The organism is Sphingobacterium sp. BS-2 (assembly GCF_046161205.1).
Taxonomy (GTDB): domain Bacteria; phylum Bacteroidota; class Bacteroidia; order Sphingobacteriales; family Sphingobacteriaceae; genus Sphingobacterium; species Sphingobacterium mizutaii.
In genome coordinates this window covers 1-57671 of the sequence record NZ_JBIXGO010000001.1, presented here as the reverse complement: position 1 = coordinate 57671, position 57671 = coordinate 1, and the positions used below count along the sequence as shown (strand labels likewise).

Here is a 57671-nt window from a genome sequence, read left to right as displayed (position 1 = left end):
ATATCTGTATACCATTCTCGCCATCAATCAATTGATCATTGAAGAAACCAGCAATTCTCGACAGAGCATCTTGAAGGCCAAGTCCTTGGCAGACTGCAGCAAGGACATTGAAACCAAAGGATATGTCTACTATGGCTATGGATGGATATTGGCGCGACAGCAACAAGAGGTAGAGGCTGTCAAACAATTCCTTATTGCCTTAAGTTATTACGATCAAGCCAAGCAATCATCCACCCTATTCAATCGAAAAGCGAATGTCTATAAAGAACTGACTTCCATCTATGCGAACTGGAATGAATTTGACCTGCAGGAAAAATACAGCAAATTAGCCCTAAATATTGCACTGAAACAGAAAGACCCCCTGACCATCTTTGATTCTTACATGTCCTTGGGCTATATGTATGAACAGAAATATTTGGAAGACCAAGCGAATCTAACGTATAGAAATTCAGCAGAACAATATTACCTCAAGGCATTAAACACCTATTTGGAAAAGCAAAATGAGATTCCGATCCCATCAAACTTAGCTTTTGTAGCCAATAACCTATCGCATCTTTATTTCAAGTTCTATCCTGAAGAATACCGAGATAAAGCCACGCAATATGCTGAACTGGCGAAAACGAAGGGCTTAGAATCCAAGCAGTATAACTTGGTCGCTTCAGCTTATGGGATTTTATCTGAATTGGAATTACTAAAAGGAGACACCAAAAAAGCCAAAGAACATTTGCTTTCCTCCTTGGTTGAAATCAATAAATCCCAGGTTCAGGACCAACAGATTCTCATGAGCATCTATAATACCCTTTCCCATATCAGTGAGCAAGAGGGAAATTACCAAGAAGCCATTAATTACTATAAAGAATACACGACCCTCTTTACCAATGTCTATGACCAGGAAAAGCTGGGAATAGGCAAGCGCCTTGAAGCCCAATACGAAAAAGGAAAACAGGACCAAGAACTAGCCCTTTTGCAGGTTGAGGCTGAAAAGAAAGAACAACAGATCCAACTGATGGCCGCGTTGGGAATCCAGCAGAAGCAGGAATTGGAAAATATGCGCCTGATCCAAGACAACCAATCCAAAGAATTGGAAGTGTCTAAATTGACTGCAGAGAAACAATTTCAGGAAATCCAGATGTCTAAGTTGGAAGCTAAAAATAGAGCACAGGAAATCAGCAACTACCAACAGGAAATCAGCTTAAAAGATAAGATCAACACCTATTATATCGCATTGATGATAGCTGCACTCACCCTATTGGCTGTTTTATTCTATGCCTATACGCAGCGTCTGAAGCACATGAAACAAAGGGAAAATTTCCATAACCTAGCTATCGAACAAGAAAGGCAAAATGCCAAGATCTCCATGCTTACCGCCCTACTTGATGGACAGGAACAGGAACGTGCTAGGATTGCCCGAGACCTGCATGATGGCTTGGGAGGGCTGCTTTCCGGCACCAAACTACAGTTATCCCATCTGAACGACCAAACCTCCGTTGAGATCCAAGAAAAGATGCAAAAGGGAATCACCCAACTGGATATGGCAGTGGATGAGCTCCGTCGCGTTGCCCACAACCTAACGCCCGATCTTCTACAGAAGTTCGGTCTGCAGGAGGCCTTGAATGACTATGCCTCCAGAATGTGCCATGACAATCTAGAGATCGATGTGCAGTTCCTGCATTTCAATAACAGCATGAACTCCGACCAACAATTGGTGATCTATAGGATTATTCAAGAGCTGGTCAATAACGCCATAAAACATGCCGAACCTTCCCAAATCATTATACAACTAGTGGAAGAAGACTCCGAATACCATATCACGGTGGAAGATGACGGAAAAGGATTTGACAGCAGCAATCACAGCAACAAATCTGCAGGTTTGCAGAATATTCGATCAAGAGTAGAATTCCTAAAGGGTACATTAAATGTACAATCTGATATTGGACAAGGTAGCAGCTTTGAAATCAATATCCCAAAAACCAAACAAATATGATAAATATCGCAATCACTGACGACCATCCTCTACTATCGGAAGGCTTGAAAAATATCCTAGCCCAAGAACCAGATTTAAATATCATTGGTTGCTACCCTAATGCCCAAATCCTGATCAAAGCATTGGAAGAAACTACGATAGATGTCCTACTTTTGGATATCAACCTTTCGGATGCCAATGGATTGGAATTGATCAAACCCTTGTTAAAAAAACACAAGGACCTGAAGATCATTATGCTCAGTGTCCATAATGAATTTGCGGTGATCAACAGTGCTTTTCAAGAAGGGGCGCATGGCTATATCCAAAAGAATGCTTCCATAGATGAGATCAAGTTAGGTATCCAAGAAATCCTTTTTGGAAAGAAATTCCTGTGCAAACAGACTAAACTGATCATCGACAAGAAAAATAGCACGGAGTTGAAAAGCGTGCCTAAACTAACCCGTAGAGAGAAGGAAATATTGGCTGAGGCTGCACAGGGTCTAACCACATCACAAATTGCCGAAAAGCTATTTATCAGTCCGCATACCGTCGAGAGCCATCGCAAGAACTTGATTGAAAAATTCAAGACCAGCAACTTGAGTTCAGCAATAAAAATGGCCTTAGATTACGGCTTAATACGCGAATCTGTTGATTAGAAAGCCTTTTCAAACCATTTGCTCTCTTATTTGTTTATGATTAGTAAACTAATAGAGAATCAAGATGGAAGAAAAAGAAGATGAGCATGGAAACAAAATCAATAATGCCGAAGATGTAGACCCAAATAAGGTCCCTGAAACGGTCGTTAAAGAGAAGGATGATCAGCCTGCGGCGAATAACCTTAAGAGAACAATTATTATTGCAATCATTGTTTTGGCTATCATCTACTTTATCTATGAATTGGTTTTAAAAGGCCAATAATAAAAACATTAAAAAGGGAAAGGCTATCCAAATGGATAGCCTTTCCCTTTTTTAATACTCTTTATCTAGAACCCTATGGTCCTTCCGTGTTGGATCACTGCGTTTTTCTTGATCACAATGATACCCTCACAGATTGTATATTCTGGATAATCTCCGTCTTTCAATTGTTTCCCGCCTTTAATGCGAACATCATTTCCAATCCTACAATTTTTATCTAGGATGGCATTCTCGATATAACAGCGCTCACCGACTCCGATTGGAGGTGGAGTTTGGGAAGAAGTCAGTTGAACGACCTCATTTAATTCCTCATAATAATCAGAACCCATCATATAGGTCATCTTTATCACAGTACCTTCCCCTATCCTAGAGCGGATCCCAATAACAGAACGTTGAATCTTTTCCGCTAAGATAATACAACCATCCGCAATAATGGCATTGTTCAGCGTCGTTCCAGAAACTTTGGACGGAGGCAACATACGCGCACGGGTATAGACCGTTTCGCCAAAAAGGTTGAATTCCGGAATATCATCGGTCAGCCCGATATTGGCTTCAAAGAAAGATGGAATTGTACCGATATCAGTCCAATAACTATCAAAAGGATAGCTCAATACATTGGAAGTTTCGATAGCATCTGGAATAATCTCCTTTCCAAAGTCCATCCCATTGTTTTCTTCCAGCATCCTTGACATTACGCCTTTGGAAAACACATAGATCCCCATGGAGGCCAGATAGTTTCTACCTTGTTTCTCTAGGTCTTCCGGTACTTCAGAAGTCCAATCGTCCAATAGATCTTTTGTAGGTTTTTCAATAAAGGAAATGACTTTATTATTCTCATCCGATTTCAGGATTCCGAAGCCAGGTGCTTCTTTAGCGGTTACTGGAATGGTTCCAATGGTAATTTCACCGCCATTTTTGACATGGAAATCGACCATCGCTGAATAGTCCATTTGATAGAGTTGGTCCCCAGACAGGATCAACACGTAGTCATAGTCCACATTCACCAAATTCTTTTGGGTCCTTCTTACCGCATCCGCAGTACCTTCAAACCAGCGATCACCTTCATTAGTCTGTTCCGCAGCCAAAATATCCACAAAACCCTTACTGAAAATACTGAAGTTGTAGGAGTTCTTGATATGCTTGTTCAATGAAGCCGAGTTGTATTGCGTCAGTACATAAATCTTATTGTAGCCAGAATTAAGACAATTTGAAATTGGGATATCAACCAATCTGTATTTTCCTGCAATAGGAACTGCTGGTTTCGAACGTTGGTCTGTCAACGGAAATAAGCGGGTTCCTCGACCCCCACCTAGTACTATAGAAACAACTTTATGCGACATATCATTTAAGTAATTGGTTATATAACTCTATATATTTTTTTGCCGATTTGTTCCAAGAATAATCCAATACCATCGCAGCGTCCCTTGTTTTGGTCAAGTTATCAGCATAACTCAAATATTTGATTGCTCTTTTCACGGTCTCAGCAGCTTCTTCAGCTTCCACATCATTGAAGAGAAAGCCATAGCCCCCCTCTTCAACATCCTTTACAGTATCTCTTAGACCCCCTATCTTGCGTACGACAGGAATAGTCCCATATTTCAATGCATACAGTTGGTTCAATCCACAGGGCTCTACACGCGAAGGCATAATCAATAGGTCTGAAGCCGCATAAACTCGGTGAGCTAATTGCTCATTATAGCCAAAGAATACTGCTAAATCACTCTTATAGTTAGGCGTGATAGCCTCTATTGATTGTTGAATGCCCGAATCACCAGAGCCTAGTATAAATATACTTAATTTACCTGAGTTTTTCTTCAAAAGATTCTGAATTAATTCAGGCAAAATATCTGCTCCTTTTTCGGTCGCAAATCGGCCGATATAGCTCAACAAAGGCTTGCTCGGATCTAATCCAAACTCCTTGCAAAAGGCCATTTTGTTTTCTGCTTTTCCCTGATTCACGGTCAGCATCGAATATTGATGATCAATTAAAGCATCAATTTCAGGATCCCAATAGGAAGTATCAATTCCATTTACAATCCCTACAGCCTTGGAGCGTTCATCTGAAAACAGATGCTGCAATCCATTGGCTTCAACAAATAGCTCTTTTAGGTAGCCTTCTGAAACGGTGGTATAGGCATCGCAGCATTTGATGGCTGTGGCCAGTGGGTTGATCAGGCCATCCCAATCCAACAGCCCCCACTTCCAAGTATCGAATGATGGAAGGATAATCCCTTTGCTCCAGGACATCCAACCTTGATATTGTCCATTATGGACCGTAACTACGGTCTTCACATTTTTGAAAATATTGAATTCATTGCTCCATTTCGTTAAGAATGGAACCAATCCAACATGATGGTCATGGCAATGCAAGACATCCGGTTGGATATCATTATTTTTCAGGTAATGGAGGACAGCATGCTGGAATGCGATCCATTGATCTGCTTCATCTTGATAGCAATAGATCTCTTCCCGATCCAGTAGATTAGGGATCTTCAGCAAATACAAGGGAAAACCCAGTTCATCCGTTTTCTCCTTCAATATTTCATAGGCCAATAAGCTTGAACCTTGTTGGAACTCTCCTTTTGCGACCACATCAAATTCATGATCTTGAACAAACTTCCTGTTGAAATAAGGCATGATCACTGATGCATCTATACCTAATTCCCTTTGGTATTTAGGCAAGGCACCAACCACATCAGCCAGTCCTCCGACTTTGGCTACAGGAAAACATTCTACACTTAAATGTATGACTTTCATTTGCCGAATTTTCTTTTAAATACCAAACCACTCAATGGTGGCAGATCCACCACAATGGCCTGCTCCTGTCCCATCCAGGGTTCATTTTCTGTAATCAATTCTTTTTTAACCGATACTCCACTACCATTAAAGGCCTGATCATCTGAATTCAAAACCAACTCCCATTTACCCGGATGTGGAACCCCCAACTTGAATTTCCTCCTGACAACCGGTGTTAGGTTGAGGACCACTACTAAGTCGTTCACCATATCATGGCCACGCCTGCAATAAGCAAAGACACTTTGGTCCCGTTCGCCTAATTCTATCCAGAAGAAACCTTCAGGACTGAAGGCTTTCTCATAGAGTGCCGGATACTTTTTATAGATCTCATTTAATTTCGCTACGAAATCCTTCAAGCTGGAATGCGGCTTATATTGCATCAGGTGCCAATCCAAAGATTGATTGACATTCCACTCTGCAGTTTGTCCAAACTCACCACCCATAAAGAGCAATTTCGTTCCGATGAATGTAAACATATATAGGTATAAGGCCCTAAGGTTTGCAAACTTCTGCCATTCATCCCCCGGCATCTTATAGACCAAGGACTGTTTGCCATACACCACCTCATCATGGGATAAAGGCAGCATAAAGTTCTCCGTAAATCCGTATACGGTAGCAAATGTCAGCTTATCATGATGGTATGAGCGATTGATAGGATCTTCTTTAAAATAAGCTAAAGTATCGTGCATCCAGCCCATCATCCATTTCATCCCAAAACCCAGACCACCATTAAATGTAGCGCGGCTTACCCCTGTCCAAGAAGTAGACTCCTCGGCAATGGTCTGCACATTAGGATAGTATTTAGAGATCGCTTCATTGAATTCTTTCAAGAAAGCAACGGCTTCCAAGTTCTCATTCCCGCCCAGTTCATTCGGCTCCCATTCGCCAGCTTTCCTGGAATAGTCCAAATAAAGTATGGAGGCAACCGCATCGACACGCAGTCCATCAACATGATAGCGGTCCAACCAGAAAAAGGCATTACTGATCAAAAATGATTTCACCTCATTCCTGCCATAATTGAAAATATAGGATTGCCAATCAGGGTGGAATCCCTTTCGTGGATCTGCATGTTCATAGAGATGGGTTCCATCAAAATTATAAAGCCCATGCGCATCCCCCGGAAAATGGGATGGTACCCAATCCAAAATAACGCCAATATGGCTTTCATGCAACAGCTCGATCAATTTCATCAAATCCTGCGGTCCTCCAAATCGGGAGCTCGCCGCATAATAACCCGTAATTTGATAGCCCCAAGAGGGATAATATGGATGCTCCATGATCGGCATAAACTCCACATGGGTAAATCCGGTTTCCTGGATATAAGGGATCAGTTGTTCTGCAATTTCCGTATAGCTCAAGAAACGGTCGGGATCCTTCGGATCGCGTAACCAGGATCCTAGGTGCATTTCATAGACCGACATCGGTCTGTCCAGTGCATTATGTTCCCTTCTATTGAACATCCATTCCGAATCGCTCCAATCATACCAGGTCGTCGCAACAATAGAAGCTGTCTTGGGTGGAATCTCGGCATGTAGGGCAAACGGATCTGATTTCTCTAGATGTTCACCTGTATTGGAATGGATATGATATTTATAAACTTCCCCATTTTCCAATCCAGGAATAAAACCTTCCCAAATCCCAGAACTGTCCCATCGTACATGTAATTGATGCGAATGTGGATTCCATCCATTAAAATTCCCGACTACAGAAACTGTTTGGGCGTTTGGTGCCCACACCGCAAAATATACTCCTTTGACCCCGTTAATTAGAATCTCATGAGAACCAAATTTCTCATAAAGCTTATAATGCCGTCCAGATTTGAATAAAAAAACATCAAATTCGGACAATAAGGAGTGTACTTCAACTGGTTGAGGCATAGTATAGTGGTTTTTAGCTAGTTATTGAATATTTACTTTTTTAAAATCTCTCTCTAATTTAATAAAACTATTCCCCTGCTCATCTTTTTGCAAAGCAGCCTTCATTCCATCAACTGTAATTTGTTTTGGCTCAAACGGCAAACCGATCAGGTACAAGTGGAAATCACTGTAATATGGAGTATACAGTCCTTCCTCTCCTTGTATTAAACTGACCTGCTTGGAATCACAGCTTGCAATAAAATTCTTCTCCACATAAACACCTTGTTCATAGGCAAAGGTTTCTCCATGATCGGAATATAGGTAGGATGCATGTTCACCTTCCGAATAGTACAGGTTCAATCGTAATGACTCAACCCTACGCTCTCCAGTAAACTGCATAACTGGGTATTCAGGGATAATCGACCCACCGCGAACAAAGAATGGCATCTCATCCAATGGTGTATCTATGGTGTATTCCTGACCTCCTTCATAAAAACTGTTATCAAAATAGTAGTACCAAGTTCCCTCAGGCAAGTATACGATCTTATTCTGCTGACCTGGATGAAGAACTGGCGAAACCAACAATTGATTTCCAAAACCAAATTCTTCCTCACGAACCATGTTCTTCGCTTTTTCCTGTTCCATTAAGGCTACAGGTCTTAAGATAGGTTCGCCATATTTATGTTGCAACCAAAATGTTGAATAGATATACGGTAACAACTTGTATCTCAATTCAATAAACTTTTTACAGATGGCCTCCCATTCTGGACCGAAGCTCCAAGGCTCACGATCGCGGGTATCACCTGCTGAGTGGACACGCATAAAGGGCGAGAATACCCCAAATTGCATCCAACGGGTGTACAATTCTCCATCAGGTTCACCAGTGAAGCCTCCAATATCAGTTCCACAGAATGAAAGTCCCGATACCGATAAACGCTGTAACTGCAAGGTTCCTATTCGCAAATGTTCCCACGTTGCGATATTATCACCTGTCCACACTGATGAATAGCGCTGTGTTCCGGCATAGGCTGCACGGGTAATGGTAAACGGACGTTTGTTCTTATATAACTTCTTTAAACCATCATAGGTCGCACGCACCATTTGCATACCATAAACATTATGTGCTTTACGGTGCGAACCACGATGGCCTTCAAATTGATGCCTTACATCGTTCGGGAAAGTTCCTCTTCCAAATACGGCTGGCTCATTCATGTCATTCCAAAATCCTGCAACGCCATCTTCTACCAGACCTTTGTACAGAGTACCCCACCAAGACCTCACCTCAGGATTTGTAAAATCTGGGAATTGACATCTTCCCGGCCATACAAAACCTTCCATAAAGTAATCATCCCCCCTACGGCAGAAATAATTGTTCTCTTGGCCTTGCTTGAAAACCCAATAGCTATCATCCACCTTGATCCCTGGATCAATCATCACCACAGTTTTAAAGCCATTCGCATTCAGATCAGAAATCATCTTCTTCGGATCTGGGAAATAGCGCTTGTTCCAAGTAAAACAACGGTAGCCATCCATATAATCGATATCTAAATAGATCGCATCACATGGAATCTCCCTTTTTCTGAACTCGTAGGCAACCTCACGAACCTTATTCTCCGGATAGTAACTCCATCTACACTGATGGTAACCTAAGCCCCACATCGGCGGCATATAATGGGTACCCGTCAATTTATGATAGCGTTTTACCACATCCATCATTTTCGGTCCTTGGATATAATAGTATAGCAATTCACCACCTTCAGACCAGAAACTGGTTTGATCCTGATGTTCTGCTGCAAAGTCAAAATAAGTCTTGAAGGTATTATCAAAGAAGATCCCATAAGCCTTACCTTCCGTCACTCCCATATAAAATGGGATAGTTTTATAGAGCGGATCTTGGTTGAATGCATAGGAATAGGTATCGGAATTCCAGTTCCGCACCCTTTTACCTCTCAAGTTCAGGTTGGTCGCTTTATCGCCCAATCCAAAAAAAGCTTCATCAGCAGCTGCTTCCTTAGAACAATAGACATAATAGCCACCAAAATCCACATTCTCTTCCCAGTGCATTGGCGAATGGTCTTTGTTCAATACCTTCTCATTGGTATCGGCAAAAGAAATGGTAAAATCCGATTTACGGATCAAGCATATTGTTGAATTAGTTTTTACTTTGTAATATTCGTCATCTTCCAAAAGTTCATAACTCACATAGTTATCCTCTTTGAAACTGATGGCATAGGAAAAATCCACCAAAAATGAACCCTCTGGGGCCAACCGTACGCGGATGATATCCTCGGAAAAAACTTTTACTTCCACTTTCGAGCGACCGTCCGAAAAATAAAATGCATTTCGGTCTTGTGTATAGCCTTTAACTGTTGTTAGATAAAGCTTTTCAATATTAGGAAGGTCGAGAACTGGATTATTTACGTGATGGATTCCATCATCTAGTGTGTCAGGGTTAGGTATTAAATCATTTGCAAAATCGCCCTTCTTTGTTGTATCTGTCATAAAAAATTAATCTAAATAGGTAATAGACAGTGTAAATGTCAGTTTTAAATTACAATATATTTTATAGAAATCAATGTTATTAAATAAATTCGCTTGAACATGTCCTAAAATGTACAGTCATAGCTACATGATTTTACCGGATATTATCATTAAATTGTTGTAATACAAGAAAAAGGGAATAATTAGCTTTTAATTTCGTAATTTTGTAAGCCTTTTTAAAATCTAGCCCCAGTAAGGCTAGAGGGCATAATACATCAGTAGAATAACATGAAATTATCTCAATTCAACTTTAATCTTCCAGAGTCATTGCTAGCATCTGAACCTTCAGAACAAAGAGATGAATCTCGTTTAATGGTTTTACACCGCGATAGTGGAAAAATCGAACACAAGATCTTCAAAGATGTTCTGGATTATTTTGATGATAAAGATGTCATGATCTTGAACAACACAAAGGTTTTCCCTGCTCGTATGTATGGCAATAAAGAGAAAACTGGAGCGACGATCGAAGTATTCTTGTTGAGAGAGCTTAACAAAGAATTGCGCCTTTGGGATGTTTTGGTTGATCCTGCTCGTAAAATCCGTGTTGGTAACAAACTTTATTTCGGTGATGATGATCTATTGGTCGCTGAAGTAGTGGACAACACCACCTCACGTGGTCGTACTATCCGTTTCTTATTTGATGGCACTGATGAAGAGTTCCGTAAGAACATCGAAATCTTAGGGGAAACTCCACTTCCTAAATACATCAAAAGAAAAGCAACTCCTGAAGATAAATTCCGTTACCAAACCATTTACGCAAAAAATGAAGGTGCTGTTGCAGCTCCTACTGCAGGATTGCACTTCTCACGCGAATTGATGAAACGCCTAGAACTGAAAGGTGTAGATTTCGCCGAAGTTACGCTTCACGTGGGTCTAGGTACCTTCCGTACTGTTGAAGTAGAAGATTTAACAAAACATAAAATGGATTCTGAACAGTTCATCATTTCTGAAGAAGCTGCTCGCATCGTCAATACAGGTATCGATAACAAGCGCAAGATCTGTGCTGTAGGAACTACTTCTATGCGTGCTATCGAATCCTCAGTTTCCGCCGACAAACATTTGAAAGCAGCAAATGACTGGACTTCCAAGTTCATCTATCCTCCTTATGATTTCAGCATTGCTAACTCGATGATCACCAACTTCCATACTCCGCAATCAACCCTTTTGGTAATGATTGCAGCATTTGCTGGGTATGAAAACGTCATGAATGCTTATGAGGTAGCAGTTAAAGAGAAATACCGTTTCTATAGCTATGGAGACGCTATGTTGATTATTTAATAAATCACTCCTTAAATAAGAAAAACGCAGGTCAATGACCTGCGTTTTTTATTCCTTTTTATTTACTTTGTTCTATTAAACGCTATATTGAAGCTATGTCTACCCATTTTGTCATCATCGTTGCTGCCGGAACAGGCTCTAGGCTCGGAGGAAACCTCCCTAAGCAATTTCTGCAATTGGATGAAAAACCCATCCTGATGCATACCCTAGAGAAATTTGCGGCTTCACAGTCCAATCCGCAAATTGTCCTCGTCCTTTCCGAACAAATGTTTGCACTTTGGGATGAACTCTGCAAAGAATTTGATTTCCATATCCCGCACCAAGTGACAAAAGGTGGAAACAGCAGGTTCCAGAGCGTAAAGAATGGAATTGAATTTATTAAAGGAAGCCCTAAGCTCAGCCAAGAGAGCAAGATCGCCGTACATGATGGTGCTAGGCCTATGGTGAGCAGTAAATTGATTGATGAGCTTTATTCGACTTGCAATGTGGATAAACCGGCGGTGATCCCTGCGGTACAGAGCACAAATTCGGTCAGGATGGGCAATCAGGATCAAAACCATGCCGTGGATAGGCAAATGGTCTGGTTGGTGCAGACTCCGCAGCTCTTTATGAGCAATCTATTGATTGAAGCCTACGAGCAGCCTGAAGAAAACTATTTTACGGATGATGCATCCGTGGTAGAAAAGTTGAGCAACAACTTATACCTACTCCCAGGTGATCAACAGAACCTGAAGATTACCTTTGAAGAAGACATAGCCATTGCTCAACAATTATTTAATAAAATTAAGCGTTACCTCTGATTATTCTCAATAATATCACAATAATGGCGATTACCAATAGGATGTGAATAATACCACCAGTAGCATAACCTCCAAAGAAGCTAATTGCCCAAATGATGACAAGAATAACTGCGATTAAATACAAAATATTTCCCATAGTAGTTAAAATTTGTGTTTTGTAAAATAGTTTATTCAATGATTCAATTTTCATTAGGATAAACAAGCCATTCAAACAAATTGTTTTAAACAGACAATTTTTTTTATAACAAATCAATAACTAACTGATCGTAAGACACATAAATTCCATCCGGTAACATGGCTTCGATCTCCACATGTTTGCCGAAGCGATGTGAAATATGGGTAAGGTAGGTTTTTTTGGGATTAATTCGATTGGAAACTTCAATAGCTTCCTCCAAAGTCAAATGCGAAATATGGGGTTCTCGCTGTAGGGCATTCAACACCAATACCTCCACACCTTCCAATAACTTAAAGGTTTCTTCAGATAAAGTCTTGGCATCGGTGATATAGGCAAAATTATCGATCCTGAATCCCAAAACTGGCATTTTATAGTGCATCACCTCAATCGGCAAGATTGATTTCCCGTATAGCTCAAAAGCCTGTCCAGCAAAGATCTCCTCGAGCTCCAGTTGTGGCACACCAGGGTATTTATAATCACTGAAGGCATAATAGAATTCTTTCCTCAGCGCATCATGCGTAGCCTTATTGGAATAGATAGGGATAGATTGCTGTTGTTGGTAGTTGAAAGCACGAACATCATCTAGACCAGCAATATGGTCCTTATGGGAATGGGTCATCAATACCGCATCCAGGCGTTTGACCTCTTGGCGCAACATCTGGTACCTAAAGTCAGGTCCTGTATCTACAATGACGTTATAGCCATTGTATTCTATCAAAATCGAAGAACGCAAGCGATTATCTCGCTTATCCTCCGAATGGCAGACTTCACATGGACATGCAATAACCGGAACTCCCTGCGAGGTTCCTGTACCTAAAAATGTTACTCTCAAACCGTAATTTTTGTCTTTTTTATTTGCTGGTAAAAAGCCTTTAACTTTTCTTGGATCAAACTCTCATCCACTTCCATGGTTTCCAAGATTTGCAATAAAGAAACCACTTTCATATCAACCGTAGAGAATTTGTTCACTACGACTACTCTAGCGTTCTGTAGAACACATGCTCCCGTCCTAAATGAACCTTTCTCATAGCGCAATTTATAGCCAAGATCACTGAACAGTGTCTCTAATTTATCTAAACTTCCTTGAGTTAATGAAATCATATTATCTCCTCCTCACAATTTAACAAAGCCTCAGGAATTTATCAATTCTTTGCAGCCTTTTTATTCGTAATAAATTTATGGGCATATTGGCTCAAAAAGCCAGATCCATACGCGATCAACTGCGTATATGCTGCAATTACCGATAAGAAGGCAACCTTTAGGCTCTTGGTACTGACCAAGGCATGCAGAAACAGTAAAATGGTATAGATCGCAAGGAATGAATTACCGATCAGGCCCAAAATATGCAAAAAATAGATCTCGTCCATGGTCAACAGATTGATGACATCGATCATGAGCAAGAACGCCAAACCCAACACAAATACGGCAGGCAAGGCATGCACAGGCTTTAATTCTTTCGGGTAAAGACAGTAGATATCGATCCTTCCCTTCCCAAAATTATAAGTCTGTTTATAGAACTGGGCAAAGCTCGTTCTTCGTTTATGGTATACAAATGCATCAGGGATCAAGCCAACCTTAAATCCAGCATTGATCATCCGGATACTGAATTCAATATCTTCTGAACGACGGGACAATTTAAACCCGCCCGTTTTCTCCCATACTTCACGGCTGACCCCCAAGTTAAAGCTCCTAGGATGAAACTGACCGACATGGTTTTTATTGCCTCGAATACCGCCCGTTGTAAACGGACTGGTCATCGAATAGCTGATTGCTTTCTGTATGGCGGTAAAGGAAGAGTGTGCTGCATCTGGCCCACCAAAGGCGTCCAATTTATCTTTTTCAATTCCCTCGATTACCTTCAGTAGGTAATCCTCAGGAACAATGATATCAGAATCAAAAACAATAAAGAAATCACCCTTTGCTCTTTCAAAACCATAGTTCCTGGCAAAGCCTTGACCTTCATTTTCCTTAAAGAAATACTGTATATCCAGCTTGTCTTTGAACTTATCTACAATATGTTCTGCTTTATTTTTCGACCCATCCTCCACTATGATGACCTCGAATTCCTTGTAGGTCTGGTCCAACAAAGAACTGAGCATTTCCTTGATCTCAACTGGCCTGTTATAGAGAGGAACGATGATGGAAAAAAACATATTAGATGACTTCGTCTACATGATATTTATTCCGATCGGAACCATTGCGCGATACCAGCTCGGCAACAAATCCTGTCAGGAATAATTGTGATCCAATGATGATGGCAACCAATGCCAAAAAGAACAAAGGCTGGTCGGTCACATTTCTATAAACGGTGCCATTGGCGATGCTCATCAGTTTTTCGCAGATCAACCAGATGGTAATAAAGAACCCAAGCAAGAAACTGATCACACCTAAGGGCCCGAAAAAGTGCATCGGCCTTTTGGCAAACTTACCCACAAAGAAGATGGACATCAAATCCAGGAAACCTTTTACAAAACGTCCCGGACCAAATTTTGTGGTACCATACTTACGTGGATAGTGTTGAACGACCTGCTCCTGGATATTGCTGAAACCCGCCCATTTAGCCAACACAGGGATATAGCGGTGCATCTCACCATAGACCTCAATACTCTTCACCACATCCTTCTTGTAGGCTTTCAGGCCACAGTTGAAGTCATGCAGGTTATCAATGCCTGACATGCTACGGGTGGCGGAATTGAACAATTTGGTAGGAAGGGTTTTGGTCAATGGATCATAGCGCTTTTTCTTCCATCCCGAAACCAGGTCTGCACCTTGGTTCTTGATCCGATCATAAAGCTCAGGAATCTCATCAGGACTATCTTGAAGGTCAGCATCCATGGTGATCACGACATCGCCTTCAGCAGCCGCAAAACCAACGTTCAGCGCTGCAGATTTCCCATAGTTCCGTCTAAAACGGATACCTATAACATTCTCATTCTCTTTCTTCAAGCCCTTGATCACTTTCCAAGAACTGTCCTTACTCCCATCGTCAACCATAACGATTTCGTAAGTAAAATTATTGGCATCCATGACCCGCTTAATCCAAGCCGTCAATTCAGGAAGTGATTCTTCCTCGTTGTATAAAGGTATTACTACTGAAATGTCCATAATGAATAAAGAACAAAGGTATCATTTTTGGATGATACCTTTATCATATAAACGTTAGCGTTTGTTAAGCGTTATTATCGTTGTTATCTGTATTTTGCCAAGGATGTGCTTCATCCGAACTGCTTACAGGCTTGAACATTGGCTTTTCTTTTTTGAAGATTGCCGCAAAAATCAAAGCCAATACAAAGTATAAAAGTAGGGACACAGCCAAACCTTTCAAAACCTGTCCGATCGACAAAGAGCCTAGGGCTTCTTTTTGTTGATCTAACAATTCCAAGGTAGCATCGATCTGCTCATCTGGCAAGTTATTAGCCTCCATCATCTCGATAGTCAAGTTTTGAGTATTCTCAATCGCTTCAACCTGAAGGGTTGGATAGACCAAATTGAAAATATTGATGCCGATAAGGCCAATTGCAGCCGTAATGGCCAACATAATGAATATATTCTTCAATGCAGTGGTGAAATCCCAATAGCCGCCGTTTGCTTTTCTCAATTGCAAGATAAAAAACACGGCAATGGCTAAGAAAACCACATAACTAACGAAAATATTGACCACCGATGAAGTGACGATCGATGAAGCTGTTTTTGAAAAATAAAGGGAAATAATGGAAAGAACAAGGGAAATAAACCCTAAGATCACGCCATTGATAATGGCTTTTTTCTTTACATCATTTGTAGCGTTGATTGAATCCATAATTTATGAGTTGTAGTTTATGATTAATTGCAATAGAGCTAGGTCCAAAGCTTTGTTCGGTGCAGCCTGAGCATAATCTTCTACCTGCCCTGCGTTTGGTTTTTGTTCATTAAAGAATGAGATCAATGGATAGAATAAATCAACCAGTTCATCATCCTCTGAAAGTCCAGCAGCAACTTTCGCAATCTCGCTATAATCACTTTCGATCAAGATCTGATTAGCAATTACCTTTTCGTAAATCCTATATTCATCCTGGAATTCATCTTCTTCCACCAATAGGAACTCTTTCAAGAAATCATCCAAAGAAGGTTCTACTTCGTCATCTTCACATTCTTTCAGGTATAATAGAATATTCAAAAGCTCTGAGCCACGGTCAAGTGTTTCCTCCTCGATCGCTTCCCATTCTTCTGAATCCAGATAATCCTCTTCCAATTTCTGAACATCCTCGGCGAAGAAGTTGATCATCAATAGGTCAAAGCTATATTCACGCAATTCTTCAAAGCGTTGGTTATCATCAAACACGGCATCCATGGCTTCAACTTTTTCCATAAACGCTGCGTCTAATTCAAATGCTGAAGCTAATCCTGGAAGGATAGCCTGTCCATCAATCTGTTCTACTTTAGCGTAATTATTGACTGCTGCCTCTAGGGCATTCTTTACTTTAGTATCCATATCTTATTTAATTGATGTGCAACTTATTATTGTTAATTACTGCTAATACTTGTCCGGTTAGCTCCTGCCCAAATAAAGGACTGTTTGCCGATTTAGATTTATTGGCTTTACTATCAAATATCCATTTTTTCGATGGACTAAACAAGACCAAATTTGCCTCCGCTCCTTCTTCGATCACAGGAACTTCCTGTCCCAAGATCTTTCTTGGGTTAACGGCCAGTTTCTCCACGATCTGTTCTGGACTCAATCCAGCTTTTACCAATAAAGGCAATACTGTCTGTGCTGCAATGATTCCGTTTTTCGCAATCTGGAATTCCACTTGCTTAAACTCGATCTCTTGCGGTGTATGCTGAGAAACCACAGCATCGACCACCCCATCCTTCAATCCCTTGATCAATGCTTTCACATCTTTCTTGGTACGCAATGGAGGACTGACTTTATAATTGCTATCAAATCCTTTTACATCTTCATCGGTAAAGACCAAGTTATGGGCAGCGACATCACAAGTCACCTTAATCCCCTTAGCCTTAGCCTTTTTGATCAAATCAACTGCTTCTTCAGTAGAAATGGTACTGAAATGGATTGGAGCCTCATTATACTCGGCAAGGAACAGATCCCGGGAGATCATGACCGACTCTGCAAGATTAGGGATCCCTTTCATCCCTAGGTAGGTACTTACCTCCCCTTCGTTCATCTTATTGTCTGCTGCGATAGAATCATCTTCCGGAAATGCCATGATCAAACCGCCAAAGCCTTTTGCATACAGTAAGGCACGTGACATTAATCCTGCCTGTTGTATACTGTGCGTACCGTCGCTGTAAGCTACGGCACCAGTTACTTTCATGTCATAAAGCTCCGCCAATTCATTGCCTTCACGCTTCTTGCTCACGGTCCCTACCGGAAAAACATCCACTAGGTTTCCTTTTGCAGAATTCACGATCAATGCTACTTCTGAACGGCTATGGATGGGTGGATTGGTGTTCGGCTGAACGGCAACTGCCGTAAAACCACCTGCTGCCGAAGCCGCAGTACCCGTCTGGATATCCTCTTTCGTTTCGTAACCCGGTTCCCCGAAATTAACGTTGAGGTCAAAAAATCCAACCGAAAGGAATGAATCCTTCCCATCGATCACCTGAAGCTTTTTGTCTTCCGACTTGATGTTCTTGGCAATCTGTTCGATCTTGCCGTTTTTCACCAGTACGTCTACAGTAGACAAATGCAGCGGATGTCCTGCCGAAACCAAAGTCGCAGAATTAATTAATATTGTAGCCATGAATTGAATTGAAAATCAAAAAATTGTGCTGAATGCTGTTGTTTAAGTTGAGAAAACCAGCTAGCCTTCCAAAGGTTCTTTTCCAATGAGCATTTTCAAAGACCTTCTTCAAGTATAAAAACTCCTTATTCGAAGATATTAACAGCTGTTTCATCAAAAAACAAAAGTACAAAATTCAATGAATACTGTTACAAAAACTTTTAGGAATCCTTGTCGACCTCTTTTCCCAAAAAAATCCAGCCCAATTATCCAAAAATGAAAAATGGAATTTATTTACCCCAGCGAAAGGTATTTAACCCGCTAAGGTCAAAACCTGCGATATCCAAGGCTCGATCGACAACGGTGGCTGCCAACTCTTCAAAATTTTGCGGACGGCTGTAAAAAGAAGGCGAAGCCGGACAGATAATTCCACCTGCTTGCGTAATCAATGCCATATTCTGGATGTGGATGCTACTCAAAGGGGTTTCACGGGTGAGGAGAATCAGCTTTCTTCTTTCCTTCAGGATCACGTCGGCTGCCCTAGTGGTCAGGTCGGAAGAAATCCCATGTGCGATCCTAGCCATAGTTCCCATCGAACAAGGTACTACAAACATGCAATCGTACTTTGCAGAACCCGATGCAAATGGCGCCATGAAATCGCCCTTCTGGTAGGTCGGAAAATCATAGTCTTTGTAACTATCGTTGTCAAGTTCAAACTTCCAAACGTCCTTGGCATTGTCCGACATCACGATCCCGACAGCTTCAATTTGCTCGGAAAGCTGCTGCAGCTTGTCTAACAGCACTTTCGCATAAATAGATCCGGAGGCCCCGGTTATAGCTACAACAATTTTTCTTCTGCTCATGTTACAAATCTATAAAACTTCCGCCATAGTACCTGCAAACCCCCTTTTTAAATTAAAATTTAGCTGTTTCAACAAATACAAATAAGTCAAAAAATACCTAATTGGAAACTAAATTTGACCCCTAAAGAAAAAAAGGGTCGAATTAGATTAATTCGACCCTACATCTACCTATGAAAAACATGCCCTTGGGGAGGGCATTACAAAAGTAAAAAAATCAACAGAAAAGTTATAAAACAAGGTGGTAGATTTCCTATTTTGTAGACAAACAGCTACAAAAATTAAATAGTGTTCGTACCCAAACAAAAAAAATTGTATAGATTACATTTATTAACCTAAAAAATTTTATAGCGAATCAGCGAATTTTAGGGGCCCAATAACTTTATTTTAACTTTTTTTTGTTTATTTCGTAACGCAAAATAAGGACTATGAGTTTGACAGTACTGGAAGAATATATTGAGACCGGAAACTACCAAGATTTAGATTTATTACTGAGCCAAAACCCTGACCTTGTCAAGGAGAATACAAGCCATGACATCTCAGCATTGCTATTGGCCTGTTATTACCAGAAAAGCCAAATCGTTCAGGTTATCTTAAAATATATCAAGAGCATCACCATCCACGAAGCCTGTGCCGCAGGATTGACCGAGCAGGTACAGTTCATGGTCGACCAAAAACCCGATGTCATCAACGAACTTTCCTCACATGGCTTTTACCCCCTTGGTATCGCCTCCCACTTCGGAAAAGAAGATATCGTCCGCATCCTGCTGAGAAACGGTGCAAACCCTAATTCTTCTTCCCAAAATGGATATCAGGTCTTCCCTATCCACTCGGCATTGAGTAACGGACAGAACACGATCGCCAAAATGCTTATCGAAGCCGGAGCTGAGGTCAATGTGCTGCAATCTTCAAGGATCAGCCCTTTGCACTTAGCTGCCCAACAAGGTAACATCGATATGATTATCGTTCTTTTGGAGCATGGTGCCAACATTGCCATTCGCAACGATTTTGGCCAGACGGCCTCGGATATGGCTGCCGAGAAAGGGTTCCCAGAAATCGCGGAAATCCTGAAGGCTTAATCCCTTCTGATAATCGACACCCCAATCCCACATTCCAGACAACGTTTGGAATTGCAATAGGCCGACCTTAAATGTAACACGGCCTGGGTTTCCAATGCGTTGAACAGATCCATTCCAAAGCCCATATAGCGGCGGCAAACCGAATTGACCTCCGGTTTCAGCTGCTCCAACCATTGTAAGGCGCGGTCCATATAGACCTGATTTCCGATGAACTTCCCATAGGAAAATAATATGGGCACAAAGCTGTTTATCGCCAAGAGATGGAAAAACTGTTCGGTGATCCGGGTGTTATGCCTAACGGACTCTTTCTCCAGATGGAAATGGGTATTCCAGAACTCCGGAATTTCCAATTGCTGGCAATAGGTCTTTAATTCTTCCAGACTATTCGCTTCCACGATCAGCGAGAACCAAGAAGCAAAGAGGCAATACATGGAGGCGAGCTGTGCCAATTTTATCGTAGGGAAATTATAGGGCCGCATGCGCATAAACTTCCATTGAAAAGCGGAAATCTCGATCAGCTGCTGGCTTTTCTTTAAATAATCATAATTTGCCTGTAGCTTCATTACATAGGGATCATCCCCTTTATAACATTTCAGGAAACCCGCCTGCCCAAAGAATAAGGCATGAATGTTTTCAGGATTATTCTTCATTTTTTGGATCAACTTCAAGGAAAGGATCTGGCTCAGGTCCTGAAAGGATTGTTTATTGACCTTCATGCCGAATGCACCGGCTAACATACCCAAACAGACTCTTTCCCAATCCCCCCTATAGCTATTGAGCATCAGGACCACGATCTTATAGCGATGTTCCAATCGTTCAATCCCCATTCGGTTCAAGACTTGTATTTTTTGGTAGTCCGGCACCTTCCCCATTCCATAACTGCAAGGCAACCAATGGTTGTTCTGCAATAATTGCTCTATCTTCTGTAACAAGGTCTCATCCACTAAAGGCTTCAATTCCAAACAGGGAATCATGGTACCATCTTCTAAAAAACAATCCAAACGACCTTCCCAGACCACATGCAGAACCACCGCATTATAAGCCTTGTTCTTCTGATGCCCATGCTGGTTCCAATCATGGGGGTCCACATGGATTTCAATATGTCCATGCCATTCCTGATTATTTATCCGCAAATGCCCAAGGAGAAAATCTGGTCCAGCATCGGTATTGTAGTTTCCAGGCTGCACTACCTCAATCCTTTCTCCATTGCTGCCATGTAGGTCAAAGGGATTGAAAAGCCGATATCGCCAAATAAAGTGAAGGATATGCTCTGATATACGCATAGCTAAATATAATATATTTAACTTTCAATTACGTATTTTAATTTTAAAAACAAGTTTATGCGAAATGAAGTTACACGCACTATCCACTAAGAGATTATAACGACCTCAAAAAAACATGATTCGATTTAGTTAGGAAGGTAAATTTTCAATTGATCAGAACCTACTTGTATCTCTTCTTTTAAGTCCCCATTTAATTTGGGGGCTTCAATACCCTCTGCCCATGATTCAGCACCTACAAATACGCGGGCTTCATCCCAAAGTCCTGCCTGGATAAACAGGTCAAGCGTCTTCCTTCCTCCTTCAACAATGATGGATTGTACATCCATCAAGTATAATTGATATAGGATCTGCTGCGGAAGGTAGAGATCAAAGTTCTCCAGTTCTATATATTTTCGGTTCCCCTGCCAATCGGTTTTTTTCGCATTGAAAATAATGGTTTCCGCTGCTCCATCAAAAATCGAAAGGCTTTCTGCCAGTTCCAGGTTCTTGTCAATCAAAATGCGCTTCGGATTCCGACCTTGCCATTCCCTAACGGTGAGACTGGGATTATCGAGTTCTGCAGTCCTTTTTCCAACCAGGATTGCATCTTCCTCCGAACGCCATTTATGCACCAATTGTTTACTCGCCTGATTGCTGATCCAGCGCTGCCCCGATACCGGTGCGAAATATCCATCGGCCGTTTCTGCCCACTTCAAGATCACATAAGGCCTAAACTCTTTCAGCTTCGTAAAGAACCTGTGGTTCACCCACTTAGCTTCATCCTCCAGAACACCTACTTCAGTGCGAATCCCCGCATCCTGCAACTTCTTTAAACCCAAACCATTGACCTTTGCGAAAGGATCCAAACAGGCAATCACAGCTTCCTTGAAGCCCATGTCCACGATCATGTCTGCACAAGGTGGAGTCTTCCCAAAATGCGCACAGGGTTCCAAACTCACATAGATCGTACTCTCTGAAAACAGTTCCCTGGCCTTCACTTCCCCAACCTGATCGATCACTGATCGGACCGCATTCACCTCTGCATGTGGACCCCCATAAGGCGATGTATAACCCTCTCCAATAATTTCTCCATTTTGGACAATCACTGCCCCCACCATCGGATTCGGACTGGTCTTGCCTGCCCCTAAGACAGCCAATTCCAAACATCGCTTCATGTATTGATTATGCATGTTTCAAAGTTAGTGAAATAGATTTGAGTATGGAGATAGGAGAATTGAGAAAACAACTTCCGGACTGTACATGAAATTGAACTAATAATTCGCTTGCATATCACACAGGTTTGTAGGGGCGTATGGCATACGCCCGCAACATTACAGTTTGGAATTCCAAGTTATTTTAATCATCTCTTTCAAAAACACGTTCATGCTTGTATTATGCAGGGGTATTCATGAAATTCTTGCTGCAGGGTCTGTTGTCTTGTGTCTAATGTCTGATGTCTAAAAAACTTCTGGCGAGCTGCTTTTGACAGCTCGCCAGAAGTTTTTTTCCTACCTTTGTTCTATGGATTCTTTAGGCAGCTTAAGGCAAAAATTTGTGTCGCATTTATCGTCGATTTATGATCAAGATGAGGCAATGAGCCTATTTCAGATTGCTGCTGAGCATTTGTTGAGTTATTCCAGGGTCCAACTTAGCATGAAGCTCCAGGAAAATCTTTCGGAGGAACAGGAAGCCAAATTCAATTCGCTCCTGCAACAGCTTCAGACCGGCAGACCCATTCAACAGATCATTGGAAAGGCACCATTTTATGGAATGGAGTTTATCGTGTCGGAGGACACCTTAATCCCAAGACCTGAAACAGAAGAACTGGTACAGCTGATTATCTCCGAAAACAAGGGCAAATCCGAACTTGAAATAATCGATATAGGCACCGGGACAGGCTGTATTGCGATCAGCCTGAAAAAAGGCTTTGCCGAATCCCATGTGTGCGCAGTGGACATTTCCCCAGAGGCTATTGCTATTGCCAAAGAGAACGCTCAACAAAACGGATGCCCTGTCGATTTCCGTTGCTTGGACATCTTGGAATGGAACCTGGTCTTTGATCAGGAGCAATTTGACATCATTGTCAGCAACCCGCCATACATCACCCATGATGAGAAAAGGGACATGCACCGCAATGTACTGCATTTCGAGCCCCATACCGCTTTATTTGTGGAAGACTCGGCTCCATTGTTGTTTTACGATTACATCGCTTCATTCGCGCTAAAACACCTCAAAAAGGAAGGGACCCTTTATTTCGAAATCAACCAGTACCTTTCGGAAGAAACCAAAGAGCTCCTGATCAAGAAAGGTTTTGCCAAAGTTGATATTCTCCATGACATCAACTCAGTCCCTAGAATGATCCGGGCAAGGTATATTTAGGGCAACTTCTGTTTTCAAAGGTTATTTAACTTTTTAGGCTAAGGGATTTCCCATAAGGAATTCTATCTTTAGCACATAAGCATCATCTAATCAATATTCTTGGTCTACAAAACTCCTCTCCTAGCTTAATTCAAAATTTAAACAATCCTTTTTGATTTCTTTTGGACATTGCTTTGATCTTATTCGAGGCATATTCGGAATTTTCGCAATATGGCCCGAACATGGGTAAAACGATTCCCGAATGAAACCTCCTAATTATTCCAGCTCCCTCTTATTTCAATTTTTTAATGATTATAGGAAAAATGCTGGCTGCTAAAGGTCCATAAAATGGTTGTTTCTGCAAGTTTTTAGGGAAAATTTGGACAGAAACCACTTCAGTATATGTCTAGGCCAATATTTTAATTCATTTTTTCAAACTGAAAAACAGCGACTTATTTGATTATGGACAAATTTAAGTTCAAAAGATTTGGCACATATTAAGGATTTTTCTACCTTTGCATCACTTCAAACAACGAAGGGTTCTCGATAAAAGAACAACGATTCCGTAGCTCAGCTGGTAGAGCAATACACTTTTAATGTATGGGTCCTGGGTTCGAATCCCAGCGGGATCACAAAAAAAGCTTCAATCACAGATTGAGGCTTTTTTTGTGCCCGCTCGGGATTCGAATTGTTGCATGTTCCGGATTGGGCTGTGGGTATGGCGGACATGCACCGCAGGCATCAATTTTGGTTCGATCCGGAGAAGGTTCAGGGAATGTGTTTGGGGTTTGCGGGGCTGAACAAATCCCAGCGGGATTCGAATGATTACATGTTCCGGATTGGGCTCAGGGTATGGCGGACATGCACCGCAGGGATCAATTTTGGTTCGATCCGGAGAAGGTTCAGGGAATGTGTTTGGGGTTTGTGGGGCTGAACCACTCCCAGCGGGATCAGTTCAAGAGAATCTCCAAGGCATTGTGCCCGCTAGGGATTCGAATAATTGCATGTTCCGGATTGGGCTGAGGGCTTGGCGGACATGCACCGCAGGCATCAATTTTGGTTCGATCCGGAGAAGGTTCAGGGTAAGTGTTTGGGGTTTGTGGGGCTGAACCACTCCCAGCGGGATCAGACCAAATGAATCCCTAAGGCATTGTGCCCGCTCGGGATTCGAATTGTTGCATGTTCCGGATTGGGCTGAGGGCATGGCGGATATGCACCGCAGGGCTTTTGGAATACTTACAGCTAGAGTTCGATCAGGTTGACAATTAACTCCATATGTACTTAGATAAGCTTAACATTGCTCCGACAGGCTATAAGAACAACAAGTTGGAGTCAAAGGGTTCATGTGTCAGATTTAATGGAAAAGCTGAAGTAATGATTGAAGCCAAGAGTAAATTCACAGGACTTCGTGTAGGACTTACTAAAGATTATTCAAACGCTTTAAACGAATATATTAAAAGAGGACACTTAACCGATAAATTAGGGATAGGTCAAAAGACTGTGTGGTTTATTTATTATTAACTTTAATCGCATAAATTAATATTGGTATTTTTGTGTCTTCATCTTTCACAATTTTAATGATACCTCCATCATACTGCCATAAAAATTCAATAGGCTTTTCTCCATACACAAATTCTTTTTTCCTTTGTTCTAATTCTATTTTATCTTCATAGCCAAAGAAATTGCATAACGTATCAATAACTCGTTCGGCTTCGGTATAATAAATAAAGCGAGAAAAATTTTTAAAAGCCTTTTTAAATGATATGATTATACAATTCTCTTTTTCATAAAACTGGTATGTTGCATAATTGAAAAAATCAAAATAAAAGACAGGTAATTTTAAAACTTGAGTGAGAACTTCATTTTCTTCTGATATTGAGTAAGATTCAACAATGTTTTCACTTTTATAAAAACTGAAAATTTCATCCAGAAAATATTCTTCACCATCTCTTTTATGAATTACTTGCTTTACCTCATTTAAAAACTCTTCTGGAGTCAAAATTCTTGTCTGAATATTAAATTCATTAAAAAGCACCTTACTTTTAACTCTAAGATTTTTATCAATAGCAACAAAATAATCACAATGAGCACCATAAAATGAATGTTCACCATCCGTTTGTATATTCTGCATGTTATCAGTAGGTTTTGGTAACTTGTCTGATTTATAGCCCATCATATCAAGCATCAGGTATGCTGTTGTGTAAAACTCATAATATGTATATGGCTCTTTTTTATTATTTAAAGCCGTTTCTACATACTCCAAAAATGTCATATTAGTATTCAGAGAAAGAAGAAAATTGTCAATGTTTTTAATAACATCTTCTTCATTCCAGTTGCCCGCATTACCTTCCAGTTTAAACCCTTTTTCTCCAAGATTTTTTCTAAAGTCTTTATAATACCCCCCATCTTGAAGCAGATTTTTTGTGAAAGATCCAAAATCCTTCATAAAATCCCACATACTTGAGTTATTGTTAATATTAGGGAACATTTTGGATAGCATTTCTTTACTTTCTTCTGTAATAGGAATGCCTGAAGGTTGAAGCTGCAAAAGTGTTTTTATCAATGTTCCCATACTCTCTAATCCTAAATCTCTTCCACTTTCATCCAGTTCAGAAAACATTTTTTCAAAATCCAAATCATCCACAAAATCTATTTCCTTTTGTTGTTTCTCATCCTCAAAATATTCTTGAGGTGTTCCAAAAAGAGGTTCTATACCATCTTTCCCCCATCGGATCAAATGTTTGCCAGAAAGATAATTTAGCTTTTCCAAATCTGTATTGAAATGAACATTATCGGAAGAGTGGCTCTTCATCAAATCTTTAAAATGACCTGGAGAATAAGGGAATAATAATTTCTCCTTATGCTCAGTAATAAAGTCATTTAGCTCTTTAAATTCGGATTTTTTTAAACTACTAATGACATTCCAATCAAAATATACACGTATCATTCAATGTTATCTTTAATCAACTCTTATTCCTCTTTTAAAAGTTTGAGTCTTCGGTTTATAAAGGTTAAAGTATTTTCTCTAAACTCATCGTACCAAGAATCAGACAATATATCAGCCGGATCTGCTATTTCAAATCCAAATTTTCCGGATATTAAACCGATTTGAACACCAAATTCACGAACAGCTATTTTGGGGTATTCTAAATATGTATGAGCCATTATCGCTATAGCTTCTTCCTGAGTGTACTCTTCGTCAGGAATCAATTCGCAGATTGCTTTGGGTAATAAGTAAAAAGTGTTAAGTATTGTCTCTCCAATTAGCTTTATATTTCCAGTGATATAATATTCCTCAATTGCTTCACTAAAGCTTTTTGCAAAAATTAAATCTATCACCTCGTAAAACTCTGATGATATTGAGTAATGCTCTGATATAATATGGTTCTGATACCTATCTAAGGAATGCGTTTTTCTCAGAAACAAATATTTATCATAATGCAATAAGAAACTTAATAAGTCATGTAATTCCAATTTACATTTTGTAAGTATTTTTAAATCAGTCAATTTAACTATTGAGGTGTATTTTTTAATTAATTCCAGAATATAATTTTTGTTGTTAATTCCCTTAATCTTAATTAAATAAAAAAGACTTTTAAAATGATTATCCAATTCAAGTCTATATTCAAAAAAGTCAATTGCGGTATTCTTTAAACTTTCATTAATTTGATGGTTAGAAATCAATAAATCTGTTTTAAAATCTAACATAAATTGGTTTTCCGGATCAATACTTAAACCTTTATTGATATTATACAATGATTTATCAATCTTAGCCAGTTTCTCATAAGTATATGCAATCCAAAAATATCCAATCGGAAATCCATTCATCATTTCTTCTTCTTGCTCACTTGACTTAAGCATAAGAGATAGTCCCTCATCATATTTATTAAAAATATAGGAAAGTGTTACACCCTTACTAAATAATGCTTGTGGAAGTTTCGGGTTAATCTTTAAGGCTTTATCATAACAATGAATTTCTTCTTCATGGTCATGTAATTCATAGTATATTGAACCCAAGTTTTTCCATGCTAAAGCATTATTTGGATTTATTTGCAAACATAGTTTATATTGTTTCGCAGCTTCTTCCAAATCACCCAAACTCTTTAATGTGTTAGCGAAATTATAATGACCGTTTTCATTGTCGGTTCCTTCTAAAAGATACTGATAAAATATATTTTTTCCTTCAATCAGCTTGGCTTTGTTTCCTGTTGCAGCTCCGTCTTCTGCAAGTATACATCCTTTAGTTAAATACTGGTTATCTCTACCATCAATTTCAATACATTTATTAATCGTTTGTAATGCCTCCTTATAATTAAAGGACATATATTGACTATGTGCCAAACCCTCAAGAACTGATATTTTATTTTTTTGTTTCTGTTTTAACAAGCTTTTGAAATAAAATGCAGCATCTTCATATTTTCCTGCATAATAGTTTCGCCATGCCAATACCTCCGTATCTGACAATTCTCTATATTCTAATGTTCTTATACTGTCAATAAATGTTTTTATACTAAAAATATCTTGAACATATTTTGCAATGAAATTCCAATCTATCTGACTTATTTTATTGGATCTTGGAATATTAATTCTGACTGTTTTCTTTATTTTGGTTAAGTCAAGATCTAAATCATTATACCAATACCAATATGCTTCTTGATCTTCTTGGACATAAGCAACTAATAATACGGGTTCAAGTTTGGTATTAAACAATCCTAAGGTTGATTGTTTAATAGATATAGAGATATGCTGTTGATTAGTTTCTCTTTCTTTACTTTTTAGTTGAACAGAAAAATTTAGACCTGTGACTTGTCCATTGATTGATATGTGAGTTATGTAATCTATACCATAATCATGCTCTGGCTTGTCTACAAACCATTCATTTGGCAAATATTTATTATAAAATTTATTGGATTCTGTTTCCAATATGTGGTTATGATGTCTAATAGGCTTGTTCAAGGGCATAAAGTTGGCTCAGTTAATTATGAGCTTTAAAATACATATTATGATAAACATGTGAAAATTATATGTATGCTATTGAAGTTTTTAAACTTTAACCTTTCTTCCTCCATTTGAATGATAAGACCTAATTTAAAAAATTGCATCTTGCTTATGCAAACATTATATCAGGAGATATTATTTTTTCACCTCAATCTTTTCAAAAAAGAGAGAATCGAAGATACTTTTTACAACGTGATGTATTGAACATTGTTCATTAGCTCATCCTTTGTCATTGAGAAATGAACTGTTTGCTTTCCAGGCTGCTATCCATTATAGTGAACCAGTCCAAATAATATGATAGATGTTATTACTAGTTGACATATTAATAAGCTCTTTTTAATCATAATGTTCTAAATATCGTTGATTAAATGGGAGATTCCTAAAATTTATAAAATTTATGAAAAGCCAATTTTCAACCTTGAAACTCAATATTTCTATTCGGAAAAGGACAGCTTGGTAAAAGTAATTCTTTATCAATGGGACAATGTACAAAGTAAGAAAGATGAGCTATCTGAAGAAGGAAATTATGAGAAAAAATTTGAGTTATTTCAATTAAAATTTGATTCCTTAGCTAATTTACTTTGCCGTGAATTCGGGAATCCTATCGTTGAAAATATTGAAAACATTTCAGACTTTGGCGAGACTTATAGAGATGATTTAAAATTTAAAAGAGCGGATGGACTCAATGCATATTTATTTATGTTTAAAAGGAATATTAATGGCTACCGACAGATAAGACTTGTTCTATATAAAGATTAACAAGAAAAAAATAATGAAAAGACTCTAACTAAATTTAAAGTAGACCTTTTGAAGCCATAACTTTATGGGTGGTTACTTAAATTTGATTCCGGTTTTACAGCAAAACTGTCTATGATGAATCTAATCATCTATTGTGTATATTCAAGTGTTACCCTTACGTTTAGAACAATTTTCTTGAGAAAAGGAATTTACATATTAGTATTAGGTGTTTTAACATCATGCAATCTTTACACTAGAAAAGAGGAGGTCTTGATTACTGATAAGGATTTTATTGAAAACTACCGAGAGCTATCTCCAGATAGTTCTATGGTATTAATAAATTACAGTATAGACTTAGGAGCATTCGGCGTTGGTCAATCAGGAACTTCAATTTTGAAAATACCTGATACAACCAAAAATCTTAGAGAATTTAATATTCCAAACAACTACACTCAAGTGAAATGGATTGATAATCAAAACATTTCAGCCATGTACGACATTCTACCATCCCTAAGAGAAGGTGTAAAATTCGAACCTAAAGATCTTGAAATCAATAAAATTAAAGTTCATGTTTCAGCTTTGGATTACATTGATCAAGGGTCACAGCAACAAATTGTCCACCGAGAAGTCTCTCCAAATGGAAGATATGAACTCGTCGTATACCGCTATTCGAAAGACATAAATAACTTAAATTTCATTCACATTTCTGTAATTCAACCGGGGAAAGAAATCCCAAAATATGGAAACTACTTTATTGCAGATCCGCAATCGGATTACGTTTTTTATGGGACATGGACGAAGGAAAGTGAACTCGTGTTTTATTCAAATTCTCAAGATGCAGAGTTAGTGCAGTATTATTTAGTTCAGAAGCGACCAAAAGTTAAATATTATATCAATAGGGACGATCAAAAATACAGCAATAAATATAGGTGGATTGAAAGGGGAAGTGATTTAAGTAATCACGAATAACAAAATGTTCCGAGTTTTGTACCTTCTAGAATAGATTAATTAAAAAACAGGTTAACATGCACCGCAGGCAGCAATTTTGGTTCAATCCAGAGAAGTTTCAGGGTAAGTGTTTGTGGATTGTGGGCCTGAACCACTCTCAGCGGGATCAATTCAATAGATTCCCAGGGCATCCTGCCCTCTCCGGTTATCCAAATATTATTTTTTTTGTCATGCTGAGAAGTAAAAATTTGGGCTAAATTTATCAGAAGGTGATGACAGTAATTGGCAATGAAAATCAATTAGCTCTTTTATTTTTTTAAATATAGACCCCCTTTTGGGGTTCCATTATTTTAGCAGACATGGCACGTTAGCCTGGAAGTCGCGCAAAAACGATGTTCGATTAATCGAACATCGTTTTTGCATTAACCCTTTATTGTTTACCATCCATGCTAAAATAATTCATCCCCGCTGGGGATGTATGGCAGATAAAAAATATTCTTCTAGAGAGGAAATATAGATCTAAATACCTAGAAACACATTTCAATTAAACTTGTCTTTGGTAGGTTCATCCGAAGCATCTCGGAGAGACACAAAATCAAAATCAAAAATATCAAAGATTGTATCAACGAATAGGTCCTCTATCCTCGATGGAGAATGACCGTCATTTTTTTAATTGACATACAGATTCTTCGCTGATTATTCAGCATCAAAAGTAGGCCAACCACTCCCAGCGGGATCAGTTCAAGTGATTCTTCAAGGCCTCGTGCGAACTTGGGATTCGAATTGTTGCAGGAGTAATATTGTTTGGAACGGGGGGGTATCTAGGGATTAAACCAAAATAAATATTCAATTTTCTCATAGACTCATAGGTTATTGAACAAATTATTCTATTTTTATTAAAAGCAATTAACATGAAAAAGAAAAACTTATTTTTAACACTTGGAACATTAATTATTATATCCACAGCCGTATTTGTGCCCAAAGAACAATTAACTCTTAGAGCAATTTTAGCAATCATTGGCGTAATATTTATTATTATGTTCTTTCTTTCCAAAAAACAAAACCCTGCCTAAAAGTATTTTATTATGATTTAATCGTCTATATCAAATACCTTAATGCTTTTAAACAAAAGGCAATACTCATATTAATTTTAAATAAAGCACACGAACCATTAATCTATCATTCCTATAAAACTGTACATTATGGCGCGGAGGAATACCAGTATTACCTAACCAAGCACCAGATCAAGAGCCGTAGGATAGAAAATGGAATAAAAAAATGTTCCGAGTATAGTACCTTCTAGAATACATTAATTAAAAAACAGCGTAGTTCCTATTTAACATCTATTAATTAGCTTGCTGCTGTAAGGCTTGCTTAACAGCGTCCTTATTAGGCTTTGAAATAGGTATTTTTTCACCAGATAGTAAGAGTAGTACACCTCCGTCTTCTTTTAGCAAGCTTTTCACATAATCTGGATTTACCAAGTGGCTTTGATGACATCTTAAGAAGCCGTTCGGGCGCAGTAAATCTGCATATTCTTTGAGGGATTTAGAAACCAATATTTTTTCATCGTTTGATAGGAAGAAGTGTGTGTATGTATTGTCTGCTTCACAACGTATGATTTCTGATAAATTTACATACCTTATTTCGCCTTGCATCTGCAAGGCAATCTTGCTCACTTTTGTTTCTGACTTTTTGAGTTGTTGCAATAAAAAATCGAGCTGCGAAGTTTGTACTTGTGTTGACAGCTTATTTTCGGCTTTATTTACCGCAAGAATGAGCTCTTCAATATCGATAGGTTTCAGTAGGTAGTCCAAGGCGGCGAACTTTACTGCTTGAATTCCATATTGGTCGAATGCGGTAACAAAGATAACTTCAAAATTACGAGTTGGCAGTTGTTTTAATACATCAAAACCTGTTTTATTGCCCATTTGAATATCCAGAAACAATAAATTGGGCGAATGTTTTACAACAGCATCCAGCGCATCATCTACATTTTGTGCGGTTGCGATTATTGTCACCTGGGGACAGTGCTTTTCCAGTAAAGTCCGTAGGTTTTCTAAGTTGAAAATTTCGTCATCTATTAAAATTGCTCGTATCATATTATAGCCAATCTGTTAATGTTAGGTCTACTTGAGTACCACTTGAAGTTGATTGAATTGCTAAAATAAAGCGATTTTCTTTATAAATACTATTCAAGAGTGCAATTCGACTATTACTTAATTGAAGACCTAAACCAGGGTACTTTATATTCGCATCAAACCCACTTCCATTATCCTCGATAGTCATGATCAAATCCTTTGCTTGCTTGAAAAATTCAATCGTGATTTTTCCGGCACTCAGTCTTTGAGCTACTCCGTGTTTCACTGCATTTTCTACAAATGGCTGCATCAACATACTTGGTATCTCAATGTTATCCATATCCAAGTCTTGGGCATGATTGATTTCGAAATGAAAGCCAAACCGCAATTGCTCCATTTGAAGGTAATCGTCCAATAAGTTTTTTTCTTGTGACAAACTGATCAGTTCTTTATCGTCAAGGACATTGCGAGTTAATCGAGCAAATTTAGAAAGGTATCTATTCGCATTTTCGATCTCGCTCTTATTCATCAGATTTTGGATTCCTGTGAGTGAATTAAATAAAAAATGAGGGTTTAACTGGGAGCGAATTGAGCTAAGCTGAAGCTTTGCAGTGTTTTTTTGATGCTCTTGTTCAGCTAGTCTTTTGTTGTTCCTTTGTCTGATAAAGTAAAGGATAATATAAAAGATTGAGCCTATAAAAAGTGTTCCGATTAGCGTATATATAAAGACTTCTTTTTTGGAATAACTTTCTTCATATAAAGTGATATCGAGCGTATATCTGGCTGTATATTTTTCTATTTCCTGGGCTGAAATAGTACTATCTGAAATACCATCACCGTGCATATCCCATTTAATCAATGGCTCTATAATAATCTCATATCCGCCCGATTTTTTGAAAATGCTCCTATCGATCTTTACATACGGCAAATACGCATTTTCTTCCTCATTAAGGTAGCCTCCATATAGCCATGAATTGGATTCAAAGATTATCTTTTCTGTTTTCTTGTCTTTAATGGATGTGGAGTAGATATAGTCAATAGAGGTCCTATCTTTTACAATCGTCAGTTCATCATCTTTTTCAGCAAAAGTAAGATCTACTCTTTGTTCTGGTCGTATTTTACGATCGTAATCCACGCCATTTTCAGTTGCGAAGCGCTTTGCTAAGATTTCAATTTTTGGTCTCGGAATAGGCTTCCCGAAAAACACATTTTTGTAAACATCTTGCGGCCTATCGATGTCATAGCTTAGTATGGTCAGGGTTTTACCTTTTATGCTGAAGATACCCAATGCTGTCGAATCGAGCAGTTCGTTATTCCAATCCAGATCTTTTCGGATTACATCTTTCAGGTCCTCTTTATTGATCGGCTTGTTTAGCACCATCGGTTTATCATCAAGCAAAATAGTGTACCGAAAGTTCTCCGGTTTATCTTTCTTTTGAAAATACATTTGTACACTTACTTGGTTGACATCCTGCAAATAATTAAAAGAGGTATTAGGTTGATTGGGAAATATATTTCCTGCATACACATTGTTCGCTCCGCTATCCACATGCATAGTTAATCTTCCCCCTGCGCCATAAGTGACATAATGATTGATGTCTTTTTGCGCATACACTGTCGATAACGTGATGATGAAGCTAAGAAGTGTAAAAATGAGTCTTTTCATGGAATTGAGTTTAATTTTCATCAAACTTGCCACAATAATAATAAATCTAAAACCATAAAACAGTAAGGGACGAGGTTGCATTAGTAAATGTACCATTTTGCATAGTATTTGAAATGCAGATGGTCTTACAGTTGATTCAATCGTTTCTGATCTTCAAGTATAAGAGTTCGAGTTTTGTGCCTGCTCGGGCAATGTCATTAAGTTTAGGTTTTTTGTGTCATGCTGAGTAGAAAAAATTTGGGCTAAATTTATCGGAAGGTAATGACAGCATAGTGGAAGGCAATAATGTTTTTTTAATTTTAGAGATACAACCCCTTTTGGGGTTCCATTATTTTAGCTGGCATGGCACGTTAGCTTGGAGGTCGCGCAAAAACGATGTTCGATTAATCGAACATCGTTTTTGCATTAACCCATTATTGTTTACCATCCATGCTAAAATAATTCATCCCCGCTGGGGATGTATGGCGGCTAGAAATATCTTCTGGTAAATATATATGAGCCTAAATAGCTAAAAACACAGTTCTAACAAACTTGTCATTGATAGGTTCATCAGAAGCATCTCGGAGAAAAACAAAATCAAATCACCATAGATTGCATTAGCGAACAGGTTCTCTATCTTCGATAAAGAATGACAGGACCTGTTGGAGGAGAACCGTACAGATTCTTCACTAATCGTTCAGAATCGAAAGAAGGTTAACGTAGATTTCTGAATTTCCTACGGTATAGATATTTGTTTTTTCTTAAATATTCACATGTTTAATCCCTTCAATAATTGCTGACGGGTTATTTCAAAAATATTAAATTGGTCCTGCCTTGCCTGGTCTCCCTCCTCCCATTAAACATTCAATTAAGAATTGATATGAAATATATTGCTCTTTCATGAAAATAGGATATATTAGACAAGCGATCTCTCGAAAATTTTATAGATTAAGATTATGCAAGAGTTTTATTTAAATGATTTTTTAAATATCCCTGGAATCAGTTCAGCCTCTGGAATAGAATTTTGGGAGAATCAAATTTATATCGTATCAGACAACAGCAATTATCTTTATGATTACCGAATAACTGAAAATCAGCTCAATAGGCACGTCCTTTTACAAAGCCCCCAGATGGAAAGGATCGCAAAACCTCTAAAACTTGATCTGGAAGCAATGCTCCTAACGGATGACAGGATATATACTTTCGGATCCGGTTCAACTGCTGCTCGTGAAAGAGGATTTTCTATTTCCAGAAATGATTGGAGTAGCACTGAGCTAGACATGGGAAACCTGTACAGCGCCATGAAAAAATCAGCTAACATATCCTCTTCTGACTTTAATATCGAAGGGGCAGCAATGCATGGAAACAGTTGGCTGTTCCTGAATCGTGGAAATGGTCCAGCTGGACGGAATGTAATTTTCAAAGTCCATGGAGATGATTTAATCAATGACTTCGTGATAACTTGTTTTGACATCGACCTCCCCCAGATCGATGGGCTGCTATTTGGTTTTTCAGGTGCTTCAGTTGTAGATGATTCACTTTATTTCATCGCAACTGCAGAAGAAGGATTATCTACTTATGAAGACGGAGAAATCGGAGGAACAGTATTCGGAAAATTCGATTTAATAAATATGAGAATTGATCACTGTCAAAAAATATCGAATGATCAAAAATTCGAAGGGATTACATATTATGAATTGCAGTCCGATATGATTTCTTTCCTATTATGTGAGGACAGCGATGGAAGTTCCGATTTAACTACTATTTACAGACTCGATTTCAAACTTACATAAAGAAATGTTCCTCTTATCAAAACTACTCTGACCCATTCCATTGATCGGTTTGCTAGCCTACTTTGGTCAAATAAATTCTTTTATCATCCACTCGTCCTTATCTTTAAATTAGCCCCTAAATTGTTATTCAACATTAAGATGATTTGCTAGGATTATCTCCAAATTAAGGCGTATTTCAATAGCCAATCCGACATTATTTTTGTAAATTAGAGTTTCCACAACAGCACTAACAATATCCTGTTTTGACAATAATATTTATCCTTATTATTAGTTTTTTCGCTTCATTGGTACGGTCGACTTTAGGTTTTGGCGAAGCGCTAATCGCAGTTCCTTTTTTCCTTTTATTCTTGCCCGTAGATGTAGCAGTTCCCTTAGCAGTTATGCTGTCTATCGTCATTGCCCTCGTAGTAGTGATTCAAGACCATAAAAAGATCCATTTTCACAGTGCCAAATGGTTGATTATATATGCCGTTCTTGGCCTGCCTTTGGGTATCCTGATTCTGACCTATGCAAATGAAACCATTGTAAAAACAGGTCTTGGCATATTCATTATATTGTATTCTCTTTATTCACTCTATTTTACAAAAAATAAGGCCTTGGAAGTGGACAATAAGTTTTGGCTCTTCGTATGCGGTTTTTTATCAGGCGTATTTGGTGGAGCCTATGGCTTAAATGGTCCACCACTTGTTGTTTACGGAAATTTGAGACAATGGACCGCAAAACATTTTAGGGCTACATTACAGGCCTACTTTTTACCGGTCAGTCTGTTAAGTGTTGTGGGTTATTATTCCAAGGGATTGATTACTGCAGAGGTTAATATTTATTTTCTCTATTCGCTGATCACAACCATTCCGGCTATATTTTTAGGAAGGTACCTAAACCATAAATTAAAAGATGGGGCTTTCTTTAAATATGTTTATTGGGGGCTAATGCTGATCAGTGTCGTTTTGATTGTCAGCACTTTAGTATAATTGAAAGAACAGTATTTAGGTTAAATAGTCTAAGAAGAACAAATTGGCTGTATAAATTTTATTGGTAGACCCCCATCAGGCAATGTCATTAAGTTAAGAAAAAAATAAATTTAGATTCTTCGTTACTTTTGAAGCGCAAAAGTAACCAAACCGACGAAGGAGCTCACGGATACCAAAAACAACTCGAATCCGTAAACGCTTTGGCTCATTTAAGGTGGCTTTTCGCACGGGCTCCCGCACATGGATAGAATGCCTTGTTGTCGGGAATATCTTTCAGAAGATCATCCCTTTTAATGGGATGATCTTCTGAAAGCATTCCAAGGCCAATCCCAACGCACAGGGCAACGGCATTCTATCCATTTTTCCGCCACTGGAAATGAGCCGGAGGCTAAAGAACTTCCTACGGAAGGATGATGTTTGTTTAAGAAGGCAACCCACATAGTGGGTGAAATATTTTTCTGAAAATGAACAATACCCCTTTGTGTGCAATGTCAGTAAAGCAATTGCTAACGATGGGGAGATTTTCTTTGTACAAGAGGATATGTTCAGATTTTGGTTATCTAAACATGTACACAATAGTTTTCGATATCAGTACATATATAACGGAAAAAAGCCTGATTGTAGGAGTAAAAATTGGTAGTTTTAGATACTCCAATAAATCAATCCACTTATAATTATAAAAATTGACCATTGGAAAAGCTTCAGAAACTTTTTGTGAAGTGGACTGGATATAGCGACAACTATAAAGAAAACCAGAGCATTTAACATAAAGTAAATGCTCATAATTGTTAGCAGCATAGTACGATATGGAGTTAGCAGGTCAGTAAAATTCAATAAAGAAAGGACTGTGGCGATTATAAATAGGTCCATAGAGACAACATGGAAAGCACCTCTTGCCATTATCCAATTTTCTACTTTTTTAGCTTCGGAGGCCTTTGGAGAAATTGATTGAACATCCTTATCTCCCCAATAAAAATGGAAAACCAAAGCTATCAAAACAATTATGTTTGCTATTACCAATCTTGAATCCATTTCATTTCAATTCTTAAAACCATTAATAAATTTTGGATTTTTACGAGGTACAATTTTGAGGTCAAAACCTATACTGAAAAAATTAATCATCCCACCAACTTGGTTTCTTTCCATTTCTAGATCCTGAAATCCGAGTTCCATTGACAGGATAACAATCAATTGTTTCTTTGTCATAAAATATTACATACATAGATCCATCTTTTAAAGATACCAGATTAACAAATCCATCAGAGTCGGTCTTGATTGAACATATCTGATCTGGAAAATCTATGGGTTTTCCATTTCCGAAAGGGTTTACCTCCACCATGGCATCTTCTTCATTGATACGTTTAATCTTTATCTCAATGCTAAATCCTTCAAAAGGGAGATTAAAAATATCGCCGTCTAATTCACCTTCAAAGCCTTTAAAGGAACCATCAATCTGTACTTTGTCGACGGAAATATCTTTACTACAACTTATTAGAAAAGTCATAGTAAACATTAAACTTATTATTGCATTGTTAAATTTCATACCTTGTTTTATTAATATATTTACTGGTAACATTTCTTGGGGTATAAGGCAGTAACCAATTACATAACTTCATAATCTCTGCTGTCTTTCAGGGTCGGAATCCATGTTAACTCATTATTGAGGTTCGGAATATTTCACGAAATCAATGCTGATACCATTCGGATCTTGAATGGCAAAGTGTCTGTCACCCCAGGGCTCATCTCTGATTTCAATTTCAATTTTGACTCCTTTATTCTTCAATTCTTGATAAACCTTATCAACATCTTCAACTTCAATAGTTAAGTACATACCCTTTCCTTGAAAAGGTTGGTGGAAAAGGGGTTTCTGACTAGGATGATTTGGCAATAAGAAACTTATTTCTGCTTCTTTATTGGGGGTATGCAATAAAATATAAAATTCATTTTCAAACGTTAGACCGAAGCCTAACTTCTGCATATAAAACTCCTTAGTCTCCTTTAGTTTTTCTGTAATAATACCTGCGTTTAATTTCATTTTGATTTCGTTTTTTCTTTTGTGAGATGTTTGAGAAAATAGGCTTAATGTAAAGCAAAATGCTAACATTATTAATGCGATATGTTTCATGGAAATGATTTATTTAGTTGGAATAAAGTTGTTTCAATTACTAATTTTCCCATAGTATAAAACGGACTATATCTAGGTTCTAATTATTTCGGCACTATCAGCTGCCTTTTAATTGTTTAAGTTGAAGCAAATGCCTTTGAATATGAAATAAACAGAAATTCAACCATTCAAAAACACTCATGTACCCGAAAGGAATCATTTCAGTATTTCCACATCTTTCCTCGAAGTCCATGGTCGATATAGATTCATTAATCTCTCCTTTTAAATTCAGTAATTTTGCGCAGTGCTCTATTGCATCGTATTGATTTACTGCTGGAATCAAGAATTCGGGCGATTGGTATTTGACGCCCATGTCGAGCATTAAGTCTCGAATTCGCTGTACATTTAGGTCATAAGGTACTTCAGAAGAGAAAAGGGCTTCAGTTAAAAATCCCTTTAACCCAGAATTGGCCATTAAGATATGCTCAACAATCTGAGCAGCTGTCCATGAAATAGTTGATTCAATATTGTAATTGACACTGGGGATTTTAGCAATAACAGATTCAATTTCTTCAAAAATCTTATCGTTCAACGTCAGCAATTCCTGTTTTTCCGATAGGTGTTTAAGGATTTTATTGCTGTGTTTCCACAGCTCAACGGTTTCTTCGAAGTGCACTTTATCCCTAAAACCGACTTGTGTTAATGTAAGACAGCAACTATACAAATCTATTTCCATGATCCAGAAAGATATGTTGCAATATTCCTCGGGGAGATCCTCTACTTTCCAAAAAGAACTCCAATAGGTAAACTGCAAAAACTTATTTTCCTCAATCTCTTGGACCAGACCTTTGTCTGTGTATTCAATCCCTTCCCAAACACCTTTGAATTGAATAGGGGAACCTGGCTGCCAAGTGCTGGTTAAAGTAGCGTCCCAGGACAATTCATAGAATTCTTTTGATAAAAGTTTATTCCAAACTGTTTCTTTTGATGCGTAAATGTTTACGCTCTGTAAATATTTAATTTCTTTATTCATATAAATTGATTAGTTCCATATTTACCTTTTCATATTGGGTAAAATTCCAGCTCTTACAGAAAAATGTATTGTAAAAAAAGGACAAAAACACAGCTCAGGGATCTACCAGTGAAATACTACTGGAAATAGCTGGGAAAAAGAGATAAGCTTTAAAATACCTTCCTTTAGGTTTTTAATGCTTCTAAAAAGAGATTAATGTTTAAAATAACCTTTAGGGTTCTAAAAATATTGTCCTTGTAATATGTATTAAATAAGATGGGAATTGTTATAATTTTCAAAAGCCTTTACAGGTGTGATGCCATAAAAATCCTTGAATTCTTTAATGAAATGGGATTGATCATAATAACCCGCGTCAAAAAACAATTTATTTTGTCTTAAGTTCTGCTTAGATGGATTTGTATTTAGAAATTTTTGGAAGCGGACTACCTTACTAAAAGTTTTGGCGGTATCACCGATATAAAATTCAAACAGCCTTCGCAGTTGTCTCGGACTGATTCCAGTATCCAAGTCTTTTTGCAAATTGACTGAACCGCAGTTTTTCAAGATCATTTCTATACCAGCATAAAGTCTATTATCAGTATTAAACTGAGCTTTAGCATAAAGTGAAAGCAAGTAATTGTCTAATAAGCCTCTGATCACATCTGAAGATTGAGATTCATCAAAACGGGTTGAAATAAAATCTGATAAGTGAGGTACAACAGATTTCAAATGTTCTATCTGATGACTAAGTTCCAGAGCATTAATTTTGAAAAACTGTGGGAACATTGTAGGTAAGAAACGAATACCAATATAACTAAAGGAAGTACTCAAGGGGAATTCAGAATACTTTTTGAAAAAGCCCATGACATAATTTTCTTTTGGATTATTTAGGTCAAAAATGACATCGATACAACTATCGGTTACCACCCGATACGTAAAGGGCTCTGCAAGTGGCTGGCAGGTTTTAAGTTGCCAATAACAGTAAATAAATGGTTGCAACCTATAATCGGGAAGATATTCCATATAGGCAACTTGATTTGCTGATATTTTAACAGTCGGTTGTATAGGATTAAATAACCCCCTTATTTGCATATCGATAATCACAGGTATTTAAATATTAGTTCTCCAGATCATTAATTTACACCTCTATCGGAGAAAATTTTCAATTATTAAACCGTCCTTTAACAATGTTGAACATATAAGTAATTAACGAGAATTTTATTTTATTATTGAGTTCTCAATAGCATTTTACAAGTTCCCGTAGAACTGTGTTAACTATTGAAAATTAGCACACTAACTTTTAACTAAATTGTAAAAATCGGACATTTGTATTAATAATTACTATAGAGATTTCATTGTTTTTGTTTGTCCGATAATTACAATTTCTAAGATAAATACATCAGTAATTTTGGAAAACAAATGTGAGCGTTTGAGCTACGGTTCAATCAGATGCATTGTGATTAAAAATTATTACAGACAATCACTATTACAATTCACTTAAAAGACTAAAAAATGAAACAGAGATATAACTTACCTGACACAGATTCTGAGGGGTTCAGCGAATTGCTGAAATTAGAATCTTTCATGGATAAGATAGAATGGCTTATTCCATACCGATACTTAATAAAAGTTAGGGCTTCTCTGCTTAATAAATGTGCATATTGCCTTAACATGCATAGCAAAGAAGCTTTGGAAAAAGGGGTGAGTTCTGAAAAATTAAACACGCTCAAAGATTGGAAACATAGCGTCATCTTTGATGAATTAGAAAAAACCATTCTGGAATTCACAGATCATTTTACTCTAGTCAGTCAGCATGAATTTGATGAAGAACTTTTTCAAAAAGGAAGGAAATATTTTGACAACAAGCAAATTGCACAACTTGTAATGGCTATTGGGATGATAAATTTGTGGAATAGAGTGGTTATTAGCTCAGGAATTGAATAGATTATGACAAATGCTTTAAAAATTAAATTATTCAGAATCCTTTGGTCAATCGGCTCGGGCATATTATTGATTTCTGGTGTCATGCATGTATACGGAATTTTCTTTAGCGAAGATTTATCGCCTAACCAACCTTCATTGATAGATGGAATGAAGAACACTAGTATTCAAATGGATCCTACTGGAACAATTTGGAATCTGTGGATTGGGTTTCATGCTATGTTTGGAATTTGCTTGATATTCATGGCACTTTCTATTTTATATCTCTTGTTCAGATACCATGAGCTTTTTTCAAGACAACGTTTTCTGCTAGTTCTGACAATTTTAACCATTGCATCATTTGTATGGATAGGATATAGATATCTAATTCAAGATTTCTTAATTGGCATGTCAATTCCTTTTTTATTATTTATTACAGGCTTTTTTCTAACAAGTCGTTGGAAAATAAAAAAACCATTGACTGATTGATCCTAGTAAATGGCTGACCAAATTATTTGGTCTTTCGGTCCGGATGAGGGAAAAATTTAAAATAGCGATAGATTTTTCCGAGACTCTCAGCTCTACCTCTCCTACTCCAAGTGAATAAAATTTATTTCTTTATAGCTCTTTTAAAAACACTTTTGTTTATTATTGTTACTTATACAGCAATAGACATCAATGTTCAATTTAAAACCAATCCCAAGTCAGCAAAACTTAAAATACTTCTTCTGGTTTTTAATTTTAAAACTCATGGTTGGAGCCATAACAAGTGGAATTGCTTATCTAATCGATCCTTCATCACTCCATAATCCAGCAGACAATTATGGAATATTATTTAGAATATCTCTGTTATTAATATTTGCTCCAATATTTGAAACTTTGATCAATCAGTTTCTTGTCATCGAAATATTAAGAAAGATAAAGATCCCTCCTGGCCTAATTATCTCTTTTTCCGCAATCCTTTTTGGTCTATCACACCATTACCACATTTTTTATATGATAGCTACAACTATCAGTGGAATTATTTACGCGTTATATTATTTAAAATTAAGGCCTCAAGGGATATTAAATGCTATTATAGGAGTAGCGGGATTACACTTCTTTACAAACCTTGTGGCATTGCTAAGCGACCTATAAAGATTATCTTTAAAGTATATTTATTACAGATAAATTCCTATTTACACTCGAAAAATCCTTTACCCTGGCCATGAAAATAGCGATAATTGGAAGCCACCAAGTTGGCAAAACCACTTAGCGGAGGAGCTTTTGGAGCATCTTCCAGATTATAGTTTGGAAATAGAGCCTTATTATCAATTGGAGGCGGCAGGATTTGAGTTTTCCGGAACCCCAAATGCAGAGGATTTTGTAGAGCAATTTAATTTCTCATCAAAATTGATATTACAGCCTGCAGACAATGTGATCTTTGACCGTTGCGCGCTGGATATCATGGCATACCTCAATGTGCTAGATCCCAATGGTGACATCCAATCTTATTATAAATCGGCACAAACGATCATTTCGGAAATCGACTTATTGGTATTTGTTCCAATAGAAGATCCAGATCGGATAGCAGAATATCAAGTAACCTTTCCAAAACTTAGGCGTCAGGTCGATGATCTGCTGCTTGATTGGATTGATGATTTTGGAACCGAAGTCATAGTAGTCCAAGGTAGCTTATCGGAGCGCGTGGATCAGGTACTCCTTAGAATTAACCCCTAGAAACTTAATTAGCAATGTCTTTTAAGACTTATTTATTGATCGCTAAGGATCAGAACTATTATAGGGCTGATTCTATCCAACTATCAATGGTCTTGTACAGGTCTTGATGAGTTGTTTCAGAATGCTTTATTTCACCGTTCCTATCGATCAACATATAATGCGGAATTGCTTCGGTGTTATTTCTATCGTTAATAAATTTTTGCTGGGCTTTTGTAATATAGAAATGTTCACCAGTCAATTTTTCGGTAAAGTTATGCCATAGATTAAGGTCAGACGTTTCATCGGTGAGATACAAGAAAACAACATCTTTATTGTTTTTATATTTTTCCTTAAGAGGTTTTAAGGTTTCAAAAGCTGATATGCATGGCCCACACCAAGTAGCCCAAAAATCAACTAAAACTACCTTTCCCTTATATTTAGCTTTGATATCCTGGAATACATCTTCTTTTTCAGCTGGAAATGGCAAGTAGTGAATATTCGCAGCAACAGCTTGAGATAAATTGAGTTCATTTTGGCGGAGCAGGCTGGTCTTGTAAATATTATTATTGAAATAATTTAGGACATCAAATTGCTGTGTAGCTGTTAAACTATTACCTGAAGCCATCTTTTCTAAATAGGCCATTGCAATCAGATGTTGATAGAATTCCTTTTCATCTGCACCCAAGCTGTTTTTTAATATACGTTTGAGGTAATCCTGATATTTAGTTGGACCTATTTTCAACAAATCAGGGAGATTAAGGGCTGAATCTCGAAGTATCTCTCGATAAACGAGATTTGACATTGGAAGGTCCATGTCCAATAAGGCTGCTTTATCTTGAAGAACAGCTTGATAAAATTCATATCTCTTCTCCGGATTAGTATCTGATAGCATTTCCTTTTTTAAACCAAATGCAAATAAAATATCGGTAATTTCAATTATCCCATATCCTATTTCCCGAATATTGGTGTTTTCTGTAGAGGAATTTAAATGGGCCTGCTTATTTTCGGTTCTTTCATTCAAATAATCCCTTAATTCATCCACGTTTTTTACATCAAAGGATTTGCGGGTCCAGGTATCGATGTTATTTTGGTTAAAAAAATAGTTCTTGAGTAAATCCGCGTACTGATCAGAATTCTGAAATATGTTTTTATAATCTCCTGAATAATTAATGACAAAATTATCATCCTTATCAAAGACAAATTCTATAGTATCGTTTCTATTGGGTTCAATAAAGGATGAATAATATTTATTGTTTAAGATGAAGTAATAACTAGTCAAGTAAGGGTTGAAGAATTTGGCAAAATATGTTGAATCATTGAGCTTTTCAAGCTTCAAGAGCCTCTCCCCCGTGAGGGCATCTCCTTTACCAAAGGATTGTAGGTCGAAATCTTTCGGATAATTCCCCTTTAATTGAAATTGAATGCTGCTGAATCCGACTTGGTCCTTTTTTTGGGCAATGGCTTGAATTGTTGGTAGGAAAAATAAACAAAGAATAAATGCAAGGAACAAAGGACGCATAGATAAAAAAGTTAGTAGTTTTCAAAAGCTTAATTACCTTAATTTAGCGATTTATAATTAGAAATTTAGGTAATTATCAAAAGAATCCACATCAAACAACATCTATAGGAGCTTATTATGGTTGTTGAAAATTATTTCTATATTAATAAGGGAATAGTTATCTCGGATATTATTACTTCATATATTATTTAGTTATTTTTAATTTATTAGCACATAGATTAATTTACTAACTATTGACCAATCTATTATTGAAGCCGATTATGAAAAAACACCTCTTAAATTTCCTAATTATCCTATTAATTCCAATCTATGGATGTTCTCAAAATCTAAACAGATCAAATGATCAGCATTTAAACCTTGACTTTGAAAAATTCAATAATGGATATCCCACCGATTGGTTAGATTTCGGAGAAGGTGATTACAAAATCTATATCGATTCCAATCAGGCTAAAAACGGAAAATATGCTACCGTAATCGAGAGCACTGAAGGCAAACATGTGTATAAAGCTCTGGCTTTTACACTTCCCAATAACTATCAGGGCAAAACCATTCGCCTGACCGGCAGTATCAAAACCGAAGGCGTTACGGATGGATACGCTGGCCTTTGGATGCGAATAGATCCTCAACTTGCTTTTGACAACATGGACAAACGAGGGGTAAAAGGCAATTCAGATTGGCAAGAATATGAAATAACTTTAAAACTAAATCCTGCGAAAACGGAAAGAATCCTAATAGGTGGCTTACTTACTGGGAAAGGAAAAATGTGGTTAGATAATTTACAGGTTTCAATTGATGGAAAAATAATTGGGAAAGATGAAATCGAAATCTTCAACCGTGAATTACTACCTGCTGATAAGGATAATGAGTTTGACAAGGGCTCAAATATTACCTTTCCAACTTTGACCTATGAATCCATCAACAACCTGGAATTGCTTGGTAGAATTTGGGGATTCATGAAATACCATCACCCAGAAGTTGCAAAAGGAAAGTATAATTGGGATTATGAATTGTTCAGGATTTTACCTCCATATGTAAATGCGAAAAATAACCAGGAACGCGATAAGGTTATTACATCATGGATTGAAAAATATGGGAAAATAGCAGCTTGCACGACCTGTAAACCTAGTCCAGAAAATGCTGTTTTAAAGCCTGACCTATCTTGGATTGACAAATCAAACCTATCAAATGATATAAAAGAATTGTTGAAGGAGATCTATAACAACCGGAATCAAGGTGAAAACTATTATATTAAACTCCATCAATTCGTTAACAACCCTGATTTCACCAACGAAAAACCATACAGCAATATGCCCTATCCTGATGCTGGCTTTAGATTATTGGCTCTATACAAGTATTGGAACATGATGAACTACTTTAATCCCAACAAACATCTGACTGAAAAAGAATGGAACACGGTATTGAAGGAAAATATTCCAGGATTCCTAAATGCTAAAAATGAGTTGGAATATGAGCTGATGGCCTTGCAAATCATTGCTGACGTCAAGGATACACATGCCAATCTATGGGGAGGTGGAGATAAGATACAGGAATTACGAGGCAAGAACTTTGCTCCTTTCAAAGCGGAATTCATCGAAGACAAATATGTTGTTACAGATTATTATAATCCTGAATACGCAGATCAAGCTAAGTTAAAGGTAGGCGATATCATAACCCATATCAACGGTCGTGAAATCGATTCTATAGTGGACAGTTTAGCAAGGTATTATCCGTCGTCCAACCATTCCGTTATGCTAAGAGATATTTCTGCAGATCTGCTAAGATCAACAAACAGTTCTTTGCATATAAAGTATGTGTCAGATGGTAAAGGCCTACAGCATGAACTCCCTTTATTTGAAAGAGCAAAACTAAAGATGTATGGCATGTACAGGGTCAATCAGGATGAAAAAGCATATAAGACCTTAGATGGAAATATTGGTTATATCACCTTAGCAAACATCAAAAATGAAGACTTCCATATGATCAAAAAAACTTTTAAGGATACAAAGGGTATTATCATTGATATCAGGAACTATCCATCCAATTTTGCCCCATATGCATTGGGACCATTTTTTCTGTCAAAACCTACAGCATTTACAAAATTCACCTACCCAAACCTGAAAAACCCTGGAGAATTTACATTCACCAATCCTGTGACCATCAACCACGATCCGTTATATTATAAAGGGAAATTGATCATTTTGGTCAATGAAAAATCCCAAAGCCAAGCAGAATTTACGGCAATGGCCTTCAGAGCGGTGAGCAATTCAAAGATTGTGGGGAGTACCACAGCTGGAGCTGATGGAAATGTTTCGGTAATCTTATTGCCTGGTGGATTGAGGACCTCGATTTCTGGTATTGGGGTTTATTACCCTGATGGAACTGAAACCCAAAGGGTGGGCATCATTCCAGATATAATCGTAAAACCTACCATTAAGGGAATCAAAGAAGGTAAAGATGAAGTTTTAGATAAAGCCCTTGAGCTGATAAATATGAATTAAAAACCTATTTATTTCGTAGTAATGATTGCTACTCCATTTTTCGCTCTTTCACCATAAAGAGAGTCTGCCTTATTTTGATTGAGGATCTCGAAAGATTTAATCCTTTTTGGATTGCTTTTTTCAAAGCGGGTATAGTCTTCTTCTTTTCCATTCACGATTAACAAGGGAACATCTATTCTGTTAATTTGGTCCTGCTTTTTTTCCCAAGCATCCCAACCGCTAGGTCCAATCTTCAATTGGTATCGACGGCTCGTTTTCAATTGATATTCACCGTCTGATAAAGTCATCAGAAAACTCTCTTTAGCTTGCCTCTTATCTACTACGGTTTCAATCCCTTCAAGGTATTTATGGAAACTTTCTAATTCTGCCTCAGACATTCCAGGTTCGTAACTTGAAATCTTGTGCTTTTGACCAGCAGTTTGATAGGTGATTTCAAAAGGGAAATAGCCAGTTTTCTCCTTATTGTTTGACTGTATATTGAGGAGCTTGGTCTTATCGATAAACTTGAGAAACTTTGTTTTTTCTTTATTAGATAAAGCCAATTTATGGTAAGTTCCACTTGTACTATCCATCCTACCTAGATTAGGGCGGATCTGCTGCCATAGAAAAAGTGAGTCATTGGAATACTCCAATTCAGCGATCCTCAGAAATTCTAAATCGGCAGATTTTACTTGTCCAAGGCTAAATAAAGGGCTTATTAAGACGGCGAGGATAATGCATATTTTATGTAGGAATGGGAATACTTTCATCGTGTCGGGTTTAATGAAGGATTGGTAATCTGGTTTTCACCAAGGTTAATAGCATGGTTAGCATAAATTTATTAAATATTTTTGAACAAACACACTAATAACCAGAAACATAAGAATAAACCTTTATAATCTGGAAAAGTTTAAAGATTTTGGTCGCATATTTCCTTTGTGCAAAAACACAAAAAGAAGCATCATAATATTGAAATCAATTAGAAATTGGACACTAATACTCCTTTATGAAAAAATTACAGATGTTATTTTTATTGCTTACAATTTCATGTACTGGAAATGTTAAACAAGAAAAGGAAATAAAAAACTCGGATACGGCAGTAGTACAGAAACAACCTGTTAATAATAAAGTTCCGCAGCGTTTAATATTAGGTGGTCCTGTAGAAAATTATATTGCCTCCCTTTCTAAATCCATTAAAGATCCCAAGTATTCACAAAACTTCGATTCAATTGAGGTTTACCACCGGAATTTGTTTATCGGTAAAAAGACCTTCTTGGCTCCTGACAGCACAAAACTCTTGGTAATTGTGGATTATCCCATCATCGGCATGATTAAATGGAAGGAGTCAAATCCAACACAAAAAAGCATTAAGGAAAAAGCGGCCAAAAGATCTTATAAATACGGCATATTGAAAAAATCAAAGCTGTATCAATTGGATTTTGCTATCCCTAATTTAAGTTTCACTGATGATTGCTGTACAATAAAATATGCTAACGGTATCTTGACGGAAGGGATTAATAAAACTAAAACTATATATACCGAAGTAACAACAGAATGATCATTAAAGAACCCTTTCCTAGAATGAACTAAGTGGATACATCTGATAGCAGATTTTCATTTTTATACCTAAATGATCGATATATTTCCTTTCTCTTCTTTTCTATAAATCGTTTTGACTTTCTACTGTATAGAATAGTGCTTATCTGCATCGGGAAACCTTTTTTCTGCATCATAAAAACCCTGATATACGAATATTTATTGTCTAAAACATAGGGTTTTGGAAGTTTGATAACATATTTCAATGCAAAATCTGTATTAAAAAGCCTTTCTGCCTCAGTCTTTTCATAAATCCTAACTGACTTCTTGTAAGTAGTCGAGTCATAATCGGGATAAGCAATTTTTAAATCTGTTTTCACTTTATTGATTAATGGGTCTGGGTCTAATATGGAACCCTGATCATAATAGCTGTCACTGTTACCATTATGGTAAGACAAATAAGTTACTACCTCCATATAAATACGGCATTCCTGATGAGCGATTTCAAATCTGTTGATTTGACAAGTCAGAACTTTTTTGAGAATAGTATTTTCGTTATAGCAATCGGTAGAACCATTTAAAATCACATATTTTGGTAAGTTGAATTCAAGACCCAATGAATCTAAAAACTTTTCTTGCGAAAATCCTTGCCCCTGAGCATTGCAGATATTAAAAAACATAAGAATCCAAAGAAAAAAAGTCAGCTTCATAATAGTTAGTGTTAATATTTTGGACTATCGTTCTTTTGATAATCCTTTTTATTAGGATTACTTATTGAGAGATTTTCCATAAAACTATAAATGAAATTCGATAACTTAACGTATTGAACCAATCAAAAAGATTGCAACATCTAACCAAATATGAACCATATAAATAAATCCATTGCTCTCCTTTTTTTGTCCCTATGCACTGTCACTCCTTTATTCGGACAGTCTTGGATTGAAAGATCAATTAGGTTGGGGAAGGAAAGCTTGACGATTAGGCAATATATAGAGGACCCAAAATTAGCCAATTGGTTTCAGCCAGTTGACGAGAATGCCATTCCAACAATTGGTATTGAAGAATTCACCAAAAGATTAGGTAAAACCTACATCTTCCCAGAGGAAGCCATATTTCAAAAAGTTAAAGGCTTTGTAGAAGTTAGATTTTATGTAGATAAAAATGGAAAGGTCTTGGACTACATCTTAGTTCAAGACCTCGGCTATGAAACAGGTTCACGACTTGTTAAGTTTTTTAAAGAAAATGAATCCTGGATTCCTGCAACTTACAAGGGTAAAAATGTAGGCGTATGGATTAACTTTGTTCTTTTTCTAAATTTCCGTGATCTCACTATCGCTTAAATTTTTAAAACAATATCCTTTTTATAGGCTTACAAATTCCTCCACTAAACTTTTCCAATCTTGATCAAACGCAATTAGAATCATTTTTCCTTCAGGACTGATCAGCACCTTTGTTGGATAGCCTTCAATCTTGTAATCACTCTGAACTTTTCCATCTGATATCAATACAGGAAAGCTGTATTTATTCTTACTGATAAAGTTTTTAAGATCAGCCTCCCGATCATAACAAGAGATCGTCAAGATCTTTAATTTATCCTCCATTAAGGCATATTTCTTTTCATAGAGCGAATTAAATTCTGGAAGCTCAGCAACACATGGACCACACCAGGTTCCCCAGAAGTCGATAAAGGTCCATTTGCCGGCAAAATGAGAAGGTGCAACTTCCTTTCCCGCCAAATCTTTCAGCAAAAATGCCGGTGCATTTTCAAGTTTTGGGAAAACATCAGCTTTCAAGAAACTTGAAAATCCAGCTTTATCATAGTTCTCATGATAAAATTGCTTCAACATGGCGAAACTCTTTGCCGGAGCTTTGGTAAATTCAGAAATATACTCTTTTAGAACAGTATCCTTTCCAGAACGCTTACCTAATTCGGCAAGATAATCCTCGGAATAGTCTTTCTTAGAGCCCGTAAAAAAGTTGTCGTAGTAGCTTTGATACTCATAATCAACATTCCCTTTTGGCGATAAATCATACGCATTTTTCAAGTACTTCCATCCCAATTCTGGATCCTTATTCTTTAACGCTTCAAACATCGAAAAATTAACAAAAGCTAGATGAGCCTTATTGATAAGTCCTTTATCTTTAGCTTTATCTTCAGCAAGAAAAGCCAACCTTTTTTCGAGTTTCTTGTAATCCTCAAGATCAGTTCTGCCATTGGTAAATTGTTTTTGAGTCAACAAAATAATATATCGCCCAGCATTCCCATCCTTCCATTCAGCATCATCCATTGCGAACAATTCATCGATACCCTTTTGGATCGCTTGATTATCTGATGATTCCTTATAAGTTGCCCAGACTTTCATAGGGCCAATGAAGCGTTTTTCTCGATCAGTTAATTTCGTAAAAATGGCATCCATGCGGTCCATTTCATTTTGCGTGTTTGATTTGATTCCTTGTGATAAGCCCGATTGTAAAAAATCATAAAGCCTATCGTCTGAAAGCAAAGTCGTTGTTTCCAGGAAATCTTCCATGTCCAATTCGTCAATCCCAACCTTATTAGAGAGGTGATAAGTATTGGCTAGGATTTTTGAAGGAACTTGCAAAAGCAATTGATTATAACTATCGTAATCCTCCATAGTCTGGTAGGTAGGCAATATTATTTTTAAATAATTAGGATCAGAACCAAATTCCTTTCCGTAATCACTGATGTATTGTGCAAACTTTACACTATCAACATCCTGATTGTTTTTGAAATACCTACTTCTATAACTACCTTTCAGAAGCATATTACTAAATTGGAGATCAAGCTTTTCTACTTTCGCCCCTTCATCTCTAGTAACTTCAGTTATTTGCCTACTGTTAAAAGTTTTCCCCTCAGAAGTAGATGACCCTTCAATTTTTAATGTTTTTGCTATTATAAATTTTGATTTAGGATCAAATCTGATTTCAGAAGTAATCAGACTGTCTTTGCTATTTGTTCTTTCAACTAACCAAGACCTCCTATTTCTTTCCTTTATTTTATAAATTTGGTTTCCCAATTGAAATTCAGACTGCTTTAATTGTTCCGGTTTTACATTAGCAAAGTCATTGAAGTAGACATTGTGAAAAAGGTTATTATATTCATTATTGATTAAAAAAACTTCATCTTTCGTCAAGACTAAATTAAATTCATCTATAATTTTCCTCAACTTTTGATTGAATGCCGCAGTATCTTGGACAAGAATATTATCCTGGGTATTTAATGGGTAGTTTATATAGGATATTATGAAGTTTCTATAATTGGATGAAATGTCCAACTCATCCCTTAGTTTGTCGGTTTTAAAAGTGGAGAAATTTACCGATTGATCCTTTAGATCAATTTCCTCTATTCCATCCAAACTCAATTCCAATTGTTTTTGTTTATTCGCATTTCTTGATTCATGAACAGAAACGTACAATGTCATTTGCGTAGAACTATCATCATTGACATTCGTCTGTACAATCTTATAATGGACAGGAAATTTTTGCGCAAAAGCCAACTGGGCAAATAGGACAAAAAAGAAAATGGCAATATTCTTCATGGTATAATAATTAGTTAACTAAAAATAACTCCTAAAGAGCATATTTCCAAAACATTAACCTTTTATTAACTATTGAAGAATATTGCCAATTGATTTACCAGAATTAGGTTAGTTCTAATTAATATGCAATACTATTATCAACATCATATTTCATTCCGGGATAATCCAAAATTCTACGCATCAAAGCCATCTGTCCGCACAAATAGTCTTCTCGACCTATGCACATGCCTATAAAGTTTAATTTATCCTCTTTGATAAAGGGCACCTGCATACCCATTTCAAATACCTCTGCCAAGGTTGCATCATCGGCATTCAACAGGGCTTGGTAAACTTGAGGGGAAATCTTGTGGAAATTATCAAGCAACTGCTTTAAGGTTGGATATTCCTTCTTTTCATCCAATGTCTTCCCCATATAAAATAAATCTTGATACGGATCTTCTTCTTTTATACCTAAAATATTGCCCATACTATAGCGAACATTCACATAATTTCCAGCCATCCAAACTAAGTGGTTAGTCCTATTTTCAATTCTCTTCAGTGCGTCTTCTTCTGAAATACCGTCCAGAACATTGATAAAGGTCTGCGTATGCATTCTATAAGCAGGAATAATGATATTCAATTGTGCTGATTTTGCTGTGTCCATGATAATTAATTTATTAGTGTCTATCAAAGTTAGTCCATCTTGAAAAAGAAACACTTGTCCTATGACAAGTATTAACCCTCGATATATTTCGTTGATATTGAATAAAATAAAATCTAACTTTGAATCCGCTCTCAAACAAGGATTAAAAACATAACGATTAAACCAGCACGAGTTTGAGGACAAAGGAACCAGTTAAACAGATACCAAAATGAAATTAATTGTCGATGAAAATATTGCACTGGAAAGAACTTCCCTTGCTTATGTTTCAGAGTTGTTTCAGATTATTCAATCCAATAGATCCTTTCTATCAGAGTTTCTCCCATGGGTGGAAGTTATGGTCAAGGAGGAAGATTTTAAAGCCTATATCCTCAATGCCATAAATAAAAACGAGGAAGATTATGAACATAGTTTTACCATTCTTTATCAAAGTGAGGCAGTTGGTCGAATTGGTTTACATCATATCAACCATCCGAATAAGGTTGCTGCCATTGGTTATTGGATCGATAAAGATCAAAATGGAAAAGGGATTGTAATCAAATCCTGCAAAAGATTGATTGCCTATGCTTTTGAAGATCTAAATTTAAATAGAATTGAAATCAAAGCCGCGGTCGAAAACCTTAAAAGTCAAGCCATCCCTCAAAAGCTAAACTTTCAGAAAGAAGGAGTATTGCGTGAAGCAGAATTTGTAAACCAAAAATATTTGGACCTTACTTTATATTCTTTATTGAAAAAAGAATACCAAGGAGAATAATGGAAAGCCTAGAACTCAGCACCTACATCATAAAGGACAAGAAATATAAGATTCGCGATATCAACCATATTGATACCAGCCAATTTATATCGCTGAATGATAACGCCCTATTAGATCCAGAAAAAATGGACCGCGATTATATTGAAGGTGTACTGCTTATGAAATTTAACGGAGATACGATTATGGATTTCACCTTTTGGGACGATATTGAAGATCTATGGCATTACTTTATCAATTCCTTTGAGCAATTGATAAAACAAGATGAATGTAGTTTTTCATTTCCAAGCCAGCCACTGCCGGTTTCCATAAAAATTATTAAGGACAGAGTTCAGTTGGTTATTGGATCTAAATCGATCTATATGAAAGCTGAACAATTTATTGATGTTATGCTTCTAGAGGCTATTAAATTCTTTACAACGCTTATGTCGATATTCCCAAGGCAGGAAGCTGAATATCATCAAACAATTCTACGGATATATAAAATTAAACTTAGCATAGAAGACAGATTTAAGTCCCACTGAAGGGGTTTTTAATTTTTTTCAAATTCCTTGTAACCTTTCCAAATGTCATTTACCCTAAATAAATACAAACGAATTAAAAAGGTAAAAACATGGAAAATACAATCAAAAATCAGTCACTGAATTCAACATTCAATTTATTGAAATATGTCTTTGTCGTTGTTCCCATTGTGGCAGGTGCTGACAAATTCACTAACTTACTTACAAATTGGGAACAGTATGTCAATCCATCGATTGCTGATCTTCTCCCAGTTTCGGCAGGGGTTTTTATGATGGTTGTAGGGATAATTGAAATAGTAGCAGGTTTAATCGTATTCAAGAAACCGGAAATTGGGGGTTATATCGTAGCAGCATGGCTAACACTAATCGCCCTTTCCTTATTAGTCGGATTTAATTATGTGGATGTAGCAGTGCGGGATTTGGTGATGGCGATTGCTGCATTATCAATGGCTAGATTAGCAAAAATTGTCGGACAATGATAAAAGAACAATTTGAGCAATTAACAGAGGTTGAAATCATCGATCGGATTTTGAATGGTGAGAAACCGCTTTATGAAATTATCGTAAGGCGGTTTAATTCCTACCTCTATAAAATCGGACGATCGTACAACTACAACCATGAAGATACCCAAGACCTGATGCAGGACACCTACATTGATGCGTTTAAATGCTTGACCCAATTTAAGCATGGCTCAAGTTTCAAGACCTGGATCATCAGGATCATGCTCAACAACTGCTATAGGAAGAAAATGAAGTTCAGTTTCAAAAAAGAAACTGTCAATGAGATTATCAACGAAAATGTAATGCCTATGTTCAACAACTCAAACAACGATGTGCAAAAAGAGATCTTCAGCCACGAATTGGGGAAAATTATCGAAGCTTCGCTCTTGAGAATTCCTGAAGACTATAGGATGGTTTTCTCCTTGCGAGAAATCAATGGTTTGAATGTTGCTGAAACCTCTTCCCTGCTTGACATCAGCGAAGCAAATGTAAAGGTGCGTTTAAATCGTGCAAAAGCGATGTTGAGAACTGAAATCGAAAAAACTTATTCTCCAGAAGAACTATTTGAATTTAATCTCTGCTATTGCAATCCTTTTACAGAAAGAGTCATGAAGAAAATCCATGAATTATAGTGCAGTTTTTTATATATCCATATCTATTATTTGAAAAAATGCGAAGTGAAACTTCGCATTTTTTGTCTTAATAGGGAAAAATTAAGAGCTAAAGTCCTTTACTGTTTTGTTCCTTCAAAACTGTACATCTCCTCCCCTTCAGCTGTTACCTTGGTCACAAAAGACAGTGCCTTGTTGGATGTGGTATACACCAAAACCCCTTGTGGTTCAGACGCTTCAGTCAGCACCCCTCTTCCGGAATTATTGTACACTTGTACCTCCTTCACTGGAAGATTCAGCCCTGTGTTTTTTGCAGTAATCTTCACCTTATTGTTGCTTACCTTGGTAATTTCTACCAATTCATTAAATTTTTTCTCTCCACCGACAATATCAATGGTTCCTTTGAAGGTTCCTACCACCTCATCAATGCTTCCTGAATCTGGCTCAGGATTGTTTTCATCCTTTGAACAGCTAGCAAACAAAAAGCTCATGCCCACAAGCAAAAAGCAAATGGCAAAAATTGATTTTAATTTATTATCTCTTTTCATATTGAATTATTAAATCTTCTGGTAAAGAAAGTTTTGATTGAATAAATCAAAATTACCCCCTAAAGAAACCTAATCCAATACCCGAAAACTGGTAATATAAAACCCCTGCTTTTAGTTAAAAAGACATAATGCGTCGGCTTGCGACTTCCAGAAGCTAAACCAAAAATCTCTTAAATTCATATCCTAACCTTTATCATCAACAATTTTTTCATAGCTCCTCTCCCCTTTTTCATTGATCATGACCAAACCAGAGCTTCCTTCATTGTTAAGGAAGGAATAACTGCTGTTTCCTTTTGGATGGGTGAATTTGATATGGGTCCCTTTGCTGTCCAGCTCCAACACCGCAGATGGGAATTCAGGATTCGGATTTTGAAGTTTAATGGAAGGAAAGCCCTTTTCAATTGAAATGATCAATCGAGATTTACCTTCTGCATCTGTGATATGTAATTCTTCGGCTTTAATTATTTTCTTGGACATGTTTGATCTATTGATAGTGGTTCATTAACTTTTGAAAGTTCTCCCTGAATTTGTCTGCCTTTGCATCAAAATCTGTATACCCAGCATCAAACACCCATTTCTTGATCGATGGAGCTTTCACAAAACCAAGCTGATGGTACTCTTCCTGTTTATCGATTCGTTCTTTGAGAGCGGCAAGCATCTGCAAGGAAAAATCAGCATTCGGCTCAATCCCTGTATCCAAAACACTCGGAGCAATAGCTACACTTTCTAGGTGAAGCTGATAGGCTAGCTTAGCCGCTACACTCACCGCATCGGCACTGGTTTGTCCAGACCAATCCTCTGGTCTCCCCAAACCAATAATGAGCAATCTTTCAGCTTTGATCTTCCCTAGATTTTGGTCAATCAATAATGTATCCAAGTAATTTCCAGAAAAAGATTTCTGATCCCTTAATGAAAAAAGCAATCCGTCCATTGCAGCATTTAGATGCAAAAGACCGCCTATGGGTTCCTTTTGGTTTATCTCATGAGTAAATAAACAGGCACAGCTTAAAGCTACCTCAGCCATGGAGGCATCCCAAGTTACTAATTCTATTTCTACAGATTTGTAGCTGCCGATTGGGCTTCTTTGAACAGATGGATTTGACATAATATTTAAATCGAAAAGAAATTTTAATTATTCTGTGATTAAATTTTATAATCAAAACGTTTGGTTTTCAAAAATGTTTTCTAGAAAAATAATTATTGCAAGTTCTTCAAACTAAGTTTATAACCATGGGGTCATCCTGACGCAGGAAAAATTTGAGCTAAATTTATCGGAAGGTGATGACAGCATGTTGGCAATGAAAATCAATTAGTTCTTTTGTTTTTTAAATATAGAACCCCATTTGGGGTTCCATTATTTTAGCAGACATAGCACGTTAGCCTGGAAGTCGCGCAAAAACGATGTTCGATTAATCGAACATCGTTTTTGCATTACCCCTATATTGTTTACCATCCATGCTAAAATAATTCATCCCCCGCTGGGGATGTATGGCG

At 37.4% G+C, this 57671-nt stretch carries 55 protein-coding genes and 1 tRNA gene (1 of these 56 running past the window's edge); 25 read left to right on the top strand and 31 right to left on the bottom strand.

Annotated features, from left to right (window positions below):
- The 3 genes from ACK2WI_RS00280 to ACK2WI_RS00270 form a co-directional block, all read left to right on the top strand.
- Positions 1-1984, top strand: partial view of an ATP-binding protein gene (locus ACK2WI_RS00280; RefSeq protein ID WP_409149160.1) — the 3' portion only. The gene continues 275 nt to the left of window position 1, outside the view; 1984 of the gene's 2259 nt are visible here — the last part of the coding sequence; its start codon lies off the left edge, out of view; its stop codon occupies positions 1982-1984.
- Positions 1981-2619, top strand: coding sequence for a response regulator transcription factor (locus ACK2WI_RS00275; protein ID WP_093095468.1), 639 nt, complete (start codon positions 1981-1983; stop codon positions 2617-2619). Before ACK2WI_RS00280 ends, ACK2WI_RS00275 begins: the two co-directional genes overlap by 4 nt.
- Before the next feature lie 64 nt (positions 2620-2683).
- Positions 2684-2881 (top strand): hypothetical protein, encoded by a 198-nt coding sequence (locus ACK2WI_RS00270; protein ID WP_093095467.1) that lies wholly within the window; start codon positions 2684-2686, stop codon positions 2879-2881.
- Between the two features lie 65 nt (positions 2882-2946).
- Here the strand turns inward: ACK2WI_RS00270 and ACK2WI_RS00265 are convergent, their stop codons facing one another.
- From ACK2WI_RS00265 to ACK2WI_RS00250, 4 genes are read right to left on the bottom strand one after another with little or no spacing between them, the layout of a single operon-like run.
- Positions 2947-4218 (bottom strand): glucose-1-phosphate adenylyltransferase, encoded by a 1272-nt coding sequence (locus ACK2WI_RS00265; RefSeq protein ID WP_312697624.1) that lies wholly within the window; start codon positions 4216-4218, stop codon positions 2947-2949.
- 1 nt (position 4219) lies between these two features.
- A complete protein-coding gene (locus tag ACK2WI_RS00260) occupies positions 4220-5635 on the bottom strand; it encodes a glycogen synthase (protein ID WP_409149157.1) in 1416 nt (471 codons plus the stop codon).
- Positions 5632-7551, bottom strand: a complete 1920-nt coding sequence (gene glgB, locus ACK2WI_RS00255; RefSeq protein ID WP_409149155.1) for a 1,4-alpha-glucan branching protein GlgB — start codon at positions 7549-7551, stop codon at positions 5632-5634. Before glgB ends, ACK2WI_RS00260 begins: the two co-directional genes overlap by 4 nt.
- 21 nt (positions 7552-7572) lie before the next feature.
- Positions 7573-10032, bottom strand: coding sequence for a glycoside hydrolase family 31 protein (locus ACK2WI_RS00250; protein WP_093095444.1), 2460 nt, complete (start codon positions 10030-10032; stop codon positions 7573-7575).
- 267 nt (positions 10033-10299) lie between these two features.
- On the opposite strand from ACK2WI_RS00250, the gene queA reads away from it, so the two are divergent.
- Both queA and ACK2WI_RS00240 read left to right on the top strand, forming a co-directional pair.
- On the top strand, positions 10300-11349 hold the full coding sequence (gene queA, locus ACK2WI_RS00245) for a tRNA preQ1(34) S-adenosylmethionine ribosyltransferase-isomerase QueA (protein WP_093095442.1): 1050 nt from the start codon (positions 10300-10302) through the stop codon (positions 11347-11349).
- A 95-nt stretch (positions 11350-11444) separates the two neighbouring features.
- On the top strand, positions 11445-12149 hold the full coding sequence (locus ACK2WI_RS00240) for a 2-C-methyl-D-erythritol 4-phosphate cytidylyltransferase (RefSeq protein ID WP_093095441.1): 705 nt from the start codon (positions 11445-11447) through the stop codon (positions 12147-12149).
- Here the strand turns inward: ACK2WI_RS00240 and ACK2WI_RS00235 are convergent.
- From ACK2WI_RS00235 to ACK2WI_RS00195, 9 genes are all read right to left on the bottom strand, one after another.
- Positions 12133-12285: a lmo0937 family membrane protein gene (locus ACK2WI_RS00235; RefSeq protein ID WP_139185413.1), complete on the bottom strand. Its 153-nt coding sequence runs from the start codon at positions 12283-12285 to the stop codon at positions 12133-12135. The genes ACK2WI_RS00240 and ACK2WI_RS00235 overlap by 17 nt on opposite strands.
- A 103-nt stretch (positions 12286-12388) precedes the next feature.
- Positions 12389-13156, bottom strand: coding sequence for an MBL fold metallo-hydrolase (locus ACK2WI_RS00230; protein ID WP_409149151.1), 768 nt, complete (start codon positions 13154-13156; stop codon positions 12389-12391).
- Positions 13153-13425, bottom strand: a complete 273-nt coding sequence (locus ACK2WI_RS00225; protein ID WP_093095437.1) for a hypothetical protein — start codon at positions 13423-13425, stop codon at positions 13153-13155. Before ACK2WI_RS00225 ends, ACK2WI_RS00230 begins: the two co-directional genes overlap by 4 nt.
- Before the next feature lie 41 nt (positions 13426-13466).
- Positions 13467-14477 carry a glycosyltransferase gene (locus ACK2WI_RS00220; protein WP_409149149.1) on the bottom strand — a complete coding sequence of 337 codons (1011 nt, stop codon included), beginning with the start codon at positions 14475-14477 and terminating at the stop codon, positions 13467-13469.
- A 1-nt stretch (position 14478) separates the two neighbouring features.
- Positions 14479-15429, bottom strand: coding sequence for a glycosyltransferase family 2 protein (locus ACK2WI_RS00215; RefSeq protein ID WP_093095434.1), 951 nt, complete (start codon positions 15427-15429; stop codon positions 14479-14481).
- Between the two features lie 64 nt (positions 15430-15493).
- Entirely contained in the window at positions 15494-16123 is a 630-nt protein-coding gene (locus ACK2WI_RS00210) for a DUF4199 domain-containing protein (RefSeq protein ID WP_409149147.1), read from the bottom strand.
- A 3-nt stretch (positions 16124-16126) separates the two neighbouring features.
- Positions 16127-16795, bottom strand: a complete 669-nt coding sequence (locus tag ACK2WI_RS00205; protein ID WP_313368521.1) for a hypothetical protein — start codon at positions 16793-16795, stop codon at positions 16127-16129.
- 7 nt (positions 16796-16802) lie between these two features.
- Positions 16803-18068 carry a dihydroorotase gene (locus ACK2WI_RS00200; RefSeq protein ID WP_409149145.1) on the bottom strand — a complete coding sequence of 422 codons (1266 nt, stop codon included), beginning with the start codon at positions 18066-18068 and terminating at the stop codon, positions 16803-16805.
- 269 nt (positions 18069-18337) lie between these two features.
- Positions 18338-18910 carry a UbiX family flavin prenyltransferase gene (locus ACK2WI_RS00195; protein ID WP_409149143.1) on the bottom strand — a complete coding sequence of 191 codons (573 nt, stop codon included), beginning with the start codon at positions 18908-18910 and terminating at the stop codon, positions 18338-18340.
- A 425-nt stretch (positions 18911-19335) separates the two neighbouring features.
- Here ACK2WI_RS00195 and ACK2WI_RS00190 point away from each other — a divergent pair, with 425 nt between their 5' ends.
- Positions 19336-19986, top strand: a complete 651-nt coding sequence (locus ACK2WI_RS00190) for an ankyrin repeat domain-containing protein (protein ID WP_093095425.1) — start codon at positions 19336-19338, stop codon at positions 19984-19986.
- On the opposite strand, the gene ACK2WI_RS00185 is transcribed toward ACK2WI_RS00190, so the two are convergent.
- Together ACK2WI_RS00185 and ribD are read right to left on the bottom strand one after the other, a co-directional pair.
- Complete coding sequence (locus ACK2WI_RS00185) at positions 19983-21269, bottom strand: DUF2851 family protein (RefSeq protein WP_409149141.1); 1287 nt, start codon at positions 21267-21269, stop codon at positions 19983-19985. The two genes, ACK2WI_RS00190 and ACK2WI_RS00185, sit on opposite strands and share 4 nt — an antisense overlap.
- 125 nt (positions 21270-21394) lie before the next feature.
- A complete protein-coding gene (gene ribD, locus ACK2WI_RS00180) occupies positions 21395-22438 on the bottom strand; it encodes a bifunctional diaminohydroxyphosphoribosylaminopyrimidine deaminase/5-amino-6-(5-phosphoribosylamino)uracil reductase RibD (protein ID WP_409149139.1) in 1044 nt (347 codons plus the stop codon).
- A 364-nt stretch (positions 22439-22802) separates the two neighbouring features.
- Between ribD and prmC the strand changes: the two genes are divergently transcribed.
- The 3 genes from prmC (at position 22803) to ACK2WI_RS00165 (ending at position 25127) form a co-directional block, all read left to right on the top strand.
- Positions 22803-23627 (top strand): peptide chain release factor N(5)-glutamine methyltransferase, encoded by an 825-nt coding sequence (gene prmC / locus ACK2WI_RS00175; RefSeq protein ID WP_409149137.1) that lies wholly within the window; start codon positions 22803-22805, stop codon positions 23625-23627.
- A gap of 538 nt (positions 23628-24165) precedes the next feature.
- Positions 24166-24238, top strand: a tRNA-Lys gene (locus ACK2WI_RS00170).
- 643 nt (positions 24239-24881) lie between these two features.
- The gene (locus ACK2WI_RS00165) at positions 24882-25127 is read left to right on the top strand and encodes a hypothetical protein (RefSeq protein ID WP_409149135.1); all 246 of its coding nucleotides are present in this window, start codon (positions 24882-24884) and stop codon (positions 25125-25127) included.
- Here ACK2WI_RS00165 and ACK2WI_RS00160 read toward each other — a convergent pair.
- A complete protein-coding gene (locus ACK2WI_RS00160; protein WP_409149133.1) occupies positions 25114-26553 on the bottom strand; it encodes a hypothetical protein in 1440 nt (479 codons plus the stop codon). The two genes, ACK2WI_RS00165 and ACK2WI_RS00160, sit on opposite strands and share 14 nt — an antisense overlap.
- A 23-nt stretch (positions 26554-26576) precedes the next feature.
- A complete protein-coding gene (locus ACK2WI_RS00155; RefSeq protein WP_409149131.1) occupies positions 26577-28529 on the bottom strand; it encodes a DUF4365 domain-containing protein in 1953 nt (650 codons plus the stop codon).
- 435 nt (positions 28530-28964) lie between these two features.
- Between ACK2WI_RS00155 and ACK2WI_RS00150 the strand changes: the two genes are divergently transcribed.
- The 3 genes from ACK2WI_RS00150 (at position 28965) to ACK2WI_RS00140 (ending at position 31363) form a co-directional block, all read left to right on the top strand.
- A complete protein-coding gene (locus ACK2WI_RS00150) occupies positions 28965-29363 on the top strand; it encodes a hypothetical protein (RefSeq protein ID WP_409149129.1) in 399 nt (132 codons plus the stop codon).
- Positions 29364-29537: 174 nt separating this feature from the next.
- Positions 29538-30311 (top strand): hypothetical protein, encoded by a 774-nt coding sequence (locus tag ACK2WI_RS00145; RefSeq protein WP_409149127.1) that lies wholly within the window; start codon positions 29538-29540, stop codon positions 30309-30311.
- 890 nt (positions 30312-31201) lie between these two features.
- A complete protein-coding gene (locus ACK2WI_RS00140) occupies positions 31202-31363 on the top strand; it encodes a hypothetical protein (RefSeq protein WP_409149125.1) in 162 nt (53 codons plus the stop codon).
- Positions 31364-31636: 273 nt separating this feature from the next.
- On the opposite strand, the gene ACK2WI_RS00135 is transcribed toward ACK2WI_RS00140, so the two are convergent.
- The gene (locus ACK2WI_RS00135) at positions 31637-32392 is read right to left on the bottom strand and encodes a LytR/AlgR family response regulator transcription factor (protein WP_409149123.1); all 756 of its coding nucleotides are present in this window, start codon (positions 32390-32392) and stop codon (positions 31637-31639) included.
- 1 nt (position 32393) lies between these two features.
- Positions 32394-34037: a sensor histidine kinase gene (locus tag ACK2WI_RS00130; protein WP_409149121.1), complete on the bottom strand. Its 1644-nt coding sequence runs from the start codon at positions 34035-34037 to the stop codon at positions 32394-32396.
- Between the two features lie 935 nt (positions 34038-34972).
- Between ACK2WI_RS00130 and ACK2WI_RS00125 the strand changes: the two genes are divergently transcribed.
- Both ACK2WI_RS00125 and ACK2WI_RS00120 read left to right on the top strand, forming a co-directional pair.
- Positions 34973-35809 carry a DUF6929 family protein gene (locus tag ACK2WI_RS00125; RefSeq protein WP_409149119.1) on the top strand — a complete coding sequence of 279 codons (837 nt, stop codon included), beginning with the start codon at positions 34973-34975 and terminating at the stop codon, positions 35807-35809.
- 242 nt (positions 35810-36051) lie between these two features.
- Entirely contained in the window at positions 36052-36780 is a 729-nt protein-coding gene (locus tag ACK2WI_RS00120; protein ID WP_409149117.1) for a sulfite exporter TauE/SafE family protein, read from the top strand.
- Between the two features lie 1114 nt (positions 36781-37894).
- On the opposite strand, the gene ACK2WI_RS00115 is transcribed toward ACK2WI_RS00120, so the two are convergent.
- The 4 genes from ACK2WI_RS00115 to ACK2WI_RS00100 form a co-directional block, all read right to left on the bottom strand.
- Complete coding sequence (locus ACK2WI_RS00115) at positions 37895-38284, bottom strand: hypothetical protein (RefSeq protein ID WP_409149115.1); 390 nt, start codon at positions 38282-38284, stop codon at positions 37895-37897.
- A gap of 153 nt (positions 38285-38437) precedes the next feature.
- Complete coding sequence (locus ACK2WI_RS00110; RefSeq protein WP_409149113.1) at positions 38438-38905, bottom strand: VOC family protein; 468 nt, start codon at positions 38903-38905, stop codon at positions 38438-38440.
- A gap of 97 nt (positions 38906-39002) precedes the next feature.
- Positions 39003-39917: an SRPBCC domain-containing protein gene (locus ACK2WI_RS00105; RefSeq protein ID WP_409149111.1), complete on the bottom strand. Its 915-nt coding sequence runs from the start codon at positions 39915-39917 to the stop codon at positions 39003-39005.
- 246 nt (positions 39918-40163) lie between these two features.
- Positions 40164-41000 (bottom strand): DUF6597 domain-containing transcriptional factor, encoded by an 837-nt coding sequence (locus ACK2WI_RS00100; protein ID WP_409149109.1) that lies wholly within the window; start codon positions 40998-41000, stop codon positions 40164-40166.
- 408 nt (positions 41001-41408) lie between these two features.
- Between ACK2WI_RS00100 and ACK2WI_RS00095 the strand changes: the two genes are divergently transcribed.
- The 4 genes from ACK2WI_RS00095 to ACK2WI_RS00080 all read left to right on the top strand — a co-directional run bounded on the left by ACK2WI_RS00095 (position 41409) and on the right by ACK2WI_RS00080 (position 43535).
- Entirely contained in the window at positions 41409-41840 is a 432-nt protein-coding gene (locus ACK2WI_RS00095) for a carboxymuconolactone decarboxylase family protein (RefSeq protein WP_093095376.1), read from the top strand.
- Positions 41841-41843: 3 nt separating this feature from the next.
- Entirely contained in the window at positions 41844-42305 is a 462-nt protein-coding gene (locus tag ACK2WI_RS00090) for an LIC_13387 family protein (protein ID WP_409149107.1), read from the top strand.
- Between the two features lie 189 nt (positions 42306-42494).
- Positions 42495-42953: a type II CAAX prenyl endopeptidase Rce1 family protein gene (locus ACK2WI_RS00085; RefSeq protein ID WP_409149105.1), complete on the top strand. Its 459-nt coding sequence runs from the start codon at positions 42495-42497 to the stop codon at positions 42951-42953.
- Between the two features lie 129 nt (positions 42954-43082).
- A complete protein-coding gene (locus tag ACK2WI_RS00080) occupies positions 43083-43535 on the top strand; it encodes an AAA family ATPase (RefSeq protein ID WP_409149103.1) in 453 nt (150 codons plus the stop codon).
- A gap of 58 nt (positions 43536-43593) precedes the next feature.
- Here ACK2WI_RS00080 and ACK2WI_RS00075 read toward each other — a convergent pair whose 3' ends face one another.
- Complete coding sequence (locus tag ACK2WI_RS00075; protein ID WP_409149101.1) at positions 43594-45033, bottom strand: TlpA family protein disulfide reductase; 1440 nt, start codon at positions 45031-45033, stop codon at positions 43594-43596.
- A 260-nt stretch (positions 45034-45293) separates the two neighbouring features.
- Here ACK2WI_RS00075 and ACK2WI_RS00070 point away from each other — a divergent pair, with 260 nt between their 5' ends.
- On the top strand, positions 45294-47531 hold the full coding sequence (locus ACK2WI_RS00070; protein WP_409149099.1) for a S41 family peptidase: 2238 nt from the start codon (positions 45294-45296) through the stop codon (positions 47529-47531).
- Positions 47532-47539: 8 nt separating this feature from the next.
- On the opposite strand, the gene ACK2WI_RS00065 is transcribed toward ACK2WI_RS00070, so the two are convergent.
- Positions 47540-48280 carry a hypothetical protein gene (locus ACK2WI_RS00065; protein ID WP_409149097.1) on the bottom strand — a complete coding sequence of 247 codons (741 nt, stop codon included), beginning with the start codon at positions 48278-48280 and terminating at the stop codon, positions 47540-47542.
- 236 nt (positions 48281-48516) lie between these two features.
- Here ACK2WI_RS00065 and ACK2WI_RS00060 point away from each other — a divergent pair, with 236 nt between their 5' ends.
- Positions 48517-49068 (top strand): hypothetical protein, encoded by a 552-nt coding sequence (locus ACK2WI_RS00060; RefSeq protein ID WP_409149095.1) that lies wholly within the window; start codon positions 48517-48519, stop codon positions 49066-49068.
- A gap of 28 nt (positions 49069-49096) precedes the next feature.
- Here ACK2WI_RS00060 and ACK2WI_RS00055 read toward each other — a convergent pair whose 3' ends face one another.
- Positions 49097-49726, bottom strand: coding sequence for a hypothetical protein (locus tag ACK2WI_RS00055; protein WP_409149093.1), 630 nt, complete (start codon positions 49724-49726; stop codon positions 49097-49099).
- 180 nt (positions 49727-49906) lie between these two features.
- Here ACK2WI_RS00055 and ACK2WI_RS00050 point away from each other — a divergent pair, with 180 nt between their 5' ends.
- Positions 49907-50386 (top strand): energy transducer TonB, encoded by a 480-nt coding sequence (locus tag ACK2WI_RS00050; protein ID WP_409149091.1) that lies wholly within the window; start codon positions 49907-49909, stop codon positions 50384-50386.
- A gap of 21 nt (positions 50387-50407) precedes the next feature.
- Here the strand turns inward: ACK2WI_RS00050 and ACK2WI_RS00045 are convergent, their stop codons facing one another.
- Positions 50408-52606, bottom strand: a complete 2199-nt coding sequence (locus ACK2WI_RS00045) for a TlpA family protein disulfide reductase (protein WP_409149089.1) — start codon at positions 52604-52606, stop codon at positions 50408-50410.
- Between the two features lie 118 nt (positions 52607-52724).
- The gene (locus ACK2WI_RS00040) at positions 52725-53249 is read right to left on the bottom strand and encodes a DinB family protein (RefSeq protein WP_409149087.1); all 525 of its coding nucleotides are present in this window, start codon (positions 53247-53249) and stop codon (positions 52725-52727) included.
- Positions 53250-53457: 208 nt separating this feature from the next.
- Between ACK2WI_RS00040 and ACK2WI_RS00035 the strand changes: the two genes are divergently transcribed.
- From ACK2WI_RS00035 to ACK2WI_RS00020, 4 genes are all read left to right on the top strand, one after another.
- Positions 53458-54000: a GNAT family N-acetyltransferase gene (locus ACK2WI_RS00035; RefSeq protein ID WP_409149085.1), complete on the top strand. Its 543-nt coding sequence runs from the start codon at positions 53458-53460 to the stop codon at positions 53998-54000.
- Positions 54000-54521, top strand: coding sequence for a hypothetical protein (locus tag ACK2WI_RS00030; RefSeq protein WP_409149083.1), 522 nt, complete (start codon positions 54000-54002; stop codon positions 54519-54521). The genes ACK2WI_RS00035 and ACK2WI_RS00030 overlap by 1 nt, the downstream gene beginning before the upstream one ends.
- Before the next feature lie 89 nt (positions 54522-54610).
- Entirely contained in the window at positions 54611-54997 is a 387-nt protein-coding gene (locus ACK2WI_RS00025) for a hypothetical protein (RefSeq protein WP_093095351.1), read from the top strand.
- Entirely contained in the window at positions 54994-55650 is a 657-nt protein-coding gene (locus ACK2WI_RS00020; RefSeq protein WP_409149081.1) for a sigma-70 family RNA polymerase sigma factor, read from the top strand. The genes ACK2WI_RS00025 and ACK2WI_RS00020 overlap by 4 nt, the downstream gene beginning before the upstream one ends.
- Positions 55651-55748: 98 nt before the next feature.
- On the opposite strand, the gene ACK2WI_RS00015 is transcribed toward ACK2WI_RS00020, so the two are convergent.
- From ACK2WI_RS00015 to ACK2WI_RS00005, 3 genes are all read right to left on the bottom strand, one after another.
- Complete coding sequence (locus ACK2WI_RS00015; RefSeq protein ID WP_409149079.1) at positions 55749-56177, bottom strand: hypothetical protein; 429 nt, start codon at positions 56175-56177, stop codon at positions 55749-55751.
- 183 nt (positions 56178-56360) lie between these two features.
- Positions 56361-56654, bottom strand: coding sequence for a hypothetical protein (locus ACK2WI_RS00010; protein ID WP_409149077.1), 294 nt, complete (start codon positions 56652-56654; stop codon positions 56361-56363).
- 7 nt (positions 56655-56661) lie between these two features.
- Positions 56662-57282: a M17 family peptidase N-terminal domain-containing protein gene (locus ACK2WI_RS00005; RefSeq protein ID WP_409149075.1), complete on the bottom strand. Its 621-nt coding sequence runs from the start codon at positions 57280-57282 to the stop codon at positions 56662-56664.
- Positions 57283-57671 lie beyond the last annotated feature (389 nt).

What these genes read in the sequence shown, in the direction of transcription:
- ACK2WI_RS00275 (WP_093095468.1), top strand. Translation starts at nt 1,981, where the DNA reads ATGATAAATATCGCAATCACTGACGACCATCCTCTACTATCGGAAGGC.
- ACK2WI_RS00270 (WP_093095467.1), top strand. Translation starts at nt 2,684, where the DNA reads ATGGAAGAAAAAGAAGATGAGCATGGAAACAAAATCAATAATGCCGAA.
- ACK2WI_RS00265 (WP_312697624.1), bottom strand. Translation starts at nt 4,218, where the DNA reads ATGTCGCATAAAGTTGTTTCTATAGTACTAGGTGGGGGTCGAGGAACC.
- ACK2WI_RS00260 (WP_409149157.1), bottom strand. Translation starts at nt 5,635, where the DNA reads ATGAAAGTCATACATTTAAGTGTAGAATGTTTTCCTGTAGCCAAAGTC.
- glgB (WP_409149155.1), bottom strand. Translation starts at nt 7,551, where the DNA reads ATGCCTCAACCAGTTGAAGTACACTCCTTATTGTCCGAATTTGATGTT.
- ACK2WI_RS00250 (WP_093095444.1), bottom strand. Translation starts at nt 10,032, where the DNA reads ATGACAGATACAACAAAGAAGGGCGATTTTGCAAATGATTTAATACCT.
- queA (WP_093095442.1), top strand. Translation starts at nt 10,300, where the DNA reads ATGAAATTATCTCAATTCAACTTTAATCTTCCAGAGTCATTGCTAGCA.
- ACK2WI_RS00240 (WP_093095441.1), top strand. Translation starts at nt 11,445, where the DNA reads ATGTCTACCCATTTTGTCATCATCGTTGCTGCCGGAACAGGCTCTAGG.
- ACK2WI_RS00235 (WP_139185413.1), bottom strand. Translation starts at nt 12,285, where the DNA reads ATGGGAAATATTTTGTATTTAATCGCAGTTATTCTTGTCATCATTTGG.
- ACK2WI_RS00225 (WP_093095437.1), bottom strand. Translation starts at nt 13,425, where the DNA reads ATGATTTCATTAACTCAAGGAAGTTTAGATAAATTAGAGACACTGTTC.
- ACK2WI_RS00220 (WP_409149149.1), bottom strand. Translation starts at nt 14,477, where the DNA reads ATGTTTTTTTCCATCATCGTTCCTCTCTATAACAGGCCAGTTGAGATC.
- ACK2WI_RS00215 (WP_093095434.1), bottom strand. Translation starts at nt 15,429, where the DNA reads ATGGACATTTCAGTAGTAATACCTTTATACAACGAGGAAGAATCACTT.
- ACK2WI_RS00210 (WP_409149147.1), bottom strand. Translation starts at nt 16,123, where the DNA reads ATGGATTCAATCAACGCTACAAATGATGTAAAGAAAAAAGCCATTATC.
- ACK2WI_RS00205 (WP_313368521.1), bottom strand. Translation starts at nt 16,795, where the DNA reads ATGGATACTAAAGTAAAGAATGCCCTAGAGGCAGCAGTCAATAATTAC.
- ACK2WI_RS00200 (WP_409149145.1), bottom strand. Translation starts at nt 18,068, where the DNA reads ATGGCTACAATATTAATTAATTCTGCGACTTTGGTTTCGGCAGGACAT.
- ACK2WI_RS00195 (WP_409149143.1), bottom strand. Translation starts at nt 18,910, where the DNA reads ATGAGCAGAAGAAAAATTGTTGTAGCTATAACCGGGGCCTCCGGATCT.
- ACK2WI_RS00190 (WP_093095425.1), top strand. Translation starts at nt 19,336, where the DNA reads ATGAGTTTGACAGTACTGGAAGAATATATTGAGACCGGAAACTACCAA.
- ACK2WI_RS00185 (WP_409149141.1), bottom strand. Translation starts at nt 21,269, where the DNA reads ATGCGTATATCAGAGCATATCCTTCACTTTATTTGGCGATATCGGCTT.
- ribD (WP_409149139.1), bottom strand. Translation starts at nt 22,438, where the DNA reads ATGCATAATCAATACATGAAGCGATGTTTGGAATTGGCTGTCTTAGGG.
- ACK2WI_RS00165 (WP_409149135.1), top strand. Translation starts at nt 24,882, where the DNA reads ATGTACTTAGATAAGCTTAACATTGCTCCGACAGGCTATAAGAACAAC.
- ACK2WI_RS00160 (WP_409149133.1), bottom strand. Translation starts at nt 26,553, where the DNA reads ATGATACGTGTATATTTTGATTGGAATGTCATTAGTAGTTTAAAAAAA.
- ACK2WI_RS00140 (WP_409149125.1), top strand. Translation starts at nt 31,202, where the DNA reads ATGAAAAAGAAAAACTTATTTTTAACACTTGGAACATTAATTATTATA.
- ACK2WI_RS00135 (WP_409149123.1), bottom strand. Translation starts at nt 32,392, where the DNA reads ATGATACGAGCAATTTTAATAGATGACGAAATTTTCAACTTAGAAAAC.
- ACK2WI_RS00130 (WP_409149121.1), bottom strand. Translation starts at nt 34,037, where the DNA reads ATGAAAAGACTCATTTTTACACTTCTTAGCTTCATCATCACGTTATCG.
- ACK2WI_RS00125 (WP_409149119.1), top strand. Translation starts at nt 34,973, where the DNA reads ATGCAAGAGTTTTATTTAAATGATTTTTTAAATATCCCTGGAATCAGT.
- ACK2WI_RS00115 (WP_409149115.1), bottom strand. Translation starts at nt 38,284, where the DNA reads ATGACTTTTCTAATAAGTTGTAGTAAAGATATTTCCGTCGACAAAGTA.
- ACK2WI_RS00110 (WP_409149113.1), bottom strand. Translation starts at nt 38,905, where the DNA reads ATGAAACATATCGCATTAATAATGTTAGCATTTTGCTTTACATTAAGC.
- ACK2WI_RS00105 (WP_409149111.1), bottom strand. Translation starts at nt 39,917, where the DNA reads ATGAATAAAGAAATTAAATATTTACAGAGCGTAAACATTTACGCATCA.
- ACK2WI_RS00095 (WP_093095376.1), top strand. Translation starts at nt 41,409, where the DNA reads ATGAAACAGAGATATAACTTACCTGACACAGATTCTGAGGGGTTCAGC.
- ACK2WI_RS00090 (WP_409149107.1), top strand. Translation starts at nt 41,844, where the DNA reads ATGACAAATGCTTTAAAAATTAAATTATTCAGAATCCTTTGGTCAATC.
- ACK2WI_RS00085 (WP_409149105.1), top strand. Translation starts at nt 42,495, where the DNA reads ATGTTCAATTTAAAACCAATCCCAAGTCAGCAAAACTTAAAATACTTC.
- ACK2WI_RS00075 (WP_409149101.1), bottom strand. Translation starts at nt 45,033, where the DNA reads ATGCGTCCTTTGTTCCTTGCATTTATTCTTTGTTTATTTTTCCTACCA.
- ACK2WI_RS00070 (WP_409149099.1), top strand. Translation starts at nt 45,294, where the DNA reads ATGAAAAAACACCTCTTAAATTTCCTAATTATCCTATTAATTCCAATC.
- ACK2WI_RS00065 (WP_409149097.1), bottom strand. Translation starts at nt 48,280, where the DNA reads ATGAAAGTATTCCCATTCCTACATAAAATATGCATTATCCTCGCCGTC.
- ACK2WI_RS00060 (WP_409149095.1), top strand. Translation starts at nt 48,517, where the DNA reads ATGAAAAAATTACAGATGTTATTTTTATTGCTTACAATTTCATGTACT.
- ACK2WI_RS00055 (WP_409149093.1), bottom strand. Translation starts at nt 49,726, where the DNA reads ATGTTTTTTAATATCTGCAATGCTCAGGGGCAAGGATTTTCGCAAGAA.
- ACK2WI_RS00050 (WP_409149091.1), top strand. Translation starts at nt 49,907, where the DNA reads ATGAACCATATAAATAAATCCATTGCTCTCCTTTTTTTGTCCCTATGC.
- ACK2WI_RS00045 (WP_409149089.1), bottom strand. Translation starts at nt 52,606, where the DNA reads ATGAAGAATATTGCCATTTTCTTTTTTGTCCTATTTGCCCAGTTGGCT.
- ACK2WI_RS00040 (WP_409149087.1), bottom strand. Translation starts at nt 53,249, where the DNA reads ATGGACACAGCAAAATCAGCACAATTGAATATCATTATTCCTGCTTAT.
- ACK2WI_RS00035 (WP_409149085.1), top strand. Translation starts at nt 53,458, where the DNA reads ATGAAATTAATTGTCGATGAAAATATTGCACTGGAAAGAACTTCCCTT.
- ACK2WI_RS00030 (WP_409149083.1), top strand. Translation starts at nt 54,000, where the DNA reads ATGGAAAGCCTAGAACTCAGCACCTACATCATAAAGGACAAGAAATAT.
- ACK2WI_RS00025 (WP_093095351.1), top strand. Translation starts at nt 54,611, where the DNA reads ATGGAAAATACAATCAAAAATCAGTCACTGAATTCAACATTCAATTTA.
- ACK2WI_RS00020 (WP_409149081.1), top strand. Translation starts at nt 54,994, where the DNA reads ATGATAAAAGAACAATTTGAGCAATTAACAGAGGTTGAAATCATCGAT.
- ACK2WI_RS00015 (WP_409149079.1), bottom strand. Translation starts at nt 56,177, where the DNA reads ATGAAAAGAGATAATAAATTAAAATCAATTTTTGCCATTTGCTTTTTG.
- ACK2WI_RS00010 (WP_409149077.1), bottom strand. Translation starts at nt 56,654, where the DNA reads ATGTCCAAGAAAATAATTAAAGCCGAAGAATTACATATCACAGATGCA.
- ACK2WI_RS00005 (WP_409149075.1), bottom strand. Translation starts at nt 57,282, where the DNA reads ATGTCAAATCCATCTGTTCAAAGAAGCCCAATCGGCAGCTACAAATCT.